General features: G+C 67.2%; 68 protein-coding genes (2 of these 68 running past the window's edge). 10 read left to right on the top strand and 58 right to left on the bottom strand.

The features are described 5' to 3' along the window. The 6 genes in view from ASC55_RS07510 to ASC55_RS07535 are tightly spaced (at most 51 nt apart) and all read right to left on the bottom strand, a layout consistent with a single transcriptional unit that may run on beyond the window. Window positions 1-215: the 5' portion of a MaoC/PaaZ C-terminal domain-containing protein gene (locus ASC55_RS07510; protein WP_055874127.1), read on the bottom strand. The gene continues 184 nt to the left of window position 1, outside the view; only the first 215 of its 399 coding nucleotides appear in the window; its start codon is at window positions 213-215; the stop codon falls past the left edge of the window. Then, window positions 215-685, bottom strand: coding sequence for an FAS1-like dehydratase domain-containing protein (locus ASC55_RS07515; RefSeq protein ID WP_055874130.1), 471 nt, complete (start codon window positions 683-685; stop codon window positions 215-217). Before ASC55_RS07515 ends, ASC55_RS07510 begins: the two co-directional genes overlap by 1 nt. 28 nt (window positions 686-713) lie before the next feature. Continuing rightward, window positions 714-1,511 carry a sulfite exporter TauE/SafE family protein gene (locus ASC55_RS07520; protein WP_055874133.1) on the bottom strand — a complete coding sequence of 266 codons (798 nt, stop codon included), beginning with the start codon at window positions 1,509-1,511 and terminating at the stop codon, window positions 714-716. A gap of 51 nt (window positions 1,512-1,562) precedes the next feature. Next, window positions 1,563-3,110 (bottom strand): tripartite tricarboxylate transporter permease, encoded by a 1,548-nt coding sequence (locus ASC55_RS07525; protein ID WP_055874136.1) that lies wholly within the window; start codon window positions 3,108-3,110, stop codon window positions 1,563-1,565. After that, entirely contained in the window at window positions 3,110-3,679 is a 570-nt protein-coding gene (locus ASC55_RS07530) for a tripartite tricarboxylate transporter TctB family protein (RefSeq protein WP_229778799.1), read from the bottom strand. The genes ASC55_RS07525 and ASC55_RS07530 overlap by 1 nt, the downstream gene beginning before the upstream one ends. Window position 3,680: 1 nt before the next feature. After that, complete coding sequence (locus ASC55_RS07535; protein ID WP_055874139.1) at window positions 3,681-4,718, bottom strand: Bug family tripartite tricarboxylate transporter substrate binding protein; 1,038 nt, start codon at window positions 4,716-4,718, stop codon at window positions 3,681-3,683. A 162-nt stretch (window positions 4,719-4,880) separates the two neighbouring features. Here ASC55_RS07535 and ASC55_RS07540 point away from each other — a divergent pair, with 162 nt between their 5' ends. Together ASC55_RS07540 and ASC55_RS07545 are read left to right on the top strand one after the other, a co-directional pair. Next, window positions 4,881-6,101: a PAS domain-containing protein gene (locus ASC55_RS07540; protein ID WP_055874142.1), complete on the top strand. Its 1,221-nt coding sequence runs from the start codon at window positions 4,881-4,883 to the stop codon at window positions 6,099-6,101. A gap of 92 nt (window positions 6,102-6,193) precedes the next feature. Further along, window positions 6,194-7,768 (top strand): AMP-binding protein, encoded by a 1,575-nt coding sequence (locus ASC55_RS07545; RefSeq protein ID WP_055874145.1) that lies wholly within the window; start codon window positions 6,194-6,196, stop codon window positions 7,766-7,768. Between the two features lie 71 nt (window positions 7,769-7,839). Here the strand turns inward: ASC55_RS07545 and rplQ are convergent, their stop codons facing one another. The 44 genes from rplQ to ASC55_RS07760 all read right to left on the bottom strand — a co-directional run bounded on the left by rplQ (window position 7,840) and on the right by ASC55_RS07760 (window position 37,654). Next, window positions 7,840-8,376 carry a 50S ribosomal protein L17 gene (gene rplQ / locus ASC55_RS07550; protein ID WP_055874148.1) on the bottom strand — a complete coding sequence of 179 codons (537 nt, stop codon included), beginning with the start codon at window positions 8,374-8,376 and terminating at the stop codon, window positions 7,840-7,842. Window positions 8,377-8,409: 33 nt separating this feature from the next. Beyond that, entirely contained in the window at window positions 8,410-9,399 is a 990-nt protein-coding gene (locus ASC55_RS07555; protein WP_017829188.1) for a DNA-directed RNA polymerase subunit alpha, read from the bottom strand. Window positions 9,400-9,533: 134 nt separating this feature from the next. After that, window positions 9,534-9,932, bottom strand: a complete 399-nt coding sequence (rpsK, locus tag ASC55_RS07560) for a 30S ribosomal protein S11 (protein ID WP_017829189.1) — start codon at window positions 9,930-9,932, stop codon at window positions 9,534-9,536. Between the two features lie 31 nt (window positions 9,933-9,963). Then, on the bottom strand, window positions 9,964-10,338 hold the full coding sequence (rpsM, locus tag ASC55_RS07565; protein ID WP_017829190.1) for a 30S ribosomal protein S13: 375 nt from the start codon (window positions 10,336-10,338) through the stop codon (window positions 9,964-9,966). A 179-nt stretch (window positions 10,339-10,517) separates the two neighbouring features. Next, window positions 10,518-10,634 (bottom strand): 50S ribosomal protein L36, encoded by a 117-nt coding sequence (gene rpmJ, locus ASC55_RS07570; RefSeq protein ID WP_005050492.1) that lies wholly within the window; start codon window positions 10,632-10,634, stop codon window positions 10,518-10,520. A 64-nt stretch (window positions 10,635-10,698) separates the two neighbouring features. Further along, window positions 10,699-10,920, bottom strand: coding sequence for a translation initiation factor IF-1 (gene infA / locus ASC55_RS07575; protein WP_017201569.1), 222 nt, complete (start codon window positions 10,918-10,920; stop codon window positions 10,699-10,701). A gap of 164 nt (window positions 10,921-11,084) precedes the next feature. Continuing rightward, window positions 11,085-11,753, bottom strand: a complete 669-nt coding sequence (locus tag ASC55_RS07580) for a DsbA family protein (protein ID WP_055874151.1) — start codon at window positions 11,751-11,753, stop codon at window positions 11,085-11,087. Further along, a complete protein-coding gene (map, locus tag ASC55_RS07585) occupies window positions 11,753-12,604 on the bottom strand; it encodes a type I methionyl aminopeptidase (RefSeq protein ID WP_055865579.1) in 852 nt (283 codons plus the stop codon). The genes ASC55_RS07580 and map overlap by 1 nt, the downstream gene beginning before the upstream one ends. Window position 12,605: 1 nt before the next feature. Then, on the bottom strand, window positions 12,606-13,211 hold the full coding sequence (locus ASC55_RS07590; RefSeq protein WP_055865582.1) for an adenylate kinase: 606 nt from the start codon (window positions 13,209-13,211) through the stop codon (window positions 12,606-12,608). After that, window positions 13,208-14,530 (bottom strand): preprotein translocase subunit SecY, encoded by a 1,323-nt coding sequence (secY, locus tag ASC55_RS07595; RefSeq protein ID WP_017829194.1) that lies wholly within the window; start codon window positions 14,528-14,530, stop codon window positions 13,208-13,210. The genes ASC55_RS07590 and secY overlap by 4 nt, the downstream gene beginning before the upstream one ends. A gap of 183 nt (window positions 14,531-14,713) precedes the next feature. Further along, window positions 14,714-15,349 (bottom strand): 50S ribosomal protein L15, encoded by a 636-nt coding sequence (rplO, locus tag ASC55_RS07600; RefSeq protein ID WP_017829195.1) that lies wholly within the window; start codon window positions 15,347-15,349, stop codon window positions 14,714-14,716. Then, window positions 15,349-15,534 (bottom strand): 50S ribosomal protein L30, encoded by a 186-nt coding sequence (rpmD, locus tag ASC55_RS07605; RefSeq protein ID WP_017201575.1) that lies wholly within the window; start codon window positions 15,532-15,534, stop codon window positions 15,349-15,351. The genes rplO and rpmD overlap by 1 nt, the downstream gene beginning before the upstream one ends. Next, complete coding sequence (gene rpsE, locus ASC55_RS07610; RefSeq protein WP_017829196.1) at window positions 15,534-16,211, bottom strand: 30S ribosomal protein S5; 678 nt, start codon at window positions 16,209-16,211, stop codon at window positions 15,534-15,536. The genes rpmD and rpsE overlap by 1 nt, the downstream gene beginning before the upstream one ends. Before the next feature lie 20 nt (window positions 16,212-16,231). Then, the gene (gene rplR, locus ASC55_RS07615; RefSeq protein ID WP_017201578.1) at window positions 16,232-16,591 is read right to left on the bottom strand and encodes a 50S ribosomal protein L18; all 360 of its coding nucleotides are present in this window, start codon (window positions 16,589-16,591) and stop codon (window positions 16,232-16,234) included. Window positions 16,592-16,593: 2 nt separating this feature from the next. Further along, complete coding sequence (gene rplF, locus ASC55_RS07620; protein ID WP_055865585.1) at window positions 16,594-17,130, bottom strand: 50S ribosomal protein L6; 537 nt, start codon at window positions 17,128-17,130, stop codon at window positions 16,594-16,596. A 6-nt stretch (window positions 17,131-17,136) separates the two neighbouring features. Then, window positions 17,137-17,535 carry a 30S ribosomal protein S8 gene (gene rpsH / locus ASC55_RS07625; RefSeq protein ID WP_017829198.1) on the bottom strand — a complete coding sequence of 133 codons (399 nt, stop codon included), beginning with the start codon at window positions 17,533-17,535 and terminating at the stop codon, window positions 17,137-17,139. Between the two features lie 132 nt (window positions 17,536-17,667). Continuing rightward, a complete protein-coding gene (rplE, locus tag ASC55_RS07630; protein ID WP_017829199.1) occupies window positions 17,668-18,258 on the bottom strand; it encodes a 50S ribosomal protein L5 in 591 nt (196 codons plus the stop codon). After that, complete coding sequence (rplX, locus tag ASC55_RS07635; protein ID WP_017829200.1) at window positions 18,258-18,617, bottom strand: 50S ribosomal protein L24; 360 nt, start codon at window positions 18,615-18,617, stop codon at window positions 18,258-18,260. The genes rplE and rplX overlap by 1 nt, the downstream gene beginning before the upstream one ends. A 2-nt stretch (window positions 18,618-18,619) precedes the next feature. Next, the gene (gene rplN / locus ASC55_RS07640; protein WP_017201583.1) at window positions 18,620-18,988 is read right to left on the bottom strand and encodes a 50S ribosomal protein L14; all 369 of its coding nucleotides are present in this window, start codon (window positions 18,986-18,988) and stop codon (window positions 18,620-18,622) included. Further along, window positions 18,985-19,317 carry a 30S ribosomal protein S17 gene (gene rpsQ / locus ASC55_RS17770; RefSeq protein ID WP_017829201.1) on the bottom strand — a complete coding sequence of 111 codons (333 nt, stop codon included), beginning with the start codon at window positions 19,315-19,317 and terminating at the stop codon, window positions 18,985-18,987. Before rpsQ ends, rplN begins: the two co-directional genes overlap by 4 nt. Then, window positions 19,317-19,634, bottom strand: a complete 318-nt coding sequence (gene rpmC / locus ASC55_RS17710; protein ID WP_017829202.1) for a 50S ribosomal protein L29 — start codon at window positions 19,632-19,634, stop codon at window positions 19,317-19,319. Before rpmC ends, rpsQ begins: the two co-directional genes overlap by 1 nt. Then, a complete protein-coding gene (rplP, locus tag ASC55_RS07655) occupies window positions 19,634-20,053 on the bottom strand; it encodes a 50S ribosomal protein L16 (RefSeq protein WP_017829203.1) in 420 nt (139 codons plus the stop codon). Before rplP ends, rpmC begins: the two co-directional genes overlap by 1 nt. Further along, a complete protein-coding gene (gene rpsC / locus ASC55_RS07660; protein ID WP_017201587.1) occupies window positions 20,053-20,808 on the bottom strand; it encodes a 30S ribosomal protein S3 in 756 nt (251 codons plus the stop codon). Before rpsC ends, rplP begins: the two co-directional genes overlap by 1 nt. Next, window positions 20,808-21,206 (bottom strand): 50S ribosomal protein L22, encoded by a 399-nt coding sequence (rplV, locus tag ASC55_RS07665; RefSeq protein WP_017829204.1) that lies wholly within the window; start codon window positions 21,204-21,206, stop codon window positions 20,808-20,810. Before rplV ends, rpsC begins: the two co-directional genes overlap by 1 nt. Further along, window positions 21,206-21,487, bottom strand: a complete 282-nt coding sequence (gene rpsS / locus ASC55_RS07670) for a 30S ribosomal protein S19 (RefSeq protein WP_017829205.1) — start codon at window positions 21,485-21,487, stop codon at window positions 21,206-21,208. The genes rplV and rpsS overlap by 1 nt, the downstream gene beginning before the upstream one ends. A gap of 12 nt (window positions 21,488-21,499) precedes the next feature. After that, a complete protein-coding gene (gene rplB / locus ASC55_RS07675; protein ID WP_017201590.1) occupies window positions 21,500-22,339 on the bottom strand; it encodes a 50S ribosomal protein L2 in 840 nt (279 codons plus the stop codon). A 20-nt stretch (window positions 22,340-22,359) separates the two neighbouring features. Next, a complete protein-coding gene (rplW, locus tag ASC55_RS07680) occupies window positions 22,360-22,683 on the bottom strand; it encodes a 50S ribosomal protein L23 (RefSeq protein WP_017829206.1) in 324 nt (107 codons plus the stop codon). Next, window positions 22,680-23,342, bottom strand: a complete 663-nt coding sequence (rplD, locus tag ASC55_RS07685) for a 50S ribosomal protein L4 (RefSeq protein WP_021201122.1) — start codon at window positions 23,340-23,342, stop codon at window positions 22,680-22,682. The genes rplW and rplD overlap by 4 nt, the downstream gene beginning before the upstream one ends. 2 nt (window positions 23,343-23,344) lie before the next feature. Beyond that, the gene (rplC, locus tag ASC55_RS07690; protein WP_055865588.1) at window positions 23,345-24,004 is read right to left on the bottom strand and encodes a 50S ribosomal protein L3; all 660 of its coding nucleotides are present in this window, start codon (window positions 24,002-24,004) and stop codon (window positions 23,345-23,347) included. Window positions 24,005-24,012: 8 nt separating this feature from the next. Further along, window positions 24,013-24,321 carry a 30S ribosomal protein S10 gene (gene rpsJ, locus ASC55_RS07695; RefSeq protein ID WP_017201594.1) on the bottom strand — a complete coding sequence of 103 codons (309 nt, stop codon included), beginning with the start codon at window positions 24,319-24,321 and terminating at the stop codon, window positions 24,013-24,015. Between the two features lie 844 nt (window positions 24,322-25,165). After that, on the bottom strand, window positions 25,166-25,378 hold the full coding sequence (locus tag ASC55_RS07700; protein WP_021201124.1) for a hypothetical protein: 213 nt from the start codon (window positions 25,376-25,378) through the stop codon (window positions 25,166-25,168). Between the two features lie 152 nt (window positions 25,379-25,530). Next, window positions 25,531-26,721, bottom strand: coding sequence for an elongation factor Tu (gene tuf / locus ASC55_RS07705; protein WP_017829210.1), 1,191 nt, complete (start codon window positions 26,719-26,721; stop codon window positions 25,531-25,533). A gap of 169 nt (window positions 26,722-26,890) precedes the next feature. Next, window positions 26,891-29,005 carry an elongation factor G gene (gene fusA / locus ASC55_RS07710; RefSeq protein WP_055874155.1) on the bottom strand — a complete coding sequence of 705 codons (2,115 nt, stop codon included), beginning with the start codon at window positions 29,003-29,005 and terminating at the stop codon, window positions 26,891-26,893. An 87-nt stretch (window positions 29,006-29,092) separates the two neighbouring features. Continuing rightward, window positions 29,093-29,563 (bottom strand): 30S ribosomal protein S7, encoded by a 471-nt coding sequence (gene rpsG, locus ASC55_RS07715; protein ID WP_017201608.1) that lies wholly within the window; start codon window positions 29,561-29,563, stop codon window positions 29,093-29,095. Window positions 29,564-29,568: 5 nt separating this feature from the next. Further along, a complete protein-coding gene (gene rpsL, locus ASC55_RS07720; RefSeq protein WP_017201609.1) occupies window positions 29,569-29,937 on the bottom strand; it encodes a 30S ribosomal protein S12 in 369 nt (122 codons plus the stop codon). A 232-nt stretch (window positions 29,938-30,169) separates the two neighbouring features. Next, window positions 30,170-30,817: a hypothetical protein gene (locus tag ASC55_RS07725; RefSeq protein ID WP_055874157.1), complete on the bottom strand. Its 648-nt coding sequence runs from the start codon at window positions 30,815-30,817 to the stop codon at window positions 30,170-30,172. Window positions 30,818-30,899: 82 nt separating this feature from the next. After that, window positions 30,900-31,385, bottom strand: coding sequence for a hypothetical protein (locus ASC55_RS07730; RefSeq protein WP_235563143.1), 486 nt, complete (start codon window positions 31,383-31,385; stop codon window positions 30,900-30,902). 14 nt (window positions 31,386-31,399) lie between these two features. Continuing rightward, window positions 31,400-32,419, bottom strand: coding sequence for a hypothetical protein (locus ASC55_RS07735; RefSeq protein WP_055874160.1), 1,020 nt, complete (start codon window positions 32,417-32,419; stop codon window positions 31,400-31,402). Window positions 32,420-32,535: 116 nt separating this feature from the next. Then, window positions 32,536-32,688, bottom strand: a complete 153-nt coding sequence (locus ASC55_RS17605) for a hypothetical protein (RefSeq protein ID WP_164743708.1) — start codon at window positions 32,686-32,688, stop codon at window positions 32,536-32,538. Window positions 32,689-32,759: 71 nt separating this feature from the next. Then, window positions 32,760-33,416 (bottom strand): hypothetical protein, encoded by a 657-nt coding sequence (locus ASC55_RS07740; protein ID WP_055865594.1) that lies wholly within the window; start codon window positions 33,414-33,416, stop codon window positions 32,760-32,762. Continuing rightward, entirely contained in the window at window positions 33,413-33,745 is a 333-nt protein-coding gene (locus tag ASC55_RS07745; protein ID WP_055865598.1) for a PadR family transcriptional regulator, read from the bottom strand. The genes ASC55_RS07740 and ASC55_RS07745 overlap by 4 nt, the downstream gene beginning before the upstream one ends. An 88-nt stretch (window positions 33,746-33,833) precedes the next feature. Next, window positions 33,834-34,772 carry a sugar ABC transporter permease gene (locus ASC55_RS07750; protein WP_055874163.1) on the bottom strand — a complete coding sequence of 313 codons (939 nt, stop codon included), beginning with the start codon at window positions 34,770-34,772 and terminating at the stop codon, window positions 33,834-33,836. A gap of 1 nt (window position 34,773) precedes the next feature. Beyond that, the gene (locus ASC55_RS07755; RefSeq protein ID WP_055865601.1) at window positions 34,774-36,378 is read right to left on the bottom strand and encodes an ABC transporter permease subunit; all 1,605 of its coding nucleotides are present in this window, start codon (window positions 36,376-36,378) and stop codon (window positions 34,774-34,776) included. A gap of 67 nt (window positions 36,379-36,445) precedes the next feature. Then, window positions 36,446-37,654 carry a sugar ABC transporter substrate-binding protein gene (locus ASC55_RS07760; RefSeq protein WP_055874165.1) on the bottom strand — a complete coding sequence of 403 codons (1,209 nt, stop codon included), beginning with the start codon at window positions 37,652-37,654 and terminating at the stop codon, window positions 36,446-36,448. Between the two features lie 184 nt (window positions 37,655-37,838). On the opposite strand from ASC55_RS07760, the gene ASC55_RS07765 reads away from it, so the two are divergent. The 3 genes from ASC55_RS07765 (at window position 37,839) to ASC55_RS07775 (ending at window position 39,861) form a co-directional block, all read left to right on the top strand. After that, window positions 37,839-38,270 (top strand): hypothetical protein, encoded by a 432-nt coding sequence (locus tag ASC55_RS07765; protein ID WP_055874168.1) that lies wholly within the window; start codon window positions 37,839-37,841, stop codon window positions 38,268-38,270. A gap of 13 nt (window positions 38,271-38,283) precedes the next feature. Next, the gene (locus tag ASC55_RS07770) at window positions 38,284-38,772 is read left to right on the top strand and encodes a YajQ family cyclic di-GMP-binding protein (RefSeq protein WP_017829222.1); all 489 of its coding nucleotides are present in this window, start codon (window positions 38,284-38,286) and stop codon (window positions 38,770-38,772) included. 456 nt (window positions 38,773-39,228) lie between these two features. Next, window positions 39,229-39,861 carry a GntR family transcriptional regulator gene (locus tag ASC55_RS07775; RefSeq protein ID WP_017829223.1) on the top strand — a complete coding sequence of 211 codons (633 nt, stop codon included), beginning with the start codon at window positions 39,229-39,231 and terminating at the stop codon, window positions 39,859-39,861. Window positions 39,862-39,865: 4 nt separating this feature from the next. Here the strand turns inward: ASC55_RS07775 and ASC55_RS07780 are convergent, their stop codons facing one another. The 5 genes from ASC55_RS07780 to ASC55_RS07800 form a co-directional block, all read right to left on the bottom strand. Continuing rightward, window positions 39,866-40,873 (bottom strand): alpha/beta hydrolase, encoded by a 1,008-nt coding sequence (locus tag ASC55_RS07780; protein WP_055865612.1) that lies wholly within the window; start codon window positions 40,871-40,873, stop codon window positions 39,866-39,868. Between the two features lie 71 nt (window positions 40,874-40,944). Then, on the bottom strand, window positions 40,945-42,318 hold the full coding sequence (locus tag ASC55_RS07785; protein ID WP_055865615.1) for an FAD-dependent oxidoreductase: 1,374 nt from the start codon (window positions 42,316-42,318) through the stop codon (window positions 40,945-40,947). Window positions 42,319-42,382: 64 nt separating this feature from the next. Continuing rightward, window positions 42,383-43,444, bottom strand: a complete 1,062-nt coding sequence (locus tag ASC55_RS07790) for a polyprenyl synthetase family protein (RefSeq protein WP_055874171.1) — start codon at window positions 43,442-43,444, stop codon at window positions 42,383-42,385. 46 nt (window positions 43,445-43,490) lie between these two features. Continuing rightward, on the bottom strand, window positions 43,491-44,210 hold the full coding sequence (locus tag ASC55_RS07795) for a class I SAM-dependent methyltransferase (protein ID WP_055865619.1): 720 nt from the start codon (window positions 44,208-44,210) through the stop codon (window positions 43,491-43,493). Further along, entirely contained in the window at window positions 44,207-44,770 is a 564-nt protein-coding gene (locus ASC55_RS07800; RefSeq protein WP_017829228.1) for a hypothetical protein, read from the bottom strand. Before ASC55_RS07800 ends, ASC55_RS07795 begins: the two co-directional genes overlap by 4 nt. Before the next feature lie 56 nt (window positions 44,771-44,826). On the opposite strand from ASC55_RS07800, the gene ASC55_RS07805 reads away from it, so the two are divergent. After that, the gene (locus tag ASC55_RS07805) at window positions 44,827-46,080 is read left to right on the top strand and encodes an isochorismate synthase (protein WP_055874175.1); all 1,254 of its coding nucleotides are present in this window, start codon (window positions 44,827-44,829) and stop codon (window positions 46,078-46,080) included. 16 nt (window positions 46,081-46,096) lie between these two features. On the opposite strand, the gene ASC55_RS07810 is transcribed toward ASC55_RS07805, so the two are convergent. Genes ASC55_RS07810 through ASC55_RS07820 form a run of 3 tightly spaced genes read right to left on the bottom strand, consistent with a single transcriptional unit; the run spans window position 46,097 to window position 48,970 of the window. Then, window positions 46,097-46,939, bottom strand: coding sequence for a PPK2 family polyphosphate kinase (locus ASC55_RS07810; RefSeq protein ID WP_055865630.1), 843 nt, complete (start codon window positions 46,937-46,939; stop codon window positions 46,097-46,099). 16 nt (window positions 46,940-46,955) lie between these two features. Next, a complete protein-coding gene (gene menD / locus ASC55_RS07815; protein WP_055876008.1) occupies window positions 46,956-48,605 on the bottom strand; it encodes a 2-succinyl-5-enolpyruvyl-6-hydroxy-3-cyclohexene-1-carboxylic-acid synthase in 1,650 nt (549 codons plus the stop codon). Between the two features lie 14 nt (window positions 48,606-48,619). Further along, window positions 48,620-48,970 carry a PLD nuclease N-terminal domain-containing protein gene (locus ASC55_RS07820; RefSeq protein WP_017829232.1) on the bottom strand — a complete coding sequence of 117 codons (351 nt, stop codon included), beginning with the start codon at window positions 48,968-48,970 and terminating at the stop codon, window positions 48,620-48,622. A gap of 75 nt (window positions 48,971-49,045) precedes the next feature. On the opposite strand from ASC55_RS07820, the gene ASC55_RS07825 reads away from it, so the two are divergent. From ASC55_RS07825 to ASC55_RS07840, 4 genes are all read left to right on the top strand, one after another. Beyond that, window positions 49,046-49,474, top strand: a complete 429-nt coding sequence (locus ASC55_RS07825) for a hypothetical protein (RefSeq protein ID WP_235563145.1) — start codon at window positions 49,046-49,048, stop codon at window positions 49,472-49,474. Window positions 49,475-49,543: 69 nt separating this feature from the next. After that, on the top strand, window positions 49,544-50,197 hold the full coding sequence (locus tag ASC55_RS07830) for a DsbA family protein (protein ID WP_055865633.1): 654 nt from the start codon (window positions 49,544-49,546) through the stop codon (window positions 50,195-50,197). Between the two features lie 90 nt (window positions 50,198-50,287). Next, window positions 50,288-51,100, top strand: coding sequence for a tyrosine-protein phosphatase (locus ASC55_RS07835; protein WP_055874178.1), 813 nt, complete (start codon window positions 50,288-50,290; stop codon window positions 51,098-51,100). Between the two features lie 45 nt (window positions 51,101-51,145). Then, window positions 51,146-52,873, top strand: the 5' portion of a protein-coding gene (locus tag ASC55_RS07840) for a bifunctional lysylphosphatidylglycerol flippase/synthetase MprF (RefSeq protein ID WP_055865640.1). It continues 348 nt past the right edge of the window; 1,728 of the gene's 2,076 nt are visible here — the first part of the coding sequence; it begins with the start codon at window positions 51,146-51,148; its stop codon lies off the right edge, out of view.

Consider the following 52,873-nt stretch of genomic DNA (forward strand, 5'->3'; position numbering starts at 1 on the left):
GTGGCCGGGTCGAGCGCCGCGACGACGACCGACGAGGCGATGCCCATCGTGAGCATGCCGTGCGCGAGCACGCCGGGCAGTCCCACGGACGCTGCCACGTCATCGCGGTAGTGGATCGGGTTGAAGTCTCCGGATGCCCCCGCGTAACGCACGAGCGATTCGCGGGTGAGGTGCACGGTGCGCTCAGCGAGCACGTCTCCGACGGTGTAGCCCATCAGGCCGCCTCTCCTTCATCCGCACTCGGCTCGGCACCGACCAGCAGCACGCTGGTGGCGGTGACGACATGGGCACCCGCGGGATCGGTGATCTCGGCCTCGCTGGTGATCATCGCGTTGCCGCCCATCATGCGGATGCCGGTGACGCGCAGCTGCGCGGTGAGCTCGTCGCCCGCGACGATGGGGCGCGTGTAGGCGAAGCGCTGCTCGGCGTGGATGGTGCGCGCCAGCACGATGCCGGAGTCCTCCTGCCCCAGCAGCTGCTGGAGCGTGAGGTCCTGGATGACCATCGCGAAGGTCGGGGGCGCCACGACGTCGGAGAAGCCGGCCGCGCGGGCCGCCTTGACGTCGGTGTGCTGAGGAGCGTCGGCGAAGACGGCACGAGCGAACTCGCGCACCTTCTCGCGGCCGACGAGGTACGGGGCCGTCGGCGGGAACTCCCGGCCGACCAGTTCTTGGTTCACTGCCACCCCTCGATCCTACCGAGGCAGGCGGAGCTCAGCCGCGCTTGCGGCCCCTGATCGCCTTGATCGCCATCTGCACCGCGATCACGACCAGGTATGCCGCGAACAGCATGTTGCCCAGCGTCGGGTCGACGATCGTGGCCAGCCACGCGCCGAGCGCGGTCGTCGTACAGGCCGAGACGCCGATGATCAGCGCCGCGAGCAGGTCGACGTTGCGGTTGCGGAGGTTGCCCACCGTGCCGGAGATCGCGGTGGGGATCATCATCAGCAGCGAGGTGCCCTTGGCGACCAGGTCGCTCGTACCGAAGGCCAGCATCAGCACGGGTACGACGATCACTCCACCGCCGACGCCGATCAGCCCCGCGAGGATTCCGGTGCCGATTCCCACGCCGACGAGGGCGATGCCGGTCAGCCAGGAGAGTTCGAACGCGGCGTCGCGCGAGGGGATCACCAGGAAGAGGCTGACGATCACGACGACCAGGAAGCCGACGAAACCCCACCGCAACGCCGTCTGCGAGATGCGCGGCAGAAGCCGTGTGCCGATCTGCGCGCCCACCACGGCACCCGCCGCGAGGATGATCGCGGGCACCCAGGCCACCGAACCGGTCGTGGCGTAGGAGATGACGCCGACGCTCGCCGTGGGCACGATCGCCGCGAGCGAGGTCCCGGCCGCGAGGCGCTGATCGAAGTGCAGCAGGAGCACCAGCAGCGGGACGATGACCGTGCCACCGCCCACGCCGAAGAGTCCGGAGAGGAGGCCGGCGAGAAGGCCGATACCGATGAACGCCGCGTAGGCACGAGGCCCACGTGCGGGGGCCTGTACGTCATTCACCGGATCAGCCTACTCGCGGCCGCCTCCCCTCTCGTACCCGCCGTCTCGAACTCAGACCTCGGAGTCCGCCTTGATCGGCAGCGCGATCGACGCGGTCAGCGCCTGCTCGTACCGACGCTGGCGACGCCGCAGCCACAGTCCGCCGAAGATCAGCAGCGCGAGCACGCCGTAGGCGATCGCGGCGAACGGCTGCGTGACCAGCGTGCTCAGATCCCCCTGGCTCAGCTGCAGCGCCTTGCGCAGTTGCTCCTCCGCCATCGGCCCGAGGATCATCCCGACCACCAGCGGCGCCACCGGGTATCCGTACCTGCGCATGAAGTAGCCGAGGACGCCGACGATCAGCAGGATCACGATGTCAGACGGCGAACTGTGGAGCGCATACGCGCCGAAGACCGCGAACAGCAGGATGCCGGCGTAGAGGTACGGCCGCGGGATCTGCAGCAGCTTCACCCACATCCCCACGAGCGGCAGGTTGAGCACGATCAGGATCACGTTGCCGATGTAGAGGCTCGCGATGAGCGCCCACACCAGGTTCGACTGACTCTCGAACAGCAGCGGCCCCGGCTGGATGCCGTACGACTGGAACGCCGTGAGGATGATCGCCGCGGTCGCCGTCGTCGGCAGGCCGAGCGTGAGCAGAGGCACCAGCACGCCGGCGGCAGCGGCGTTGTTGGCCGACTCCGGACCGGCGACCCCTTCGATCGCGCCACGTCCGAACTCGTCGCGATGCTTCGACAGCTTGCGCTCGGTCGCATAGGACAGGAATGTGGCCACGTCGGCGCCGCCCGCCGGGATCGTGCCGATCGGGAAGCCGATCGCCGTGCCCCGCAGCCAGGGCTTCCATGACCTCCGCCAATCCGCCTTGGTCATCCAGGAGCGCCACCCGCGTGTCACGGGGATCACGTCGACGCCGCCGTGCCGCAACCGGGCGGCGATGTAGAACGTCTCCCCGACCGCGAACAGCCCGACGGCCACCAGGACGATGTCGACGCCGTCGGACAACGCGGGAAGCCCCAGCGTGTAGCGCTGCTGTCCGGAGAGCCAGTCGGTGCCGACGAGACCGAGGAACAACCCGACGCCGAGCGAGAGCATCCCGCGCGAGATCGAGCTGCCGATCAGCGCGCCGACCGTGATGAACGCGATCACGATGAGGGCGACGTAGTCCGCCGGTCCCAGGTTCACCGCGAACTGCGCGAGCAGCGGAGCCAGCAGCGTCAGCCCCAGCGTCGCCAGGGTGCCGGCGATGAAGGATCCGATGGCCGCGGTGGCGAGCGCGGCGGCACCGCGCCCCATCCTGGCCATCTTGTTGCCCTCGATCGCCGTGACTATCGAGGCCGACTCCCCCGGTGTGTTCAGGAGGATGCTCGTCGTCGAGCCGCCGTACATGCCCCCGTAGTAGATGCCCGCGAAGGTGATCAGCGCGGCGGCGGGATCGAGCGTGTAGGTGAGGGGAAGCAGCAGCGCCACCGTCATGGCGGGGCCGATGCCCGGGAGCACTCCCACCGCGGTGCCGACGAAGACGCCGAGGAAGGCGAACGCCAGGTACTGCGGCTGCAGCGCGGTCGCGAAACCCTCCAGAAGCAGGGTCCAACTGTCCATCAGAACATCCTTCCGAGCCAGCCGAGAGCGGGACCCCAGGGCAGCGACAGGCCGAGCAGACCGCCGAACACGACCTGGATCACGAGCGCGACCGCGATCCCGATGAGGAAGGCCATCCACCAGCGCTTGGCGGCGAGCGACCACGCGACCCCGCCGAACAGCAGGGCGGCCGCGGGCGCCCACCCCAGCGGCTCGATCAGGAGCAGGTGGGCGACGACGAGACCCGCCAGCTTGGCGAGGGTGACCCAGTCGGTCGGCAGGCTCTCATCGATGTCCTCCGCCTCCTCCGCACCGCCGCGTTCGCCGCGCAGCACCCCGATCAGGACCGCGACCGCGGAGGCGAGCAGGATGACGGAGACGAAGATCGGGAAGACCGTCGGGCCGGCTTTCATGCCGACGGGGACGTGGATCAGGAAGATGCCGACGACGGCGAAGACGCCGAGCGCAACCATGATTCCGGCGAACACGAGTTCGCCGATGGGGACGGAGGAAGTGCGGCGTGCGGGTCGACCGCCGTGGTCGACCCGCACCCCCTGCTCCCCGGTCCCCGACGATGCGGGGACCGTCATGTCACTGCACCAGGCCGATGTTCTTCAGCGTCGCGGTGACCTCTTCGATGTTCCCGGTGAGGAACTCGTCGAAGTCCGCACCGACCAGGAATGCGTCGGTCCATCCCTTGGTCTCCAGCTGCTCGGTCCATGCCTCCGACTCGTGGAGCTCGGTGATCACACGGACCAGCTCGTCCTTCTCTCCGTCCGAGATCCCACCGGGGGCGATCACCCCGCGCCAGTTCGTCAGGACGACGTCGTAGCCTTCCCCCGTGATGGTCGGGACGTCGGGGAGCTGCGACACCGGCTCCTCGCTCGACACCGCCAGCGCCTTCAGCGCGCCGCTCTCGATGTGCTGGGCGAACTCGCCCACACCCGAGATGCCCGCGGAGACCTTCCCGCCGATGAGCAGCGGAACCGCCTCACCGCCGCCGGAGTTCGGGGTGTAGTTCAGCTTCTCGGCGATCTCCGCACCGTCCAGCCCTGCCTCCTCGAGCATGAGCCCGGCGAGGATGTGGTCGGCGCCTCCCGCGGACCCGCCCGTGACGGTGACCGACTGACCGTTGTCGACGATGTCCTCCACGAGGTCTTCGAGGGTGTCGTACTTCGAGTCCGCCGGTACGACGACGACGAGCGGCTCGTCCGTCAGGCGGGCGATCGGGGTGGTGTCCTCGATCCGCACCGCCGAGGCGTTGGTCTCGACTGCTCCGACCATGACCAGACCCATCACCATGAGGGTGTTCGGATTCTTCTCGTTGGCGAGCTGAGCGAGGCCGACCGTGCCACCGGCGCCGCCCACGTTGGTCACCGGGGCGGAGGCGACGAGGTCGTCCTGGGTGAGCACCTGCGACAGCGCTCGTCCGGTCTGGTCCCATCCCCCGCCGGGGTCGGCCGGGACGACGATCGAGACGTCGGTGATCGTGGCCGCTTCGGATTCCCCTCCGCCGTCGTCGGTCGCGGCGCTGCCGCCGGCGCACGAGGTGAGGGCGAGGGCTGCGACCGCGGCCATTGCGGCCCACGTTCCGATGCGGGCGGGGGGTGCGATGCGTGCGTTCTTCATGTGCGCTCCTCCTTGAGCGTTGTGATGCTGTCGCTCCACCCTGGAGCGTGGGACACCCGCGGTGCGGCTTCGGAAACCATTGGTCGGAGTTTCGGAACTATTGGTCGCGAGCAGCGCTCTCCCGCGCTCGCACCGCACGCGGCGAGGGGCGACAATGAGCAGGTGGCCTCGAAGATGACGCTCCGCGTGCAGCTGCTCGTGCTGCAGGCGCTGATCGTGTTCCTGGTGACCCTTGCGACCGGCATCGTGGCCGGCGCGTTCCAGGAGCACGCCCTCCGTGACGCCTACAAGGACCGGATGCAGGCCGTGGCCCAGTCGATCGCAGCGCTTCCCACCGTGCATGCGGCCTTCGACGACGCCGAGCCCTCCGTCGCGATCCAGCCCATCGCCGAGGTCATCCGCGAGGCGTCCGACCTCGCCTATGTGGTCGTGGCCAACGACGACGGCATCCGGTACTCGCACCCGAATCCGGCGCGCATCGGCGAGAGGGTCTCCACCGACCCGTCGATCCCGCTCTCGGGCGAGGTCTACGTCGGCACGCAGACCGGCACGCTCGGCACCTCCTGGCGGGTCAAGGTGCCCATCCGCGACGACGAGGGCGCCGTGATCGGCACCGCATCCGTCGGCATCCTGGAGTCCGAGCTCAACGAGGAGTTCTCGGCGAACCTGGTGTGGCTGATCTCGGCGATGCTGGCCGCGGCCGTGCTCGGGGTGTTCGGATCCGCATGGGTGACCTCGATCATCCGACGGCGCATCTACCGCCTCGAGCCGCATCAGATCGCCGCCCTGGTGAAGAACCAGGAGACCACGCTGCACGGCCTCAGCGAAGGTGTGATCACGGTGGACGACGCCGGACGGATCACGCTCGTGAACGATGCCGCCGCCCGTTTCCTGGACAGGGACGCCGCCGACCTCGACGGCGAGCTCGCCGCCGAAGTGCTGGGCACGGAGCTCTCGACGGTGCTGCGGGAGGGCGAGTCCGCCGGTCGGCCGGTGATCGTGGGATCGCACGTGCTCGTGGCTCGCAGCACCGGGAGCGAGGCCGACCGCGGAGGAATCGGGGCCACCCTCCTGCTGCGCGATCACACCGAGCTGCATGATGTGGTGCGACGAGTCGAGGCAGCTGACGCGATCATCGCCTTCCGGCAGCGCCTCGGACTCCCCAAGGGGCTCAGCGCCGAGACGCTCGACCGTGTCTCTGCGGCGCTCGTCGCACGCCCCGACGCCTCGGCCACCGAGATCGGTGAGGACCTGGACATCTCCCGGGTCAGTGCCAGGCGCTACCTCGAGCACCTCGCCGCATCGGGAAGGGCGACGCGCGCGCTCGACTACGCGACCAAGGGTCGCCCGAGCACCCGATACCGCGCCAGCGACGCCGTCTGACCTGCACACAGCCCTGGGACGCAGTGCCATTCTGTGCGACACTGGATCGCATTCGACATCGACGTCAGCCTGCCCGGATCGAAGGAGATCGCATGGTTCGCAGTACCTATCCCGATGTGGAGATCCCCGAGGTCTCCATCCACGACTTCCTGTTCGGCGACCTCTCCGAAGCCGAGCTCGACACCGTAGCCCTCGTCGACGGGATGGGCGGGGCGACCACCACCTACCGGCAGCTCGTCGGGCAGATCGATCTGTTCGCCGGTGCCCTCGCGGCGCGCGGTGTCGGAGTGGGCACCACGGTCGGTGTGCTCTGCCCGAACGTCCCCGCGTTCGCCACCGTGTTCCACGGCATCCTTCGCGCGGGCGCCACGGCCACCACCATCAACTCGCTCTACACGGCAGACGAGATCGCGAACCAGCTCACCGATGCGGGCGCGACCTGGCTCGTGACCGTGTCGCCCTTGCTTCCCGGTGCGCAGGCCGCCGCCGAGAAGCTCGGATTCGATGCCGACCACGTCATCGTGCTTGACGGTGCCGAAGGCCACCCCTCCCTCCCGGAGCTTCTCGGTGAGGGGCGCCAGGCACCGGACGTGTCGTTCGACCCGTCGACGCATCTGGCCGTCCTCCCCTATTCCTCGGGAACGACCGGACGCCCCAAGGGCGTAATGCTCACCCACCGGAACCTGGTCGCCAACGTGTCCCAGTGCCAGCCGGTGCTCGGCGTCGATGCGAGCGACCGCGTGCTGGCCGTGCTGCCCTTCTTCCACATCTACGGCATGACGGTGTTGCTGAACTTCGCGCTGCGCCAGCGGGCCGGGCTCGTGACGATGCCGAGGTTCGACCTCCCCGAGTTCCTGCGCATCATCGCCGAGCACCGCACGAGCTGGGTGTTCGTCGCTCCCCCGATCGCCGTCGCCCTCGCGAAGCACCCGATCGTCGACCAGTACGACCTCTCGGCGGTGAAGGTCATCTTCTCCGGCGCCGCCCCTCTCGACGGCACGCTGGCATCCGCCGTCGCGAACCGCCTGGGCTGCATCGTCACCCAGGGCTACGGCATGACCGAGACCAGCCCCGCCGTGAACCTCATCTCCGAGGCGCGCACCGAGATCGACCGCTCGACCATCGGCCCGCTCGTACCGAACACCGAGGCGCGACTCGTCGACCCCGACTCGGGTGAAGACGTGGCGGTGCCGGCAGAGGGTGCGAGTGAGCCCGGCGAGCTGTGGGTGCGCGGACCGCAGGTGATGGTCGGCTACCTCAACCGCCCGGACGCCACGGCCGAGATGCTCGACGCCGACGGCTGGCTGCACACCGGGGATGTCGCCACGGTCACCCACGACGGCATCTACCGGATCGTCGACCGGCTCAAGGAACTCATCAAGTACAAGGGCTATCAGGTCGCGCCGGCCGTGCTGGAGGCGGTGCTGCTCGAGCACCCCGCCATCGCGGACGCCGCGGTGATCGGCGCGTTCGATGACGATGGGCAGGAGGTGCCCAAGGCCTTCGTCGTGCGACAGCCGGATGCCGACCTCGACGCCGACGCGGTCATGGCGCACGTCACCTCGCACGTCGCGCCGCACGAGAAGGTGCGGCAGGTGGAGTTCATCGACGTGATCCCGAAGTCGAGCTCGGGGAAGATCCTGCGCAAAGACCTTCGCGCTCGCTGAGAACACCGCCGGATACACGAAGAAGCCCGCCATCCCTTACGGGGTGGCGGGCTTCTTCGTGAGTGAAGTGCTTACTCGGACTTCTTCTCGACAGCGTCCTCGGCGGCAGCCTCGGCTGCTTCGCCCTCGGCCTGCGACTCGGCGCCGGCGTCGACGGTCTCCTCGGCGGGAGCCTCCTCGACGACCTCAGCCGGCTTCTCAGCCTTGGGAGCGGCAGCAGCCTTCTTGGCCGACTTCGCCTTCGGGGTGACGGGCTCGAGAACGAGCTCGATCACGGCCATCGGAGCGTTGTCGCCCTTGCGGTTGCCGACCTTCGTGATGCGGGTGTAGCCACCCTCACGGTCAGCGACGAGCGGCGCGATCTCGGAGAACAGGACGTGCACGACTTCCTTGTCACCGATGACCGACAGCACGCGACGACGCGCGTGCAGGTCGCCACGCTTGGCGAAGGTGATCAGACGCTCGGCGAGCGGGCGAAGGCGCTTGGCCTTGGTCTCGGTCGTCTTGATCGACTTGTGGGTGTAGAGCGCCGCCGCGAGGTTGGCAAGCATCAGGCGCTCGTGTGCGGGGCCGCCTCCGAGGCGGGGACCCTTAGTGGGCTTGGGCATAATCGTCTAGCTCCTGGTCAGAAAGGTCGGGTATCAGAAGGACTCGTCTTCGCTGCCGCCGTAGAAGTGGGCGCCGTCGAAACCGGGCACCGAATCCTTGAGCGACAGACCGAGCGAGATGAGCTTGTCGCGCACCTCGTCGACCGACTTCTGGCCGAAATTGCGGATGTTCATGAGCTGCGTCTCCGACAGGGCGACGAGCTCAGAAACGGTGTTGATGCCCTCACGCTTCAGGCAGTTGTACGAGCGGACCGACAGGTCGAGGTCCTCGATCGGCATCGACAGCTCGCTGGAGTTCACTGCCTCCACCGGCGCCGGGCCGATCTCGATGCCCTCGGCCTCGACGTTCAGCTCGCGGGCGAGACCGAACAGCTCGGTGAGCGTCTTGGCAGCCGAAGCGACGGCGTCGCGGGGGCTGATCGCCGACTTGGTCTCGACGTCGAGGACGAGCTTGTCGAAGTCGGTGCGCTCCCCGGCACGGGTCGCGTCGACGCGGTAGCTGACCTTGAGGACCGGCGAGTAGATCGAGTCGATCGGAATCTGACCGGCCTCGGCGTACTCGTTGCGGTTCTGCGTCGCCGAGACGTAGCCACGGCCACGCTCGATCGTGAGCTCGAGCTCGAACTTCGCGGTCTCGTTGAGGGTCGCGATGACGAGCTCGGGGTTCTGGATCTCGACACCGGCCGGAGCCGAGATGTCAGCGGCGGTGACTTCGCCCGAACCGGTCTTGCGCAGGTACGCGGTGATGGGCTCATCGCGCTCCGACGAGACGACGAGCTGCTTGATGTTGAGGATGATCTCGGTGACATCCTCCTTCACGCCGGGGATGGTGCTGAACTCGTGCAGCACGCCGTCGATGCGAACGCTGGTGACAGCAGCACCGGGGATCGACGACAGCAGGCTGCGGCGCAGCGCGTTGCCGATCGTGTAACCGAAGCCAGGCTCCAGAGGCTCGATGATGAACCGGCTACGGTTCTCGACGATCTTTTCCTCGGTCAGTGTGGGACGCTGTGCAATAAGCACTCTGTGTTCCTTTCGATCACATGCCCGCTATATGACATGTGGTGGGGTGAGGTCTTGAGTTGTGGAAGTCGATGCCCGCACGCGGGCGTCGAGCCGCTCGGACCACGGAGGGACCGAGCGGCTCGACACGCGAATCAGACGCGGCGACGCTTCGGCGGACGGCAGCCGTTGTGCGCCTGCGGGGTGACGTCCTGGATCGAACCCACCTCGAGGCCGGCGGCCTGCAGCGAGCGGATCGCGGTCTCGCGGCCGGAGCCCGGACCCTTCACGAGGACGTCGACCTTCTTGACGCCGTGCTCCGCAGCCTGGCGGGCTGCCGACTCGGCAGCCATGCCGGCGGCGTACGGGGTCGACTTGCGGGAGCCCTTGAAGCCCACGCCACCCGACGAAGCCCAGGCGATGACGGCGCCGGACGGGTCGGTGATCGAGACGATGGTGTTGTTGAACGTCGACTTGATGTGGGCCTGGCCCAGCGCGATGTTCTTCTTTTCCTTGCGGCGCGGCTTGCGCGCGGCGGCCTTGGGTGCAGCCATGAAAGTGTTCTCCTAGTCCCTGAGGCCGCGCTTAGCGGGCCTTCTTCTTGCCTGCGACGGTGCGCTTCGGGCCCTTGCGGGTACGGGCGTTGGTCTTGGTGCGCTGACCACGGACCGGGAGACCACGACGGTGGCGGATGCCCTCGTAGGAGCCGATCTCGACCTTGCGGCGGATGTCTGCTGCAACCTCGCGGCGCAGGTCACCCTCCACCTTGTAGTTGCCTTCGATGTGGTCGCGGAGGGCGATCAGCTGGTCGTCGCTGAGGTCCTTCACGCGGATGCTCTCGTCGATCTCCGTCGCCTTGAGGATCTCGACCGAGCGGGTACGGCCGACGCCGTAGATGTAGGTAAGGGCGATCACCACGCGCTTGTCGCGCGGGATGTCAACGCCGGCAAGACGTGCCATGCGGTTCTCCTGGGTGTTGTGGAGGTATGGAACAGGATCGGTGCCCGGGCCTCCGCCCGAGGTGTCCCCCGCTTGCGCGGGTTCTGATCCTGCCGTTGTGTGTTTTCAGTTGTGAGATGTGCGTGAGCGATGCCGCGCAGCTCGGGCCCGTCGAACGGATCGGCGGGCCCGCCGGGGACTCAGCCCTGGCGCTGCTTGTGACGCGGGTTGCTCTTGCAGATCACCATGACGCGGCCGTGACGGCGGATCACCTTGCAGTGATCGCAGATGGGCTTGACGCTGGGGTTGACCTTCATGATGTTTCCTGTTCGCTGTCTTCGTACCGCCCCGGACAGGGGCAGGCCGTTACTTCTCGACCGATCAGCGGTAGCGGTAGACGATACGGCCGCGGGTCAGGTCGTAGGGGCTGAGCTCCACGACCACACGGTCCTCGGGGATGATACGGATGTAGTTCTGCCGCATCTTGCCGGAGATCGTTGCAAGGACCTTGTGCCCGTTGCTGAGCTCAACGCGGAACATCGCGTTGGGCAGAGCCTCGGAGATCACGCCCTCGATCTCGATGACACCGTCTTTCTTAGCCATAGCCTCGCTGACGCTTCTGCAGATCGGTCGATCTGCGGTGGGTGGTTGGTTTGTGGTGCTGCACCGCCGGACACGCCGAAACAAGGCACAAAGCACCAAAGATCTATGTTAGACGCTCCGGAGCCATCCGGCAACTTGACCGCCAGAGGCGGGAAGCCGCCGGCTCAGCTGATCAGGTCGGTGAACTTCTTCAGGTCGGCCTGGTCCTGCAGGTTGAGGCGCGTGCCGTTGATGTCCACCGTCGGCGTACCGGCGATCTCGTGGGACTTCGCCTGCGCGGCACCGAACTTGCGGTACGTCTCGTCGGTGATGCAGGAGACCGCGTCATCCGCACCCACCTGGGTCGCGAAGCCGGCGAGCTGGTCGTTGGTCAGACCGGAGGAGTTCTCCGCGGGCTGGTTCTCGAACAGCGTCTTGGCGAAGTCGAGGTACAGCTCGGGGTTCGACTCGGCGACGCAGAACGCGGCACCGGCCGAGCGCGAGGAGAATTCCGTTCCCTGCGAGAAGCGGTCGAGGATCGCGATGGGGTGGTACTCGAGGGTGATGCGGCCATCGGCGGCCGCGGCCTCGAGCTGGGGGCCGAACTGGTCCTCGAAGGTCTTGCACACGGGGCACTGGAAGTCGACGAACACGGCGATGGTGTCTTCCCCGTCGCCGAACGAGATCGCGCCGGTCTCCGGGTCGAAGGTGTCGTTCGCGGTGGGCGTCACGCCAGGCGACGTGGCCTGGTTGTTGAGGAACACCACGAGTCCACCGATCGCCACCAGCACCACGACGACGGCGATCGAGACGCCGATCGCGAACCAGTTGGTGTTGCTCTTCGCCGCTGCCATTACTTTCCGATCTCTCGAGGCTCGACCCCGAACGGGGCGAGTCCGGCTCTTCCACCATCGGGCGCAGTCAGCACCCAGATACCCCCATCATGCAGGGCGACGCTATGTTCCCAATGGGAGCCGTCCGTGCCGTCCACCGTCGTGACGGTCCAGTCGTCCTCTTCGATGAAGGTCGCATCCCCGCCGGCGGTGACCATCGGCTCGATGGCGAGCACGAGTCCGGGCTTCACGTCTTCGCCGCGGTCGGGGGTGCGGTAGTTGAAGACGCTGGGGGCCTCATGCATCTTGCGACCGATGCCGTGACCGACGTACTCGCGCAGGATCCCGTAGGGCTCGCCGGAGACCGCGGACGGCCCCTGTGCCTCGATGTAGTCCTGGATGGCCGCACCGATCTCGTCGATCGACGATACGGACGCCATGGCCGCGATTCCCGCCCACAGGGAGCCTTCCGTGACGCGGGAGAGCTCTTCACGGCGTGCGACCAGCTCAGGCCGCTCCGGGTCGGGCACGACCACGGTGATCGCGCTGTCGCCGTTCCAGCCGCGGAACTGCGCACCGCAGTCGACCGACACGATGTCGCCGGGCTGCAGCACCCGCTCCCCCGGGATGCCGTGGACGACCTGCTCGTTCACCGAGATGCAGGTGGTGTGGTGGTAGCCGCGCACCAGCTGGAAGTTCGACTCAGCGCCACGGGCGAGGATCGTGCGATTCGCCACCGTGTCGAGCTCGAGCGTGGTGACGCCGGCCTTGATCAGCGGGCGGACGGCATCCAGTGCCGCGGCCGTGATGAGCCCGGGCTCGACCATGGCTCGCAGCTGAGCCGGGGTCTTGTAGATCGACCGGCGGAACATCTCAGGAGGCGGAGGCCGCGAGACGCAGGCCGCGCGCCGTCAGCGCCTCGCCGATGCGCTCGGTGATCTCGTCGAGCGAACCCACACCGTCGATGCGGTCGACGATGCCCTTGGCGCCGTAGACCTCGAGGATCGGGGCGGTCTCGCGCTCGTAGATGTCGAGACGGTGACCGATGGCCTCCGGGGTGTCGTCGGAGCGGCCCTGCTCGGTCGCACGGAGCGTCAGACGCTGCAGGCTCTCCTCACGCGGCACGTCGAGGAGGATGACGGCGTCGAGCGCCTGCCCCCGCTCGGCGAGGAACGACTCGAGGTGGGCGACCTGCGCGGTGTTGCGCGGGTAGCCGTCGAGGAGGAACCCGTGAGCGGCATCTTCCTGCGACAGGCGGTCGCGCACGATCTCGCTGGTCAGCTCATCCGGGACGAGGTCACCCTTGTCGAGGATCGCCGTGACCTGCTGGCCGAGGGGCGTTCCCTCCTTGATGTTCGCGCGGAAGATGTCGCCGGTCGAGACGACCGGGATGCCGTAGGACTCGGCGATGCGCACGCCCTGCGTGCCCTTGCCGGAGCCCTGCGGGCCGACGATGAGAAGACGTGCGGATGCTGTCATCGGAGGAGCCCTTCGTAGTGTCGCTGCTGCAGCTGCGCGTCGATCTGCTTGACCGTCTCGAGACCCACACCGACGATGATGAGGATCGACGCACCACCGAACGGGAAGTTCTGGTTGGCGCCGACGGTGGCCAGAGCGATGAGCGGGATGAGCGCGATCAGACCGAGGTACAGCGAGCCCGGAAGCGTGATGCGGGTGAGCACGTAGTCGAGGTACTCGGCCGTCGGGCGGCCCGCACGGATGCCGGGGATGAACCCGCCGTACTTCTTCATGTTGTCCGCGACCTCTACCGGGTTGAACGTGATCGCCACGTAGAAGTACGTGAACCCGATGATCAGCAGGAAGTACGCGGCCATGTAGACCGGGCTGTTGCCCGTGGTGAAGTTCGTCGTGATCCAGGTCACCCAGGCAGCCGGAGTCGATCCGTCCTGCGGGGTGTTGAACTGCGCGATGAGTGCCGGGATGTACAGCAACGACGAGGCGAAGATCACGGGGATCACACCCGCCATGTTCACCTTGATCGGGATGTAGGTGTTCGTGCCCCCGTAGGTGCGCCGACCGACCATGCGCTTGGCGTACTGCACCGGGATGCGTCGCTGGGACTGCTCGACGAACACGACGAGCCCCATCACGATGATTCCGACCAGCAGAACGAGCAGGAAGACCTCGAAGCCCTTGCTCTCCCAGATCGTCCACATCGCGCCGGGGAACGTCGCGGCGATCGAGGTGAAGATGAGCAGCGACATGCCGTTGCCGATGCCGCGCTCGGTGACGAGCTCGGCGAACCACATGATCAGACCGGTACCGGCCGTCATCGCCATGATGATGAGCAGCTGTGCCCACCACACGTCGTTCGTCAGGAGCTGCTGGCAGGCCGCGAGATCGGTCGTGCCGAAGAGCTGACCGCTGCGCGCGACCGTGACGAGAGTCGTCGACTGGAGCAGCGCGAGGGCGATGGTGAGGTAACGCGTGTACTGGGTCAGACGGGCCTGGCCGGCCTGTCCTTCCTTGTGCAGCGCCTCGAAGTGCGGGATGACCACGCGCAGGAGCTGCGTGATGATCGTCGCGGTGATGTACGGCATGACGCCGAGCGCGAAGATCGACAGCTGCAGCAGCGCGCCGCCGGAGAAGAGGTTGACCAGTCCGAGCAGGCCATCTGTGCCCGCGTTGGCGGCGAGACACTCTTCGACGTTCGGGAAGTTCACGAACGGCGCCGGCACGTTGGAACCGAGCCGGTAGATCGCAACGATGGCGAGAGTGAAACCGATCTTCCGACGCAGGTCGGGGGTGCGGAAGATCCGCGCGATGGCGCTAAACAAGGACGTTCCTCCTGAAAAGGTTGCCGATTCCCGAAGGACGGCTGAAAGACCAGGGTAACGCAAACCGGGCTTCCCGGAATTCGCCACCGATACCAGGCCCGCCGGATGCGGCCCCAGAGCGAGGTCTCGGAGTGTGAAACCACAAGAGGGGCCGGAGATTCTCCGGCCCCTCTTGCTGTGCGGTTACTTGACGGATCCGCCAGCCGCGACGATCTTCTGCTCGGCAGAACCCGAGACCTTGTCGACCGAAACGGTGAGCTTCACGGCGATGTCGCCGTTTCCGAGAACCTTGACCTTCTCGTTCTTGCGAACGGCACCCTTGGCGACCAGGTCGCCGATGGTGACATCGCCACCCTTCGGGTACAGCTCCGCGAGCTTCTCCAGGTTCACGACCTGGTACTCCACGCGGAACGGGTTCTTGAACCCGCGCAGCTTCGGGGTGCGCATGTGCAGAGGCATCTGCCCACCCTCGAAGCCGACGCGAACGGTGTTGCGCGCCTTGGTGCCCTTGGTTCCACGACCAGCGGTCTTACCCTTGGAGCCCTCACCACGGCCGACGCGAGTCTTGGCGGTGTTGGATCCGGGGACGGGACGCAGGTGGTGCACCTTCAGCACGCCGGGGCGGGATGCCGGAGCATCCTTCGCAGGCGTTGCCTTCTTGGCAGCCGGCTTCTTGGCAGCGCCATCAGCCTTGGCGGCAGCGGCAGCGGTCTTGGCCGGAGCCTTCTTCGCAGCCGGCTTCTTCTCGGCAGCAGCCTTGGGAGCTGCAGCCTTCTTCGTGGCCTTCTCAGCCTCGACGGCCTCGTTCTTCTCAGCCATTAGTCGATCTCCTCAACCTTGACGAGGTGTGCGACGGTCTTGACGTAACCGCGCGTCTGCGCGTCGTCGGGGCGAACGGTGGTGTCACCGATCCGCTTCAGACCGAGGCTGCGCAGCGTGTCACGCTGGTTCTGCTTCTCGCTCACCTTGGACTTGATCTGCGTGACCTTCAGTCGCGCGGCCATCAGGCACCTACCTTCTGTGCGGCGATGGCCTCGGCCTCGGCGCGCACGAGACGCGCAGGGGCGACCTGGTCGAACTCGAGGCCACGACGTGCGGCGACCGCACGAGGCTCCTCGAGCTGCTTCAGGGCGGTGACCGTCGCGTGCACGATGTTGATCGTGTTCGACGAGCCGAGCGACTTCGACAGCACGTCGTGGATTCCGGCGCACTCGAGCACGGCGCGGACGGGACCACCGGCGATAACACCGGTACCGGCAGCGGCCGGACGGAGCAGGACCACACCAGCGGCGGCCTCACCCTGCACGGGGTGCGGGATGGTGCTGCCGACGCGCGGCACGCGGAAGAAGTTGCGCTTGGCCTCTTCGACACCCTTCGAGATCGCCAGAGGGACCTCGCGAGCCTTGCCGTAACCGACACCGACCAGACCGTTGCCGTCACCGACGACCACGAGGGCGGTGAAGCTGAAGCGACGACCACCCTTCACGACCTTCGAGACGCGGTTGATGGTGACGACGCGCTCCAGGAACTGGTTGTCGCCACGGTCACGCGAGTTGCGGTCACGACCGCCACCCTGGTTGCGGTCACGACCGCCGCGGCGGCCATCACGCGAATCGCGAGCCGGCTCAGCCTGCGTTGTGCCGGCAGCCGTCTCGGAAGTGGCAGCAGCCGCTTCGGTCACTTCGTTCTCCTTGTTGTCACTCACAGTGCCAGACCCCCCTCGCGGGCGCCGTCGGCGATGGCGGCGACACGACCGGCGTAGCGGTTGCCGCCACGGTCGAACACTGCCTCGGAAACGCCGGCAGCCTTCGCACGCTCGGCGAGGAGCTCGCCGACCTTGCGGGCCTTGGCGGTCTTGTCACCCTCGAGCGAACGCAGGTCGGTCTCGAGCGTCGATGCCGACGCCACGGTGTGACCCTTGCTGTCGTCGACCAGCTGCACGAAGACGTGGCGGGCCGAGCGGTTGACGACGAGACGCGGACGCGCCTCGGTGCCGACGACCTTCTTGCGAAGGCGGGCGTGACGACGCGCGCGGGCGTCAGACTTTGACTTGAGAGCCATGGTTACTTACCACTCTTTCCGGCCTTGCGACGCACGTTCTCGCCGGCGTAGCGCACACCCTTGCCCTTGTACGGCTCGGGCTTGCGGATCTTGCGGATGTTCGCAGCTGCCTCACCGACAGCCTGCTTGTCGATCCCGCTGACGGTGAGCTTGGTGGTGCCCTCGACCGTGAGCGTGATGCCGGCGGGCGGGTCGATCAGGACCGGGTGCGAGAAGCCGAGAGCGAACTCGACCGAGTTGCCCTTCTGCTGCACGCGGTAACCGGTGCCGACGACCTCGAGACCCTTGGTGTAGCCCTGGGTCACGCCGATGATGTTGTTGTTGATGAGCGTGCGGGTCAGGCCGTGAAGCGACCGCGACTCGCGCTCGTCGTCGGGACGGGAGACCAGAACCTGGTTCTCCTCGACCGCGACCTCGATGGGGCTGGCCACCGTGAGGGTGAGTTCACCCTTGGGGCCCTTCACCGCGACCTCACGGCCGTCGACCGAAACGGTCACGCCCGCAGGAACGTCGATGGGAAGTCGTCCGATACGCGACATTTCGAATTACCACACGTAGGCGAGAACTTCTCCGCCCACGCCCTTCTGCTCAGCCTGACGGTCGGTGAGAAGACCGGAGGAAGTGGACAGGATTGCCACGCCAAGTCCGCCGAGGACCGTGGGAAGCTCGGTGGACTTCGCGTAGACGCGGAGGCCGGGCTTCGAGACGCGCTTGATACCAGCGATCGAGCGCTCGCGGTTCGGGCCGTACTTCAGCGTCAGCGTGAGGTTCTTCCCGACGCGAGCGTCAGAGGTCTCCCAACCGGCGATGTAGCCCTCCTGCTGGAGGATCTGAGCGATGTGCGTCTTGAGCTTGCTCGACGGCAGGGTCACAGAATCGTGGTGCGCCGAGTTCGCGTTGCGCAGACGGGTCAGCAGATCTGCGACCGGGTCTGTCATTGTCATTGTTGATTTCCTTTGTTCATGAGGTTCCGGCTGCCGTTACACGACAGACGGCCTGCGATGACACGCAATTTTCAATTGTACGTGCACATCGACGGGCTCAGTGACACGAGACCACTGAGCCCGTCAAGGTTGTTACGCCTGTGCGTCTTCCGAGCGGAACGGGAAGCCGAGGTGGCGGAGCAGTGCCCGACCCTCGTCATCCGTCTTCGCGGTGGTGACGACGGTGATGTCGAAACCGCGAACCCGGTCGATCTTGTCCTGATCGATCTCGTGGAACACGCTCTGCTCCTGGAGACCGAAGGTGTAGTTGCCGTTGCCGTCGAACTGCTTGGCCGAGAGACCGCGGAAGTCGCGGATACGGGGCAGTGCGAGCGAGACGAGGCGATCCACGAACTCCCACGCGCGGTCACCACGGAGGGTGACGTGCGCGCCGATGGCCTGACCCTCACGCAGCTTGAACTGCGCGATGGACTTGCGAGCCTTCGTGACGATCGGCTTCTGGCCGGTGATCTTGGTGAGATCCTCGACCGCGCCATCGATCACCTTGCTGTCGCGAGCTGCCTCGCCGACACCGGTGTTCACGACGACCTTGACCAGTCCGGGGATCTGCATGACGTTCGCGTAACCGAACTCTTCCTGCATCGCCTTCTTGATCTCGGCGTTGTACTTCGCCTTCAGGCGGGGCTGGATCTTGCCAGCCACCGCGGCGTCGGTGCTTGCCATCAGAGGTCCTTACCGCTCTTCTTCGCGTAGCGCACGCGGACGGTGCGCTTCACGCCGTCCTTCGTCTGCTCCTCGACCCGGTGGCCGACCTTGGTCGGCTTCTTGGTCGAGGGGTCGACGAGTGCGACGTTCGAGATGTGGATGGAGGCTTCGACGGTCTCGATGCCTCCGGTCTTGGTGCCACGCTGCGTCTGTCCGACGCGGGTGTGCTTGGTGACGTAGTTCACGCCTTCGACGATGACGCGGTTCTTCTCGGCAAGGACGTCGAGGACCTTGCCCTGCTTGCCGCGGTCGCCGCCACGCTCCTGCGTGGCACCGGTGATGACCTGAACCAGGTCACCCTTCTTGATCTTCGCCATGATTAGATGACCTCCGGCGCCAGCGAGACGATCTTCATGAACTTCTTGTCACGAAGCTCACGACCGACCGGCCCGAAGATACGGGTGCCGCGGGGCTCCCCGTCGTTCTTCAGGATCACTGCGGCGTTCTCGTCGAACTTGATGTAGGAGCCGTCCGGACGACGGACCTCCTTCTTGGTGCGGACGATGACCGCCTTGACGACGTCGCCCTTCTTCACGTTGCCACCGGGGATCGCGTCCTTGACGGTCGCGACGATGGTGTCGCCGAGGCCCGCGTAACGACGCTTCGAGCCACCGAGAACGCGGATGGTGAGCAGCTCCTTGGCGCCGGTGTTGTCGGCGACCTTGAGTCGGGATTCCTGCTGAATCACTTGGCCTTCTCCAGAATCTCCACCAGGCGCCAGCGCTTCGTGGCGCTCAGCGGGCGGGTCTCGTTGATCAGGACCAGGTCGCCGATGCCGGCGGAGTTCGCCTCATCGTGCGCCTTGACCTTCGAGGTGCGGCGGATGACCTTGCCGTAAAGCGGGTGCTTCACGCGGTCCTCGACCTCGACCACGATGGTCTTGTCCATCTTGTCGCTGACGACGTAGCCGCGACGTGCCTTGCGGTAACCGCGGGCAGCGGCGTCGCGGACGTCGTGCTCGGACGACTCGTGTCCTGCGGCCTGCGTCTCCACAGTCGCTTCCTTCTTGGTGGCCATCACTCAGCCTCTTCCTTCACGGCGTCGTCGGCGGAGTCCGCCTTCTTCGCCTTCGACTTGGTCGCCTTCTTGGCCGGAGCCTCGACCGGAGCAGGCGTCGCACGGATGCCCAGCTCGCGTTCGCGGATCACGGTGTAGAGGCGCGCGATGTCGCGCTTGACGGCGCGGATGCGGCCGTGGCTCTCCAGCTGGCCGGTGGCCGACTGGAAACGGAGGTTGAACAGCTCCTCCTTGGCCTTGCGCAGCTCCTCAACGAGGCGCTGGTCTTCGAATGTATCGAGCTCTGCCGGGGCGAGCTCCTTGGTGCCGATCGCCATTACGCGTCGCCCTCCTCGCGCTTGATGATGCGTGCCTTGAGCGGCAGCTTGTGAATTGCACGGGTCAGAGCTTCGCGTGCGAGCTCCTCGTCGACACCCGCGACCTCGAAGAGGACACGGCCCGGCTTGACGTTGGCGACCCACCACTCGGGGGAACCCTTACCGGAACCCATGCGGGTTTCGGCAGGCTTCTTCGTGAGCGGACGGTCGGGGTAGATGTTGATCCACACCTTTCCACCACGCTTGATGTGACGGGTCATCGCGATACGAGCGGACTCGATCTGACGGTTCGTCACGTAAGCGGGCGTGAGGGCCTGGATACCGTACTCGCCGAAGGAGACCTTCGTGCCGCCGGTGGCCTGACCCGAGCGACCCGGGTGGTGCTGCTTGCGGAACTTGACCTTACGGGGGATGAGCATTATGCCGACGCTCCTTCTGCGACAGGTGCCTCGTTGCGCGGGGCACGGCGGCGGTCGCCACCACGGTCGTCACGACGAGCCTTGGGTGCGTTGGCCTGCTCGCGAGCGAGCTCCTTCGCGGTCAGGTCGCCCTTGTAGATCCAGACCTTCACGCCGATGCGGCCGAAGGTGGTCTTCGCCTCGTAGAAGCCGTAGTCGATGTTCGCACGAAGCGTGTGCAGCGGCACACGGCCTTCGCGGTAGAACTCCGAACGGCTCATCTCGGCGCCGCCGAGACGGCCGGAGACCTGGATGCGGATGCCCTTGGCGCCGGCGCGCTGAGCGCCCTGCAGACCCTTGCGCATCGCACGACGGAACGCCACACGAGCAGAGAGCTGCTCGGCGATGCCCTGTGCGACCAGCTGAGCGTCGGCCTCGGGGTTCTTGACCTCGAGGATGTTCAGCTGGATCTGCTTGCCCGAGAGCTTCTCGAGGTCGCCGCGAATGCGCTCGGCCTCGGCTCCACGACGACCGATCACGATGCCCGGACGGGCGGTGTGGATGTCGACGCGGACGCGGTCACGGGTGCGCTCGATCTCGATGTTCGAGACACCGGCGCGGTCGAGCTGCGTCTTGAGCAGGTTACGGATCTTGATGTCTTCGGCGACGTAGTCGGCGTAGCGCTGACCCGGCTTCGTCGAGTCAGAGAACCAACGCGAGACGTGGTCCGTCGTGATGCCGAGACGGAAGCCGTACGGGTTTACCTTCTGTCCCATTACTTGCTCGCCTTCTTGTTGCTGTCGCCCGCGGCGGCCGGAGCTGCCTCAGGCGTCGAGAGCACGACCGTGATGTGGCTCGTGCGCTTCTTGATCTGGAAAGCGCGACCCTGTGCACGGGGCTGGAAACGCTTGAGCGTGGTGCCCTCGTCGACGTACGCGTTGGCCACGTACAGGTCCTTCTCGTCGAGGAACTCGCCGTCGCGATCCGCCTTCACCTGCGCGTTGGCCATGGCCGACGCGACAAGCTTGTAGATCGGCTCGCTGGCGCTCTGCTGCGCGAACTTCAGGATCGCGAGAGCTTCCTGTGCCTGCTTGCCCTTGATGAGCGCGACGACACGACGAGCCTTCTGAGGGGTCACGCGGATGTGTCGCACGCGTGCGATCGATTCGACCATTAGCGGCGCCGCCCCTTCTTGTCGTCCTTCTCGTGGCCGCGGAAGGTGCGGGTGGGCGCGAACTCGCCCAGCTTGTGACCGACCATGGTCTCGGACACGAACACAGGGATGTGCTTGCGTCCGTCGTGGACCGCGATCGTGTGACCCAGCATGGCCGGGATGATCATGGACCGACGGGACCAGGTCTTGATGACGTTCTTGGTGCCGGCTTCGTTCTGCACGACCACCTTGCGAAGCAGGTGATCGTCGACGAAGGGGCCCTTCTTAAGACTGCGAGGCATCTTCTCTTACTCCTACTTACGCTTCTTGCCGGCGTTACGACGACGCACGATGTACTTGTCGCTTTCCTTGTTGGCGTGACGGGTACGACCCTCAGCCTGGCCCCACGGGGAAACGGGGTGACGACCACCGGAGGTCTTACCCTCACCACCACCGTGCGGGTGGTCGACCGGGTTCATCGCGACACCACGCACGGTCGGGCGGACGCCCTTCCAGCGCATGCGGCCGGCCTTACCCCAGTTGATGTTCGACTGCTCGGCGTTGCCGACCTCGCCGATGGTCGCGCGGCAGCGCGCATCGACGTTGCGGATCTCGCCCGAGGGCAGACGCAGCTGGGCGTAGGGGCCGTCCTTGGCGACGAGACGGACGGATGCACCGGCCGAACGTGCCATCTTCGCGCCGCCGCCGGGGCGGAGCTCGATCGCGTGGATGACCGTACCCGTGGGGATGTTCTTCAGCGGGAGGTTGTTGCCCGGCTTGATGTCAGCCCCGGCACCCGACTCGACGATGTCGCCCTGCTTCAGCTTCGCCGGAGCGAGGATGTAGCGCTTCTCACCGTCGAAGTAGTGCAGCAGCGCGATGCGCGCGGTGCGGTTGGGGTCGTACTCGATGTGAGCGACCTTGGCGTTGACGCCGTCCTTGTCGTTACGACGGAAGTCGATGACGCGGTACTGGCGCTTGTGGCCACCACCGATGTGACGGGTCGTGATGCGGCCCTGGTTGTTGCGACCACCGGTCTTCGAGAGCGGGCGCAGCAGCGACTTCTCCGGCGTCGATCGAGTGATCTCGGCGAAGTCAGCCACCGACGAGCCGCGACGGCCCGGGGTCGTGGGCTTGTACTTGCGAATAGCCATTATTGTCCTTATCCCCCGGATCAGCCGATTGCCGTGAAGATGTCGATGGTGCCCGACTTCAGGGTCACGATGGCGCGCTTGGTGTCCTTGCGCTTGCCGGTGCCGAAGCGGGTGCGGCGAGCCTTGCCGACGCGGTTGAGGGTGTTGACCCCTGCGACCTTGACGCCGAAGATCTTCTCGATGGCGAGCTTGATCTCGGTCTTCGAAGCGCGCGGGTCGACGAGGAAGGTGTACTTTCCTTCATCGATGAGCCCGTAGCTCTTCTCGGACACGACCGGCTTCAGGATGATGTCGCGCGGGTCCTTGTTCAGGGCCGTCTGGAGAACAGATGCCTGCTCGCTCATGCGGAGACCTCCTGGTTGGCGCCGGACTTGGAGGCGATGAAGCCCTCGAGCGCGGCCTGGGTGAAGACGATGTCGTCGGAGACGAGCACGTCGTATGCGTTGAGCTGGTCGAACGTCAGCACGTGCAGGTTCGACAGGTTGCGGATGCTCTTCAGCGTCACGTCATCGTTGCGCTCGATCACGACGAGCACGTTCTTCGACGAGACGACGTTGGTGAGGAAGTTCACCGCGGTCTTGGTCGAAGGCGTGCCGTCGATCCCGAAGGACTCGATGGCGTGGATGCGGTCACCGCGGAAGCGGTCGCTGAGCGCGCCCAGCAGGGCTGCAGCGATCATCTTCTTGGGGGTGCGCTGCGAGTAGTCGCGCGGCTTGGGGCCGTGCACGATGCCACCACCGGTCATGTGCGGCGCGCGGATGGAACCCTGACGGGCGTTACCCGTGCCCTTCTGCTTGAAGGGCTTGCGGCCGGCACCGGAGACCTCGCCACGACGCTTGGTCGAGTGCGTGCCCTGGCGAGCCGCCGCGAGCTGCGCGACGACGACCTGGTGGATGAGCGGGATGTTCGTCTTGGCGTCGAACAGCGCGGCGGGAAGCTCGATCGAGCCTGCCTTCTTGCCGTCTGCCTTGAGGACGTCGAGCGCGAGAGTGGAGTCAGCCATGATCAGGCACCCTTCACTGCGTTGCGGACATAGACGATGCGACCACGAGCACCGGGGACGGCGCCCTTGACGAGCATGAGTCCCTTCTCGATGTCGATGGCGTGCACCGTGAGGTTGAGGACGGTCACGCGCTCGCCACCCATACGGCCGGCCATGCGCATGCCCTTGAAGACGCGGCTCGGGGTCGACGATGCGCCGATGGAACCGGGCTTGCGGTGGTTGCGGTGCGAACCGTGCGAAGCCGAGACGCCCTTGAAGTTGTGACGCTTCATGACACCGGCGAAGCCCTTGCCCTTGCTCGTGCCGACGACGTCGACGAGCTGGCCTGCTTCGAAGGTGCCGTCGACCGTGAGCTCCTGGCCCAGGGTGTAGTCGCCGGCGTCCGCGGTGCGGATCTCGGTGACGTGACGACGCGGCGTGACGCCGGCTGCCTCGAAGTGGGCGGTGAGCGGCTTGTTCACCTTGCGGGGGTCGATCTGGCCGTACGCGATCTGCACGGCGTTGTAGCCGTCCTTCTCGGGCGTGCGGACCTGGGTGACCACGTTGGGTGCGAGCTCGATGACGGTGACGGGAACGAGCTTGCCGCTCTCGTTCCACACCTGGGTCATACCGAGCTTCGTGCCCAGCATGCCCTTGGAAACCTTGGAGTTGATGTCAGCCATGTCGAACCTCAGAGCTTGATCTCGATGTTGACATCGGCAGGCAGGTCGAGGCGCATCAGCGAGTCGACAGCCTTGGGCGTCGGGTCGACGATGTCGATCAGACGCTTGTGGGTGCGCATCTCGAAGTGCTCGCGGCTGTCCTTGTACTTGTGCGGCGACCGGATGACGCACACGACGTTCTTCTCGGTCGGAAGGGGCACGGGTCCGACGACGGTCGCGCCCGCACGGGTCACGGTGTCGACGATCTTGCGTGCGGACGTGTCGATGACCTCGTGGTCATACGACTTCAGGCGAATGCGGATCTTCTGTCCCGCCATTGTCTGCTCTCTCTCTTTAGGCGTCTTACCATCCGGGACCGGGTGGCCCTGGGGCATTGGACGCACGTCGGCGCTGTTCGCGCCTCGGCACGAGAACGGCTCTCACGAGTCGATCTGCTGCACCACTGTTCTTCTGTCAGCCGGACGCTGCGAAGCGACCGGATGCCGACCTTCCGCCGCGCACGGCAGAACCCTTCATGAAGAGGGGTGTCGGGGTGTGTTCTGCTACCCGCGGCCTAGAACCCTGCACCATCCCGGAGGAGGCGCCGTCTATGCACAGCCCTGGCAGTGATCCATCGCACGCACAGCGGCGACGGAATATCGAACCTGTCTATTCTGCCACGGCTGATTTCACTTCCGCAAACCCGGGCGTGTCGCGCCCGGTCGGCCGACCTCGGAACGGGTCGGGAACCGCGTCAGTTCGCCAGGGAGAGCGGGGCGAGGCATCCCCATGCCTCGCCCCGCTTGGGGAGGGCGTTCAGTGCGAGGGGGCACACCGAACGCGAGTAGTCCGGCGTGAAGGGACGCCGAACTCCTCGACCGAGGGCGCGGCGGAAGACCCGCCGCGCAGGCAGGGAGACGCTCAGGCGCAGTGACTGCGCGCGTCGCACGATGATCCCCAAGATCGCTATCCCCAGTTTGTACGCGGAAGACCGCGTGCTTCGGGAAACCGAACCCCTTCGGCTTCCCCGACCGCAAGATCCCCAGGCGGTCGAGTCGATCCTACTGGATGCAACCGTGAATACGCCACATCCGACGGCATTCCGAGCCTGATGCCCGGTGCCCGCACGCGCAAGAGCGGCGATCCACCCGTGGTGGATCGCCGCTCAGGAGACGCGGAGTTCTACTCGTTGCCGACGGCCTTGTCGGCGCCGTCGCGGATCTCGTCGATCTTGTCGGCCGCACCGGGAGCGATCTTCTTCGCGAAGTCTGCGACGCCGTCGAGCACCTTGTCGCTGATGTCCTCGGCCTGCTCGCTCTTCACGGCCTCGGCGATCTTGTCCTTGTTCTGCTCGTACAGGTCCTTGCCCTTGTTCACGGCATCTTCGATACCCATGTGTTTCCCCTTCTGAAGGTGTGCCGCCGACCGATCGGGCCGACCACACTCATTGTGCATGTCCGCAATCGTAAACGGAACCCTCGAGACGCCGTGTTAACGACAAAGGGGCCGGACCCGAAGGTCCGACCCCTCTGCGAGGAAGCAGATGCTTACTTGATGATCTTCGTGACCGTACCGGCGCCGACGGTGCGTCCACCCTCACGGATGGCGAAGCCGAGGCCCTCCTCCATAGCGATCGGCTGGATCAGCTCGACCGTCATGTCGGTGGTGTCGCCGGGCATGACCATCTCGGTGCCCTCAGGCAGCGAGATGACGCCGGTGACGTCGGTGGTGCGGAAGTAGAACTGCGGGCGGTAGTTCGTGTAGAACGGGTTGTGACGGCCACCCTCGTCCTTGGACAGGATGTACGCGGTGCCCTCGAAGTCGGTGTGCGGCGTGACCGAACCCGGCTTGACGATGACCTGACCGCGCTCGACGTCCTCACGCTTGGTGCCGCGGAGCAGCAGACCACAGTTCTCGCCGGCCCAGGCCTCGTCGAGCTGCTTGTGGAACATCTCGATACCCGTGACCGTGGTCTTGACGGTCGGACGGAGTCCGACGATCTCGACCTCGGAGTTGATGGCCAGCGTGCCACGCTCGGCGCGACCCGTGACGACGGTTCCACGACCGGTGATCGTGAAGACGTCCTCGACGGGCATCAGGAACGGCTTGTCACGGTCACGCTCCGGGTCCGGAACGCTGTCGTCGACAGCCTGCATCAGGTCCAGGATCGCCTGGGTCCACTTCTCGTCGCCCTCGAGGGCCTTGAGAGCGGAGACGCGGACGACAGGAGCGTCCTCGTCGAAGCCCTGGCCGGCGAGCAGCTCGCGGACCTCGAGCTCGACGAGCTCCAGGATCTCCTCGTCGTCGACCATGTCGGACTTGTTCAGCGCGACCAGCAGGTACGGCACGCCGACCTGCTTGGCGAGCAGCACGTGCTCGCGCGTCTGAGCCATCGGGCCGTCGGTGGCGGCGACCACGAGGATCGCGCCGTCCATCTGAGCCGCACCGGTGATCATGTTCTTGACGTAGTCGGCGTGGCCGGGAGCGTCAACGTGCGCGTAGTGGCGCTTCGGGGTCTCGTACTCGATGTGCGAGATGTTGATGGTGATACCACGCTGGCGCTCTTCCGGCGCCGAGTCGATGGAAGCGAAGTCGCGCTGCACGTTGGTGTCGGACGGGTACTTGTCAGCAAGCACCTTCGAGATCGCTGCGGAGAGCGTGGTCTTGCCGTGGTCGACGTGACCGATCGTTCCGATGTTGACGTGCGGCTTGGTCCGCTCGAACTTGGCCTTAGCCACTGGGTCCTCCTCAGGACGTCGTTGTAGAGGTGACCGGGCACTGGTTTGCGACCGGTTCTCTACGGGTTAGGTTCTCAGTTTAGTAGAGAGGGAATGTGAAGTTGTAGGTGACCTGGGAACCCCGCGGCGCTTCGCGGTGCTCGGCGCCGCGGGGAACCCAGAAGGGTGATTACTCGCCCTTGGTCTTCTGGACGATCTCGTCGGCCACAGCGCGGGGAACCTCAGCGTAGCTGTGGAACTCCATGGAGTAGACGGCACGACCCGAGGTCTTCGAGCGCAGGTCGCCGATGTAGCCGAACATCTCGGACAGCGGAACCTGTGCACGGACGACCTTGACGCCTGCGGCGTCTTCCATCGACTGGATCTGGCCACGACGCGAGTTCAGGTCACCGATGACGTCGCCCATGTACTCCTCAGGAGTACGGACCTCGACGGCCATCAGCGGCTCGAGCAGCACGGGGTTGGCACGGCGCGCGGCCTCCTTGAAGCCCATGGAGCCCGCGATCTTGAACGCCATCTCCGAGGAGTCGACGTCGTGAGCCGCACCATCGACGATGGTCGCCTTGACGCCGACCATCGGGTAGCCCGCGAGCACACCGACGTTCATCGCGTCCTGGAAACCGGCATCGATCGAACCGATGTACTCACGAGGGATGCGACCACCGGTGACGGCGTTCACGAACTCGTAGGTCTTCTCGGAGTCGAGGTCGAGCGGCTCGATGGTGAACTGGATCTTTGCGAACTGTCCAGAACCACCGGTCTGCTTCTTGTGCGTGTAGTCGTGCTTCTCGACGGTCTTGCGGATCGTCTCGCGGTACGCCACCTGCGGCTTGCCGACGTTGGCCTCGACGTTGAACTCGCGCTTCATGCGGTCCACGAGGATGTCGAGGTGCAGCTCGCCCATGCCCTTGATGGTCGTCTGACCGGTCTCGGGGTTCAGCTCCGTGCGGAAGGTCGGGTCCTCTTCAGCGAGCTTCTGGATGGCGACACCCAGCTTCTCCTGGTCGGCCTTGGTCTTCGGCTCGATCGCGACCTCGATGACGGGCTCGGGGAACGTCATCGACTCGAGGACGACCGGAGCTGCCGGGTCGGTCAGGGTGTCACCGGTGGTGGTGTCCTTCAGACCGATGACCGCGTAGATGTTTCCCGCGGTGACCGAGGGGACCGGGATCTCCTTGTTGGCGTGCATCTGGAAGATCTTCCCGATGCGCTCCTTCTTGTTCTTGGTCGAGTTGATGACCGCAGAACCGGAGTCCAGGTGACCCGAGTAGACGCGCACGTAGGTGAGGCGACCGAAGAACGGGTGCACCGCGACCTTGAACGCGAGGGCGGCGAACGGGTCATTGGCGTCGGGGTGACGCTCGATGATCGTGTCGTAGTCCTTCGGGTCGTGCGCCTCGATCGAGCCCACGTCGAGCGGGTTCGGGAGGTAGTCGACGACCGCGTCGAGCATCGGCTGGACGCCGCGGTTCTTGAACGCGGAACCGCAGAGCACCGGGTAGATCTCCGAGGCGACGGTCAGCTTGCGGATCGCACCCTTGATCTCGGCGACCGTGAGCTCCTCGCCACCGAAGAACTTCTCGAGCAGCGCGTCATCGGTCTCGGCGACGGTCTCGAGGAGCTGCTGACGGTACTCCGCAGCCTTCTCCTTGAGGTCTTCCGGGATCTCCTGGATCTCGTAGGAGGCACCCATGGTGACGTCACCCTTGGAGTCTCCGGCCCACACCAGTGCGCGCATCTCGACCAGGTCGACGACGCCGATGAAGTCGCTCTCCGCGCCGATCGGCAGCTGGATCACGAGGGGCTTGGCGCCCAGGCGGTTGATGATCGTGTCGACGGTGAAGTAGAAGTCGGCGCCGAGCTTGTCCATCTTGTTGACGAAGCAGATGCGCGGGACGTTGTACTTGTCGGCCTGACGCCAGACGGTCTCGGACTGGGGCTCGACGCCCTCCTTGCCGTCGAACACCGCGACAGCACCATCGAGGACGCGGAGCGAGCGCTCCACCTCGACCGTGAAGTCCACGTGGCCGGGGGTGTCGATGATGTTGATCTGGTTCTTGTTCCAGTAGCAGGTCACGGCGGCAGACGTGATCGTGATGCCGCGCTCCTTCTCCTGCTCCATCCAGTCGGTGGTCGAGGCGCCGTCGTGCGTCTCGCCGAGCTTGTGGTTGACGCCCGTGTAGAACAGGATGCGCTCGGTCGTCGTGGTCTTGCCGGCATCGATGTGCGCCATGATGCCGATGTTGCGGACCTTGCTCAGGTCCGTGAGCACGTCTTGTGCCACAGGAGTGTCCTTATCTTTTGGAGCAGTCGTACTGCGAAGAGGGGGTGCCCGCCCCTCGGCGAGTGGCCGAGGGGCGGGCGAAGCTGTTTACCAGCGGTAGTGAGCGAACGCGCGGTTCGACTCGGCCATCTTGTGCGTGTCCTCGCGGCGCTTGACCGCGGCACCCAGGCCGTTGGAGGCGTCGAGGATCTCGTTCTGCAGACGCTCGGTCATCGTCTTCTCACGACGGCCCTTCGCGTAGCTCACGAGCCAGCGCAGAGCGAGCGTGTTGGCGCGGTGAGGCTTGACCTCGACCGGCACCTGGTAGGTCGAGCCACCGACGCGGCGGCTGCGGACCTCGAGCGTCGGGCGCACGTTGTCGAGCGCCTTCTTCAGCGTGGCGACGGCGTCCTGACCGTTCTTCGCCTCGACGCCGCGGAGGGCGCCGTAGACGATCGACTCGGCCAGCGACTTCTTGCCGTCGACGAGGATCTTGTTCACCAGCGAGGTGACGATCGGTGCGCCGTATACCGGGTCGTTGACGACGGGGCGCTTCGGGGCGGGTCCCTTACGAGGCATCTAACTCAACCCTTCTTCGCGCCGTAGCGGGAACGAGCCTGCTTACGGTTCTTGACTGCCTGGGTGTCCAGGGCGCCACGGACGATCTTGTAACGCACACCGGGGAGGTCCTTGACACGACCGCCACGCACGAGCACGAGCGAGTGCTCCTGCAGGTTGTGACCCTCACCGGGGATGTACGCGGTGACCTCGGTGCCGTTGCGGAGCTTCACACGAGCGACCTTGCGCATCGCCGAGTTCGGCTTCTTCGGGGTGGTGGTGTAGACGCGGGTGCAGACCCCGGCCTGCTGCGGGTTCGACTTGAGCGCCGGTGCCTTGGTCTTGGTGACCTTGGGCGAGCGACCCTTGCGAACCAACTGCTGAATGGTTGGCACGTTCTCTCCTCATAGTGCTGCACGGTGACAGCGTGATGGGTTTCACATCATGACCCACCGGCACGTCGGAACCGACGAGCTTTTGGTGTGATGGGTATGCCGTGGGGGCGGACCGGCAGGTGCCGGCGCCCAGCGCACACGCAGAGGCGTGCACACACCTGATCAAGTGTAATGCCGCGTAACCTGACGGTCAAATGAATGCCCCTCCGACCGTGTGCGTCGGCCGCACACGTCAGGGCAGGTCGGGGTCGAACGGCGAGTCCAGCGACTCTGTGAGCTCGGCCAGCAGTGCCTCGATCTGCGGTTCCACATGCTGCGAGATCGCGGCCTGGATCGAGATGCGGTGCCGCAGCAGGATGCCGCAGATCTCGCGTCCGACCATGTTGGCGTACTCGTCGGCGAGGGTGACCTCCTGCCGGAGGGCGACCTTGGCTTCCTCCGTCAGCGGAGGAAGAGCGGGCAACTCGGCGGCGGAGTCGTCGGCCAGCCCGGCGATGGTGAACAGGAACGGAGCCCCTGGTACAGGGTCGGGGTCGAGGGGCAGACCGTCGAACTCGGGATCGAGATCCTCGGCCGGACGGTAGCTGCGAGCGCGGTTGCGCGCGGCCTGCTGATCGAGCTCGCGCTGCAGCATCGGCAGATTCCGTGCGGTGTACTCCGCAACGGCGTGATCGACGATGGTCTTGATCCGCGTGGACAACCCGTGCTGCACGCCGTGCGGCACGTTCGCCCCGATGCCGGCTGCCGAGAGGATGGGCGATCCGAGACATCGGCGACACGGCGCGACGCGACCACGGTGGGTGGCCGGCTCCCAGCGCGGCACCCAGCGCAACCATGCCTCGACGGCCTGGTCCACCTGCGTCTCCAACGAACGCTCCACCCCACCAGCGTACGGCGCGTCGCCCGTCGCCGTCGCGATTTCCCGCTCCCGGCGGGGCGGGAGGGGAACGATCACTCGCGGGTCACTCGTCGTCGTCGCGCTCCCACGGCCACCGCGGATGCTCGGCACGGGTGCGACGCAGCGCGATCCCGCCCCACGCGGCGATCAGCGCCGCCAGCACGAGCACCGCACTCGCTCCCCCGCGCACGAGATGACCTGCGACCGCGGTTGCGAGCACGAAGCTCCCCGCGGCGATGAGCACACCGACCCATACGGCTGTCAGATGGACGAGACCTGCGACCAGGGCGATCGCGATCGTCGCGACATACGACGGCTGTGGTCGACGCAGCGTCGACCACAGCATGAGCGCGAACGAGACCACGGCGGCCAGCATCCCGATCACCCCAGGCGTCTGTCCGAGGTCCGGTACCGCGATGATGTCCGTGTCGGTGGCGATGCTCAGCGCTCCGAGCCCGAAGACCGCCAGCGCGAAGAAGCTGATGGTGGCGAGCACGACCGCCAGGACAGCCGAAACCCCCGCGGACTCGGGTCCGCGGGGGTTCGGCATGGTGGAGTTCGTGATTACCTCGACAGCGTCGGGCCGGCTTCGAGGGTGCGCTCGTACTCGCGCTGCGCCTCGGCGTTCAGCTCGGTCTTGCGGGCACCGCTGCGGGCGACCCAGGCCCCGAACCAGATGGTCAGCTCACGGGCGAACACGAAGGCCGCGATCGCGAGCGGGGCGAGCAGCTGCTCTCCGACGAGGTCGAGCCCCTGACTCGCGCTGAGCTTCCAGAACGGCGCCTCGAACAGCTGGCCGAGGATGTGTCCTCCATAGGCGATGACGCCGACGATGATGCCGAAGACGACCCAGAGTCCCCAGCGACCGCGGTTGATGATCGCACCGAGCAGCCAGAAGCCGAGGAAGAAGACCACGACGGGCGTCCAGAATCCCCAAGTCGTCAGCGGAGCGATCGCGGTCTGCCCGATGTTCTCCCCGGTCACATCACCGGAGATCGCGCCGAGCCCCAGCGCCGCACCGAGGTACAGCACCGCGAAGACGAGCGTCGCGAGGAGTCCGATGGCTCCCGCGGTGCCACGGTTTCCGCGGTCGCGGGGCGGCTCGGGAGCCTGCACGAAGATGGGCTGCGGCTGTGCCGCGGCTGCAGCGACCAGCGGTTCGGACGGCACGACGCGCGTGTCGGCCTCATCGCCGTACTGGGCGTAGGCGGCACCCGCCATGCCCGACTGCTCATGACCGAACGCGACGGGCTCGCCGATCACCGGCTCAGGGAAGAAGGAGGAGGACTCGGCGTCGGCGCGCGTCCTGACCTCGTCGGCGTTGTCGTTCGACGCGACGGACGCAGCGGGGGTCACTGCCGGGGGCGGCGACGCGAAAGTCCCGGGGTGATCGCGCTCGGCCTCTTCGAACGCAGCGAGGTCGGGATCGACCGGCGCAGCGGCGGGCTTCTCCTCCACGCCGTCGTTCGAACCGGGAACATCCGCACCTGCGGCAGCGGCGGCATCCAGACCCGCGTTCGCACTGCCGACGACGTCGTCAACGTCAGCCGGCTTCTCGGGCTGGGGAACGTCGGGGTCACTCATGGGGTGCGCCTCTCATCGGATACGTGCATTGTGAGGGTACCTCCGCGCGAACGGCCGCTCGCGGAGGCGTGCCGACGTGTCGTCATACGCGAGGACACCGCACTGTCTCTTGGGTTTCAGGGGAGCGCGTTGCGCAGTGCATCACCGGCGAACTGCGCGAGCACGGGAACAATCGGCAGCGACAGCCACACCAGGGCTCCGATGATGGCGACGCACACGATGCCGGCGAACCAGCTCATCCCGAGGTTGCGACCACCCACGCGTGCCATGCCTCCACGCTACGACCGAACGGTGCGAGAGCCCGGGCGCAACGCCGACAGCGGCGGTTGCTCCGCGGCAGTCAGCGCGCGACGCGACCGCGCAGGCGCCAGAGCAGCCAGAGACCCGAGAGCGGGATGAGGAGGATGCCGATTCCCGCGAGACCGCCCCAGATCATGTCGTACCACGCAGGAAGCAACGGATTGTTGGCGGGCGGCGGGGTTCCTGTTCCCGAGGAGCTGCCGCTCGATTCCCACGCGGAGATGGTGACCATCGTCGAGATGACGAGGATCGACAGACCGCCCGCAACGAACGGCACGACGATCGCCACGACCTTCTCCCCCGTCTTCCAGAGCGAGCTCAGACTCACGAGCACGGCACCGACGAACCACCCGACGATCGGCACGACGATCCCGCCGAAGCTCAGCGTCAGAGCCGCGGCGATCGCGAACCCGCGCGTGGACGTCGTCGACGGACCCGGTGCCGACGGTGCGGACGCGGTCGTCGGCACCGCGAGAGGCGAACCCGCCGGCAGCTCGGCCTGTGCCTCGCGGACGATCGCGCCGGGATCGCCGAGCTGAGCGATGCGCACGGCCGTGGCTTCGGCGTCGAGCCCCTGGAGCTCTTCGACGATTCCCCCGCGGATGTCCGTCGCGATGCCGTGCGGCAATCCGCGCATCGCCTCATCGAGTCGTGTGAGGAAGTCCTCTCGCAGGGCGACAGCGGTGGTTTCGGTCATGATCGTCCCTCTCCGACGATGCCCGTGACGACACGGGCGAACGGTGCCCACTGGGCGCGGAATCGCTCGAGCTGATCGACGCCGACCTCGGTGAGCCGGTAGTACCTGCGCACCGGGCCCGACTCGGACGGCTGATCGAACGTACTCACCCAGCCGTTGTCACGCAGCCGCCCCAGCAGCGGATAGAGCGTGCCGATGCTGGCGATCAGGCCGGCGCCGGTGAGAGCCTCAGCCAGCTGCCATCCGTACATAGGCTCCCGCGCGAGCAGGCCGAGCACGCAGTACTCGACCACTCCCTTGCGCATCTGGGCGCCGACATCGGCTGTCATGCATGACAAGGTAGCATGCGAGACAAGAGAGCGGGAGAACCGCCCGCGCGGCTGCGGGCGTCGCCGAGGCGACACCCGCAGGAAGCGCTCAGCCCTTGGTCGCTCCGGCGGTCAGCCCACCGACGATGTACTTCTGCAGGAAGAGGAAGAGGATCATCACCGGGATCGCCGCCATCACCGCACCGGCGGAGAAGGCCGACCAGTCCGCGTAGCGCGGGTTCGCCACGAGCTTGGTGAGTCCGACGACGAGGGTCTGCTGGTCCACGTCGACGAGCATGACGCTCGCGATCACGTACTCGTTTACCGTGCCGATGAACGACAGGAGCCCGACCACCGCGAGGATCGGAGCGACCAGACGCAGGATGATCGTGAAGAAGATGCGCGCGTGACCGGCGCCGTCGATGCGCGCCGCCTCGTCGATCTCCTTCGGGATTGTGTTGAAGAAGCCGTACATCAGGTACGTGTTCACCCCGAGCGCTCCCCCGAGGTACACCAGGATCAGACCGGTGTGGGTGTTCAGACCGATCGCGGGGAACCAGTCCCCCAGTGTCGACATGAGCAGGAAGATGGCGACGACGGCGAGCAGCTGCGGGAACATCTGCACGACCACGATCGTCACGAGCCCCACACGGCGCCCAGCGAACCGCATGCGCGAGAAGGCATATGCCGCGCAGGCACCGATGAAGACGGTGACCGCTCCGGTGACCACCGCGATCAGCAGCGTGTTGAGGAACCACGTGCCGTAGGGGTTCTGCGGGTCGCTCAGGATGCGCACGTAGCTGTCGATCCCGATCGCGGAGAACAACTGGTTCGATCCCGTCAGCGTCCCCTTCGGGTTCAGCGAGGCGGAGATCACGTACAGCAGGGGGAACAGGGCGAAAGCACTCACGGCGATCGCCACGAGGTGGCGCCATCCGGTGTCGGCGAACCAGGCGCCGAAGCTGCGACGGCGGGGGGCGAGGCTCTGCACGCCGTCGGTGGAGCGAGTGGCGGCGGATCGCTCGGTGGTGGGGCTGGTGGTGCTCATGTCAGTTCAGCTCCTCGAGGGCCTTGGTCTTGCGGAAGCTGATGATCGAGATCGTGGCGACCACGATGAAGATCAGGATCGTGAAGGCAGAGGCCAGACCGTAGTCACGCGTCTGCCCCGTGAAGGCCACCTTGTAGACCATCGAGATGAGGATGTCGGTGTGCCCGACGGGGATGGACACGTCGCTGAAGCGCGGGCCCCCCTTGGTGAGCATGTAGATCAGGTTGAAGTTGTTGAAGTTGAACGCGAAGGACGAGATCAGCAGCGGTGCGACGGTGACCAGCAGCAGCGGCAGCTTGATCCGGCGGAAGACCTGCCACGGGTTCGCGCCGTCCATCACCGCGGCTTCGTTCACATCCTCGGGGATGCCCTGCAGGGCGCCCATGCAGACGAGGAACATGTACGGGAAGCCGAGCCACAGGTTCACCAGCAGCACCGACACCTTCGCGAGGGCGGGGTCGGTGAGCCACGGGATCTCGGCCCCGCCGAAGATCACCTGGTTGATGAAGCCGAAGCTCTCGTTCATCATTCCGGCCCAGACGAGCGCCGACAGGAACGCGGGGAACGCATACGGGAGGATCAGGATGATGCGGTAGCCGTTGCGGAACCGCATGCGGGTGTTGTTGAACACCAGGGCCAGGAGAAGGCCGAGGAAGAACGTCGTCGCGACCGAGATCAGAGCGAACGCGAACGTCCAGAGGGTGACCGAGATGAGCGGTCCGCGGATGGAGGAGTCGGTGACGGCGCGGATGAAGTTGTCGAAGCCCACGGTCGTCTGCCAACCGGGGAGCAGCTGCTCGCCACCCTCGGCGGTGAAGGCCCCGTCGCCCGTATCGGAGTAGACGGTCCCTGTCGTGGTGTCGGTGATGGTGTCTGCGGCCTCGTCGTACTCCAGCGTCGAAACGTACAGGTAGCCCTTCTGCCCGTCCGGGGCGCGCAGGCTGCCGTCGTTCGGGTCGTCGCTGAACGGCACCGACAGCTTCTCGAGCTCTTCGGAGAGCGTGAAGACGGTCGCGAGCGGAAGCGTGGTCCACCCGTCGACGGCGACGGCCGTGCCGTCTTCGAACCGGGCGTCGACCTCTTCCAGCGGCTGTTGCGCTGTACCGAGGAGCGCGTCGCCGGATTCCGGGTCCGTCACGAGCAGACCGTAGGTGCCGAACTGCTCGACGACCGTCACGGGGTAGGTCGGCGAGTCCTCGACCCGCTCCTGCGCCGAGGCGAGGAGGGAGGAGATCGCCTGGTCCTTGGTGCCGTTGTGGCCGGTGCCGTAGTTCGTGAACCCGATGTACCCGGTGTAGAGCAGCGTGAACACCTGGAAGATGACCAGGAAGATGATGCCGGGAGTGAGGTACTTCGCGGCGATGCGCTTGCGGGAGAAGTAGATGTAGTTGACGAGGACGGCGACCGCCACGACGATGCCGAGGATCAACCACTCCCGCTGAGCGAAGAGCACGAAAGCGGCGTAGAGCGCGATCGCGTCGACGACGGCCAGCAGGAGGATCTTCAGCAGCATCCAGCCGATCGGTCCGGATGCGGCCTCCGCGATCTTCGCGGCCTGGCGCTGACGTCTGGTCGGAGGAGCTGTGCGCTCGTCGGTGTCTGTCATGTCATCCTCGTCATGATCCTGCCGGGGCGGGCGAAGGCCCACCCCGGCAGAGTCCGTGTTCTGGCTGTTACTTGATCGCGGCGGTCACGTCGTCGACGAGCTTCTGCCACGTCGTCGCCGGGTCTTCGCCGTTGATGATCGCGGCCTCGGCCACGCCCCAGAACTCCCAGACCGCGCCCATGGCCGGGATCGCGGGCATCGGCACCGCGTCGGCGCCGACGGCCTGGAAGCCGGCGATGATCGGGTCGGCGGCCGCGGTGTCGGCGGCTGCGGTCAGGGCGGGGAGGATGTTGCCGGCCTTGAACAGGTCGAGCTGCACGTCTTCGGTGCCGATGTAGTTGACGAGGAAGTCGTTCGCGGCGACCTTGTTCTTCGACTCCGAGCTCACGAAGAAGCCCTTCACGCCGGCGAACGGCGAAGCGGTCTCACCGGTCGGGCTCGGGATCGGGTCGATCGCGACGTTGATGCCCGCGTCGGTTGCCGCGCCCACGTTCCACGGACCGGTGAGCCAGAAGGCCGCGGTGCCGTCGAGGAACTGCTGCTTGGCGATCTCGCCGTCGACGTCGGTGTTCAGAACACCCGCAGCGCCCTGTGCGCCCAGCCAGTCCGCGAACGCGAAGCCGCCCTCGCTGCCGAGCTGGAGGTCGGTGGAGTCGTAGCTGCCCGTGTCGTCAGTGCCGAACACCGGGGCGCCGAACGCCGTCTGGAACGGGTAGAGGTGGTACGGGTTGCCCTCGGTACCCTGCTCGACGACGAAGGTGCCCTTCGAGAGCATGTCGTCGAAGCTGGTCGCGGCGGCCGGAACCAGGTCGGCGTTGCGCAGCACCGCGATGTTCTCGACGGCATACGGGAGCATGTAGACGGTGCCGTCGTACGTGGCGGCCTGCAGCGCGACCGGGAGGTAGTCCTCGGAGCTGTCGCCGAGCTCGATGGGTGCGACGACGCCGTTCGTGGAGAGCTCGCCCAGCCAGTCGTGCGCGCCCATGACGATGTCGGGGCCCTTGCCGGTCGGAACCTGCTGGATGAAGTCGTCCTTCATGTCGTCGACCGACTTGCCCGTGAGCTCGACCTTGACGCCGGTCTTCTCCTGGTAGGCGTCTGCAGCGCCCTGCAGTGCGTCGACGCGCTCAGCGTCGACCCACACGACCAGCTTCCCGCTGTCGTCGGAGCCGGAGGTGTCGTCGCTGCTGGTCCCCGTGGAGCAGCCGGCAAGCGTCAGAGTCGAAACGATGGCGATCGCGCCCGCGGCGACGATGCCCCTCTTGTTCACCTTCATTGGTGTGTGCCTCTCTCAGTGCTGATCACCTGCAAGGACTGCAAGCGCTTACAGTATGCATCGAAATCAGCGGCGTTTGCAATGAGAGAAGGCGTTGATATCAACCCGTGATAGAGAACAGAGCGCTGCTGGGATGTGAAAACGCTTCCATGAGGCGGGAAAACGAGACCCGTAGACTGCCGGAATGACTCACGGTTCGCACCGCATCGCCCGGATGACGACAGGTCTCGTGCTGGCGCTGTCGGCGGCCGCACTGAGCGGGTGCACCGCGTTCACCACGGACTACGCGGTGCTGGAGCGCGATGTCGAACCCGCGGACGCGTTGCCGGACGCGTTCATCGAGCAGGACTCCGGCGACGTCGCCGAGCTCTCGTCTGCGCGGTTCGTCGGCGAGCATTCCGGCAGCTCGCTGTGGGTGCTGCGCGGGGTCGACCAGGGAACGGTCTGCGTGCTCGCCTACCGGGACGAGACAGCGGGAATCATGGCGTGTGGCGGCGAACGCGGCCCCGTGGAGATGAGCGGCCCGGCCGGTCATTTCGTGCTGGTCCCCGACGACTACCCCACGCCGGAGGGAGCCACCCGGATCTCCGACAACGTGTACGCCCTGAGCCCCTGAGTAGGATGAAACCATGGCTGACAGCTCATTTGACATCGTCTCGAAGGTCGACCACCAGGAGGCGGAGAACGCCCTGAACCAGGCCCGCAAGGAGATCGAGCAGCGCTACGACTTCAAGGGCACGGGTGCGTCGATCGCCTGGAGCGGCGAGAGCATCCTGATCATCGCGAACACCGAGGAGCGGGCCAAGGCCGTGCTCGACGTGTTCCAGTCCAAGCTCATCAAGCGTGGCATCTCGCTGAAGAGCCTCGAGTCGGGTGACCCGTTCGCCAGCGGCAAGGAGTTCCGCATCGTCTCGACGCTCAAGGACGGCATCTCCTCGGAGAACGCGAAGAAGATCAACAAGATCATCCGCGACGAGGGCCCCAAGGGCGTGAAGAGCCAGATCCAGGGCGACGAGCTGCGCGTGCAGTCCAAGAGCCGCGACGACCTGCAGTCGGTCATCGCGCTGCTCAAGGGCGCCGACCTCGACCTGGACCTGCAGTTCATCAACTACCGGTAACCCACCGGGACATATCGAGAGAGGGGGTCGAGTGCAGCGCACTCGCCCCCCTCTCTCGTCATTGTTGGATTGCATACTGATATATGGGTTTAGGTACCCAAGACTGGAAGCGGTCGACTCGATGCGACCGATGACGCGAACGCCGCGTGACGCACTGCCGTCGTAGGGCTACGCGATTTCGGGATTGCGAGCTTGCCCTCGTGGGGACGAGGCCGCGGCAGTTCCATGCGCTCGCGTCTTCGGTGGCCGGCGGATGCCCAGCATCCGCCGGCCACGGAACCCACGAGCACGAAGAACACGGGCACGACGAGCCCACCTGAGCCACGATGCGCGCCCCCACGCGGACTGCCGACTCAGGTGGGGGATATTGGCATCCGACGCGACTTCATGATGTAGTTGCCCTCCCGGGCGAATCATGGGGCGCTCGGGATCAGAAGGGCAACTGGGGGCGGATCCATGGGGAATATCGGATCGACGAACGTCGGCGAGAGCAAGCAGCTCTTGGCCGAAGAGGTCTTCCACCACATCGGCAGGCAGATCATCGACGGCACGCTGGCCGCGGGTGAGCGCATCCGCGATGTCGATGTCGCGGAAGAACTGCACGTGTCACGGACACCGGTGCGCGAGGCGCTCCAGCGGTTGGAACGGCTGGGAATGGTCACGATGTACCCGAGCCGGTACACGGAGGTCACGGCGGTGACGCCGGAGACCATCGCCCAATCGCTCGTGTTCGCCGGCTACCAGGCGGGAATCGCCGCGCGACTGGCGGTGCCGCAGATCACGGCCGCGCAGCGCGAGCATGTGCTCGCGCTGGTCAACGCCATGCGCGCAGCTCTGGAAGACGGTGCCGGCACCTCGAACGCCCGATGGGCGGTGTTCTCCTACCTCGGCGAGCACAGCGGCAACGCGCAGCATCGCACGCTGATCGACGACGCGAGCATGGTCCTGTTCCGCAACCTCCGCGACTGGGTGGTCCCGCCCTCCGATCGCGCACGGATGGCGCAGATCTACGTCGACTTCGGCGACGCCGTGCGCAGCGGCGACGGCGACGGCGCCGAGCGCCTCGTCAGGGAGATGTACTACCTGTGAGAGCTCACTGCGCTGCTCGCCATCCGGTCACCCATCGGTCCAACCGCCGGTAGGCGTCTTCGCGCGCCTCGTGCCGGGAGAGGAAGACGTCGTGCAGCGCGCCGTCGATGCGCTCCACGGTGACGCTGGGACCGAGCCGGAGCGCTGCACGGGCGATGTCGTCGACCACGAGCACCGAGTCGGCAGACGTGAGGTCGTCCGACCACCGGGTCGGCGGCACGAATCGTGCTGACAGCAGCACGCATACGGGCGCCGTGATCGACAGCCCCGACGCCACCGCCTTGTGGCCGGAGAGGATGGCGTGCAGCCAGCCCGCGTACACCGCCATGGTCTGCGCGGGCCGCCATACCGGGTTCACATCCATCGGATCGTCCGGGTCGGCGACCTCCTGCTGCGCGCGGGTGTAGAAGCCGAGGTCGACCTGCGGCGCGGCCTCCATCGGTCGCAGCCTCGCCTGCAACTCGACCATCGGCGCGATCGCCGCGCGGGCCGGCGCGAACTGGAACTCCAGCCACGGGCTGTTGAGGATCACCGCGTCGGCGGAGCCCGGATGGCGGGAGGCCCACAGACTCAGCGTCAGGCCCCCGGTGGAGTGCCCGAGCAGGAGGAGTCGACGGGCGGACTCGGCGCCCCCCTCCCCGCGGCCCATCGCCTCCAGCGCAGCTCCGATGTCCTCGTCGTAGATGGCGAGGTCGGCGACGTAGCCGGGAGTCTGGCCGTCGCGCAGGCTGCGACCGTACTTGCGCAGGTCGAGAGCGAAGAAGCGGGCGCCACGCGAAGTCCAGAACCGGGCCAGCCGCTTCTGGAAGAAGTAGTCGGACCAGCCGTGCACGTACAGCACATCGACCCCGTCGAGAAGCGGTCGGCGGCCGCTCGCCCGCGCCCACAGGCTCGGCCTCCTCGGCAGCGCGCGCACGAGGGTCGCAACGACAGGCCCCTGGTCATCCGTGCCGAGATCGAGCGTCAGCTGCTCGAACTCGTCACCGAGAACATCCGGGATCCACTCGGTCATGCGTTCCTCCCCCGTCGTCGCCAGGCTAGCCGAGCGCGCGACCGGGTGCGGGAGGCCCGACCGTGACGGCTCTACTCGCCGCGTGAGACCCGGACCATCTCGTCACGCGGGACGACCTTGACCCTGGCGCGCTCCGCCGGAGCACCGAGGGCGATCTCGTGCTCGTCGAGCCGGTGCCACCCGTCCAGGTCGGTCCAGCGCACGCCGCGCTCCTGAAGGAGCTCGACGATGGACTCCTCCGAGGGGTCCTCCGGGTGCCACCACGCGCTCTGGTCGTTGATGATGTGACGCACGGTCTCCATCGCGTCGGACTTGGTGTGCCCGATCAGCCCCACGGGGCCGCGCTTGATCCATCCGGTCGCGTAGATGCCGGGCACGCGTTCGTTCGAGTCCTTGGCGAGCACCTGACCCTCACGGTTCGGGATGACACCGTGCTTCTTGTCGAAGGGAACCCCGGGAAGCGGCGAGCCGAAGTAGCCGATGGCACGGTACAGCGCCTGGAGGGGCACCTCGCGCAGCTCTCCCGTGCCGACCGCGCCACCCTGGCCGTCGGGCCGGGTGCGCTCGTACACGAGGGCCGCGACGCGACCGTTGTCGTCCTTGCGGACCTCGACCGGCTTCGCCCAGAAGTGCAGGTGCAGGCGTCGCGACGCCGTGCCTCCGGCGTTGTTGACCGAATCGCGCTTGCGCCAGGACTGCAGGATGCGGTCGATGACCATCACCTGCTTGTTGCTGGCGACGGCGTCCTTCGCGGCGTCGTCGTAGTCGAAGTCCTCGTCGTAGACGACCATGTCGACATCGCGCAGTTCGCCGAGCTCGCGCAGCTCGAGCGGCGTGAACTTGACCTGCGCCGGTCCGCGACGCCCGAAGACGTGCACGTCGGTGACCTGGCTGGCCTTGAGGCCTTCGTAGACGTTGGCCGGCACCTCGGTGACGAGCAGGTCCTCCGCGTGCTTGGCCAGCATGCGGGCGACATCGAGGGCGACGTTGCCGTTGCCGAGCACGCCGACCGAGGCGGCATCCAGCGGCCATTCACGCGGAACATCGGGGTGGCCGTCGAACCAGCTGACGTAGTCCGCAGCGCCGTACGAGGCGACCGCATCGATGCCGGGGATGTCCAGCGACGTGTCGCGGATGGCCCCGGTCGCGAAGATCACCGCGTTGTAGTGCTTCTTGAGGTCGTCGAGAGTGATGTCCTCGCCGAAGCGGACGTTGCCGAACAGGCGGATGTCACCACGGTCGAGCACGTCGCGGAGGGCGTTGACGATGCCCTTGATGCGCGGGTGGTCGGGCGCGACGCCGTAGCGCACCAGCCCGTACGGTGCGGGGAGCTGCTCGAAGAGGTCGATCGAGACGTCGAACTTGCGCTCCGCCTTCAGCAGGATGTCCGCCGCATAGATGCCGGCGGGGCCCGCACCGACGATGGCCAGTCTGAGCTTGGTCATGGGAGGTCCTTTCGTATGCCGTCGCAGAGCCGGCGCGCAACCCTGACGGGCCGCCCGCACAGAGTCAGCTGGAGCGTTCGGCGAGGGTCTCAGCGAATCGGGTCAGCGCCTCGCGCACAGTGCCGCGAGGGAGCAGCTGGAGAGCGTCGACGGCATCCCGGGTCCACGCATGCGCGAGCTCGAGGGTCTTCTGCGTCACCGGGTGGTCGCGCAGCGCGTCCAGCGGCCCGTCGAGGATGGCGGGGTCGGCACCGTCGGCGATGAGGGCCACGCCCTCGTCGATGCGGGCTGCGAGGTCGATGGCGTCCGCGTCTCTCTCGGCCTTGAGCAGCAGGTAAGGCATGGTCGGAACGCCCGCACGCAGGTCGGTCCCCGGCACCTTGCCCGTCTCCTCCGGCTTCGCCGAGAGGTCGATCACGTCGTCGAGAAGCTGGAACGCGACGCCGATCTTCTCGCCGTACACGCGTACCGGCTCTTCGTACTCCGAGGGGGCGTTGGAGAAGATCACGCCGCCCTGCGTGGCCGCGGCGATCAGGGAACCCGTCTTGTCGGCGAGCACCTGGATGTAGAACTCGATGGGGTCGTCGCCCTCTTGCGGGCCCAGGGTCTCGTGCATCTGACCGAGCACGAGTCGCTCGAAGGTGTCGGCCTGGAGCCGGATGGCGCGTTCGCCCAGCCGGGACATCAGCTGGCTGGCGCGGGAGAACAGGATGTCGCCCGTGAGGATCGCGATGTTGTTGCCCCACACGGCGTGGGCGGCGGGTACTCCGCGGCGGCGGTCGGCTCCGTCCATGACGTCGTCGTGGTACAGCGAGCCGAGGTGCGTGATCTCGAGCGCCTTGGCCACGTCGATGACCTCGGGGGTGTTGCCGTCGCCGAGCTGTGCGGCGAGGAGCGTGAGCACCGGACGGATGCGCTTGCCGCCGGCCTCGTACAGGTAGCGGCTGGCGGCGTCGGCCAGTGGATCGGCGACGCGGACGTCGTCTGCCAGTCCGGTCTCGACGAGCTCCAGCCCGTCTTCGATGGCGCGCGCGACACGTCGGGCGGCAGGACCGATGAAGACGCGATCGCTGAAGCCGAGACGGCTCGCCAGTCGCGAACCCGGGGCGATGGGGCTCGAAGTCACGTTCCCAGCCTACCTTCGTCGGATGTCACGGTTTCGCCCGGAAGGTTCACTCCGGCTTGCGCGCTCTGTGCAGGGCCACGATGCCGAAGGTGAGGTTGCGATAGGCGACCTCGGCCCAGCCCGCCTCGCGGATCCAGGCGGAGAGTCGCTTCTGGTCAGGCCATTGAATGATCGACTCGTTCAGATAGTCGTAGGCGTCGCCGTTGGTGCCGGCGACGCGAGCCACCCGCGGCAGCACCTGGGCGTTGTAGAAGCGGTACGCCCCGCGGAAGAGCTTGCCCGGCGGGGTCGAGAACTCGTTGATGACGAGCCTGCCCCCCGGCTTGGTCACGCGGTAGAGCTCGCTCAGGGCCTTCTTCGGGTCGTTGACGTTGCGCAGCGCGTACGACATGGTGACCGCGTCGAACGTCGCGTCGGGGAACGGCAGATCGGTGGCATCGGCCTGCACGAACGACAGGTTGCGCATCGCGCCATGTCGACGCTCGCCCTCCGCGAGCATGCCCGGGGAGAAGTCGGCCGCGACCACCTCGGCCCCGCTGCGTGCGAGGGAGGCCGACGATGACGCCGTGCCCGCGCCGAGGTCGAGGATCCGCTCCCCCGGCTTCGGAGCGACCGCCCGGGTGGTCGCCGCGCGCCACAGGACGTCGTTGCCGAACGTCATCGCCGTGTTGGTGCGGTCATACCCTGCGGCGACCTGGTCGAACATGCCGCTGACGCGGGCGGGGTCCTTGCCGAGATCGGCGCGGTTCTTCTCGTTCGAGGTCACGAGTTCAGTCTAGGCGCGAGGCCCAGGGCTTCGAGGCGGTCGAGCCAGGGATCGGCGGTGGCGTCGTCGAACGGAGCGATCTGCGCGCGCACCCGCTCCTCGAGGTCGAGCGCGAGTCCCTCGAGGTGCGCCATGACGTCGGCCGGGTAGCCGTAGCGCGCACTGTGCTCGGCCCACTCGTCGCGATCGTCGACCCAGGTCCCTCGTGCACCCTCGACGCGCACCACATCGAGGTCCATGTCGATCCCGGTCGCCAGCAGCGGATCATCGGACCAATGGATGTCCCACCCCAGGTCGATGTAGATGCGCATCCCCCGGCGATGGCGGCGGTTGACGGTCAGCGCGTGGTCACCGCTCGGGGGAACCAGGGTGACGTTCGGACCCCCGGCATGGAACTCGGCGCCGGGGCGCACGCTGTGCCATCCGACGGGCTGCCCTATCCAGTCGCCCCACTCGTCGGCGCCGAGGTAGACGCACTCGTGCCGCCAGTGCGGTGATCCATCCCACTTGCGCCATTGGAAGACCATCTCCGTGCCGGGTGCGGGGCGTGCATCGCTCATCCGCTCACCCTACGACCACGAGAATCCACGCTCCCTGAGCGGCATAGGCTGGACGCGTGCACACCACCCACCTGGTCGTGGAGACCACAGAGATCGAGCCGGTCGAAGACCTCCTGGCCTATGCGGACCCTTCCCGCCCGCTCGCGTGGCTACGCCGCGGAGACGGGATCGTCGCCGTCGGCGAGACCCTGGCGGAGCTGCGGCCTCCCGCGGGCGGCGATCAGTCGCGCACCGAGAAGCTCGCGACCCTGTGGCGGGACATGGCAGCGCAGGCCGAGATCTCCGACCCGGTGGGACTCCCCGGCACCGGGCTCGTGGCCTTCGGCGCCTTCACGTTCGACGAGGACTCGGCAGCGGACAGCGTGCTCATGCTGCCGACGCAGGTTCTGGGACGACACGGGGACCGGTTCTGGCGCACGACGATCCGCGTCGCCGATGCCCCGGGGAACGCTGATGAACTCGCGACGCAGCCCTACGGCCCGCACTGGGCCGGCACCGTCGGCCCCGGAGCGCAGAGCCCGCAGGGCTACCAGGACTCGGTGCGCCGCGCCCTGGCCCGCATCGCCGACGGAGAGCTCAGCAAGGTCGTGCTCGCCCGCGACCTGACAGGCAGCATCCCGGCGGGGTCCGACCTGCGCCGACTGGTGCGTGCCCTCTCCAGCGGCTACCCCGACACCTGGGCGTTCGCGGTGGACGGGCTGATCGGCGCGAGTCCGGAGACCCTCGTCACCGTGCACGAGGGAACCGTGACCGCGCGGGTGCTGGCCGGCACGATCGGCCGCGGCGCCGACGCGGATGCCGACACCGCCGCTTCCGCACACCTCGCCTCCAGCACCAAGGACCTCGACGAGCATCAGTACGCCGTGCAGAGCGTGCTCGCCTCGCTGCGGGCCCACACGCGGGCGCTGGCCGCGAGCGAACAGCCCTTCCTGTTGAAGCTGCCGAATCTGTTCCACCTGGCGACCGACGTCGAAGGTGAACTGGGCGACGGTGAGTCGGCGCTCGACCTGGTGCGGGTGCTCCACCCCACCGCCGCCGTCGCCGGCACACCGACCCCCGCGGCCATCGCCGCGATCCGCGAGCTCGAGCCGTTCGACCGGGGTCGCTACGCGGGACCTGTGGGCTGGGTGGATGCCGCGGGCAACGGTGAGTGGGCGATCGCCCTGCGCTGCGCCCAGTTCACCGTGCGCCAGGACGAGATCGGGGTCACGGCCTACGCGGGCGCCGGGATCGTCGCCGGATCCGATCCAGAGAGCGAACTGCTCGAGACGCGCGTGAAGTTCCGCCCCCTGGTCGACGCCCTGGCCTGACCGCAGAGACCGACGCTCAGCTGGCGGCCAAGCGTTTCTTCTCGGACTCGACGTCGAAGTCGGCGCGCGGCCACTCGGGGTCGATGTCCTCCAGCGCCGCGAGCAGCAGCTCCTGCACGGCCAGTCGCGCGTACCACTTGGCGTTCGCCGGAATCACGTGCCACGGAGCCACCGCGGTCGAGGTGCGATCGAACACGGTCTGGTAGGCCTGCATGTACTGCGGCCACACCAACCGCTCATCCACATCGCCCGGGTTGTACTTCCAGTGCTTGTCCGGACGGTCGAGGCGTTCCATCAGCCGCGTCTTCTGCTCTTCGGGCGAGATGTGCAGCATGACCTTGACGATGCGCGTACCGGATGCCGCGACGCGGGCCTCGAACTCGTTGATCGCGTCGTAGCGGCGCTCGATCTCCGCGGGCGGGGCGAGCTCGCGAACCCGTCCGATCAGCACGTCCTCGTAGTGGGAGCGGTCGAAGACGCCGATGAACCCGGGATCGGGCAGACGCTTCTCGATGCGCCAGAGGAAGTCGTGCTCGCGCTCCTCGGCCGTCGGCGCCTTGAACGCGGCGAGCGCGACACCCTGCGGGTCGACACCCCCGACCACGTGCCGCACGATCCCGCCCTTGCCGGCGGAGTCCATGGCCTGAAGCACCAGGAGCACCGCATCCTTGGCCACTCCGGCACGGCTCTCGGCGAACAGCCGCTCCTGCAGCACGTTCAGGTCTGCCAGGCGGGCGGCGAGGTCGGCGACCCCGCGAGCCTTGCCCTGGTCGTATCCGGGCTTGGCGTCCGGGTCGAGATCGGCGAGGCGGAATCCCTCGTCGACTCGCAGCGTCTGCGTCCAGGTGTGCGCGTCCATACGCACATCCTGCCAGTCAACGCTCCAGCGGCACCTCAATGATCTGACGTCCGCCGCGGGGCGAGGTCAGCGCCTGATCGAGTGCGGTGCGGGTGGTGACCCGCTGATACTCCCAGCCGTATGCGAGGGCGAGGTGCTCGAAGCGGACGGTGTGCGGCGTGTAGAAGGCGCGGTCGAGGTCGCCGGGGCGGGCGGAAGACGCCACCTCGAGGGAGTCGAAGATCGTCCCCCCGCCGTCGTTGCCGACGATGAGCTGCAGTCGGGGCTCTGTCTCGTCGGGCGGCAGCAACAGGGCGCCGACGTCGTGCAGGAACGCGAGGTCGCCCAGCAGCACCCTGGTGACCCCGGGCGCACCGGCGGCCTGACTGGCGATGGCGATGCCGGTCGCGGTGGCGATCGTGCCGTCGATGCCGGCGAGGCCGCGGTTCGCGTGGACGGGGACCTTCTTGCCGCCCAGCACCTGATCGGCGACCCGGACGAGCCGGGAGGAGCCGAACACCAGACGGTCGTGCGGCCAGGTGGCGCGCCACACCGCGTCGGCGAGCAGTTCACGGTCGAGCGGACGGCGGACCGCGTCGAGCTCGGCCTTCACCGCCTCCCTGCGCGCCGCGAAGTCGGTGGAGGCCAGCGCCTCGGGATCGGGGGCGTGCTCGCTCAGATCGACGATCTCCGCGGCGGACGCCCGCATCCACTCGCCGAGCCAGGTGCGGTCGACGGCGCCGGGGGCGACGATGACGGCGTCGACCCCGCGCGTGCGGTGGTTGAGGTTGAGCTCCTCGCCGCCGCGGTGCACCGCCACCACATCCACGTCGTGACGGGAGAGGAGCGACGCGACCTCGCGGCTGAGCGTCGGGTGCCCGAGCACGACGACCCGTTCGATGCGTCCGCCGAGATCCTCCCGGGCCAGCAGGCGACGGTAGCCGTGCACGACCTGCCGCCCGAACCGCGCACCGCTCACGATCTCGGCGATCAGCGGCCAGCCCCCGGAGTGCGCGATCTCTTCGGCATCAGGACCGGCGTCGGCGCCCGCGATCACGACGGTGCGCGGCCCGCGGTCGAGCACGAAGGGTTCGTCGCGCAGCGCCTCGGGCGCCTCGCCCCTGAGGACGACGATGGAGGGCAGATCGCCCGAGAGGGGCTCTCTCGACGGAAGATTCAGATGCACGGGTCCGGCGATGCCACGGAGGCCGCTCTCGACCTCGCGAGCACCCATCGCGGCGGCCACGGCCTGTTCGGCGAGCCCGGTCCACTCGCCGTCACCCGGCACCGGAGCATCGAGCTCGTCGCGCACCCACGGGTGGAACAGAGCGTTCTGGATCGTCGCCTGGTTGGCGCCGACCCCGCGCAGCTCGGGCGGACGGTCGGCGGTGAGCAGCAGCATCGGCACCCCGGAGTGGAACGCCTCCATCACCGCGGGAAGGAGGTTGGCGACGGCCGTCCCCGAGGTGCACACCACCGCGGCCGGCACGCGGGTCTCGCGAGCGATGCCGAGTGCGGTGAAACCGGCGACACGCTCATCGATGCGCACGTGCACGCGCACGTGTCCGTCGTCGGCGGCGCGCACCGCGGCGAGCGCGAGGGCCTGCGAACGCGAGCCCGGAGACACCACGATGTCGCGCACGCCCTGGGCGACGAGGTCGGCGATCAGGGACGCCGCAGCATCCATCGCCGGCGATGAGGTCACGGGCGCTGGTCCGTGGCGGGAGGCTCGTCGGTCTCCTCGTCCAGACGGGCGAGCTCCTCTTCGAGACGGCGGATGCGCGCATCCTGCTCGGTCTTGCTGATGCTGCGGAGGAACGCGGGGTCGTCATCCGGTGCGATCACCGGACGGACACCGGGATCGTTCGCGCGCCGGCGGCCGATCACGAACCAGAGGATGCCGCCGATCACGGGGAGGATCACCACGATCGCGAGCCAGACGGGCTTGGACACACCACGGTGCCGCGTCGCCGGCTGCACTGCGCAGTCGACGATGCTGAACACCCAGAACACGGCGGCGAGGAAGCCGCCGACGATCAGTAGTCTCGCCACCCTTCCAGTGTAGGCGTGTCGAGGGTGCCACGGCCCCGGAGACGGCAGAGGCTCCGTTGCTAGACTGCGCGGGAAATGCTGCCCCCCTCGCCGGATCTGATGCCGCGAGCGCGGGCCGAGCGGATGCTGGTCGCCCGGGTGATCATCGCCGTCGGCCTCGCGCTCCTGCTCGTCGTGGGCGCGTGGTCGACCTCTCGTGGCTCCGCCGATGTGCACGCGACGCTGTGCCTCGCCTCCGGTGTCTCGGAATCGCAGGGGGCCGCGCCCGTCGCAGACGGCCAGGAGGCGACGACGACGATCGATGTGCTCTCGTCGAGCGTGGGGATCTGCGTGCTCGCTGTCCTCGGCGGGGTCGCGCTGGTCCTGGTGTTCCGGCGGCTCATCGCCCACAGAACCCGACCGCTCGGCACCCGGGGCCTCGGCACGTCGTCGCCCCGCCGCGCCGGTCCGCTCGTCATCGTCCCGGCTCTCACCCTCACCCAGCTCTCGATCTCCCGTACCTGACACCGACGCGCACATCGAGCCGCCCACGGCGGCATCCTTCCCTCGTCGTACCCCTGTGTCTGGAGACCCATGAAGAACTCTGTCAAAGCGACCCTGATCGCCATCGCCGTCGCCATCGTCCTGCTGATCGCCGGTGTCGTGTTCGCGATCAGCCAGCAACAACCCACCGCACCGGCCGAAGGCGGGGAGCCGAAGCCGACCGTCCGCACCGATTCCCATGTGCTCGACGACGGGGGCGAGGGCGCCGTCACCGTCGTCGAGTTCCTCGACTTCGAGTGCGAGGCGTGCGCGGCGTTCTACCCCGTCGTCGAAGATCTCCGAGAGAAGTACGACGGCGAGATCACCTACGTCGTGCGCTACTTCCCCCTGCCCGGTCACATCAACTCCACCCAGGCGGCCCTGGCCGCGGAGGCCGCCGGTCAGCAGGATCGCTTCGAGGACATGTACCACCGCCTGTTCGAGACCCAGGCGCAGTGGGGCGAGCAGTCCGAGGAGACGCCCGAGGTGTTCCGCGGGTTCGCCGAGGAGCTCGGCCTCGACATGGCCGCGTACGACGCGGCGATCGCGGATGCGGCCACCGCGGAGCGCGTGCAGTCCGACAAGGCCGATGGCGAGAAGCTCGGGGTGGACAGCACGCCGAGCTTCTTCGTGGATGGTGTGAAGGTCGAGCTGCAGGAGTGGGACGACGTCGAGGAGGCCATCGAGAAGGCCGTGAACGGCTGACCCGGCGGGCGGGATCGCGCCGCTTCCGTGTCGAAGCCGCGCGGTCCCGCCGCACCGATATTCTGGCCGCATACCCAGGAGAGGGCCAGAATGACCATCGATATCTCGACCGCTTTGCAGACGACCCACAACGCTCGTGAACTCGCCGGGTTCCCGACCTCCGGAGGCGGTCGGCTCGCATCGGGCCTCCTCTTCCGGTCGGATGCCCTCGCTTCGCTCACCGACGAGGGGCTGCAGGCGCTCGCCGACCTCCGCATCGGCACCGTGATCGATCTGCGCACCGATGGCGAGCGGGCCCGTGCCGCAGATCGTCTGCCCGATGACGGCAGCGTGACGCTGCTGGCTCTGCCCATGCAGGGCGGCGCGATGGACGAGATGGTCAAGAAGCTGCTTCCCGCGGCCGGCAGCGCCGGACTCTCGGTGACCCAGGTCGCCGAGGTGCTGAAGCGGGTGCCCACCCTGGAGGAGCTGTACATCTCGATCCTGGAGGCGAGTGCAGCGCAGTTCGCGACCATCGCCCGCACGGTGCTGGAGTCGTCCCGCACCACTCGGCCCGGCGTGCTGTTCCACTGCACCGCGGGCAAGGACCGCACCGGTCTCGCCGCCGCGATCCTGCTGCTCGTCGCCGAGGTGCCTCGAGAGGCGATCGTCGCGGATTACACGCTGACCGAGAAGAACCTCGCGCGCGGGTTCGCCGAAGCGCTCACGGGGCTGATCACCTCGCTCGGAGTTCCGCTCACCCCGGCGCTGACGACCCTGGCGACCAAGTCTCCGGCGTCGGCCATCGAGGCGGCGATGGACTGGATCATCGCGAACCACGGCGATGTCGCGGGGTATCTGCGAAGCGGCGGCATGGCCGCTGAGGAGATCGCCGATCTCCGCCGGGTTCTCCGCGGCGAGTAGGAGCGGCCTCCGCGGAGACGGGGCCTCCCTCGCTACGCTGAGCGCATGACTGAGGAGCACTCCCCCTCTCCGCGTCCGTGGATCGCCGTCGTCCGGCGGATCCCGGCGACCCTCACGATGGTGCTGCTCATCCTCGTGGTGGGGATCATCTGGGGTGGACTCTGGTCGCCCTTCGAAGACACGGCGCTGTTCAAGACCGTCGCCTACGGACTGCCGAACCTCGTCGACGGCAAGTGGTGGACGCCCGTCACCGGCACGTTCTTCGTGAATCAGCCCTGGGTGTACGTGTTCACGATCGCCGGCTTCTGGGGAATGGCCTACCTGGAGTACCGTCGCGGATCGCGCGTGGCGGTGGCCTACTACGCGATCGGTCAGCTGTTCGCGATCTTCGCCACGGCACTGCTGCTGTACCTGCTCTCGCAGTTCCCTTGGGCCTGGGCGACCGAGCAGGCGCAGGCGCTCGACGTGGGAGCGTCCGGCGGCACCATGGCGTGCATCGCCGCGGCGGTCGGCCTCTTCCGCCCGCCGTGGAGGGTGCGCGGCTGGCTCATCCTGCTCGGCTTCGTGTTCATCGCGATGCTCTTCTGGGGCAAGGTCGCCGACCTCGAGCACCTGCTCGCCGTGCTGCTGATCCTCGTCGTGGACCGCACGCTGCGGGTTCGGCACACCACCGTGCGCGAGCAGCGGCTGATCGCGGTCGTGGCGATGCTGGTGCTCGGCGCGGTCGAGATCATCACCACGCTCCTGCCGACGGACGGCCCGTTCGGCCCGACGGAACCCGTCTCCGGCGGATTCATCAGCCTCGCGATCGACCTGGTCGTGATCCTCGTGCTCGTGAACGGCCTGCGCCGGGGCCGACGCTTCGCGTGGGTGCTCGCCCTCCTGCTCGGGATCTTCAACGTCGTGATCGCCGCCCTCGTGCTCACCCTGATCACCGTGTTCAGCCAAGCTCAGCTCGACGTGCGCTGGGATGGAGAGACCGAGCTCGAGCTGGCCAACGGCTTCCTCTGGCTGATCATGCTCGTGTACCTCGTCTGGGTGCGCCGTGCCTTCCGGGCCAAGCGCCGTGCGAAGCTCGGCATCCAGCCCGCGCCCACCGTGGACGACGTGAAGCACGAGCTGCGCACGCACGGCGGCGGAACGCTCTCGTGGATGACGACGTGGGACGGCAACAACTACGCCAGGGTGAACGGCGGCATCGTGGCCTACCAGCGCCGCAACGGTGTGGCACTGGCACTGGCGGATCCGATCGGCCCCTCGGAGGCGCGCGCCGAGGCCGTCACCGACTTCATCCACGCGGCCGAGCTGGCCGGTCTCGTCCCCTGCTTCTTCAGCGCGGACGAAGCCACCCGCGCCGCCGTGCCCCCGAGCTGGCGGAGCATCGTCGTGGCCGACGACACGATCGTCGACCTGCCGGGATTGGAGTTCACGGGCAAGCGCTGGAACTCGGTGCGCACATCGCTCAACAAGGCCGGCCGGGAGGACATGACCTTCCGGATGACGCAGCTCAAGGCGGAGCCCTGGGGTGTGCAGCAGCAGCTGCGTGCGATCTCGGAGGCCTGGGTCGGCGACAAGGATCTGCCGGAGATGCGCTTCACCCTCGGCACGCTCGATGAGGCCGAGGACCCGGAGGTGCGGCTCGCCCTGGCCCTCGCACCCAACGGCGACGTCGACGGGTTCCTCTCCTGGCTGCCCGTGTACGGCGACGAGGGTGCCGTGCGCGGCTGGACCCTCGACCTCATGCGTCGCAGGGAGGGCGGCTTCGGACCCGTG

The organism is Microbacterium sp. Root322 (genome assembly GCF_001425645.1).
Lineage (GTDB): Bacteria > Actinomycetota > Actinomycetes > Actinomycetales > Microbacteriaceae > Microbacterium > Microbacterium maritypicum.

Excerpts from the sequence above, each read along its gene's own strand:
- ASC55_RS07525 (WP_055874136.1), bottom strand. The coding sequence starts at position 3,110 with ATGGACAGTTGGACCCTGCTTCTGGAGGGTTTCGCGACCGCGCTGCAG.
- ASC55_RS07530 (WP_229778799.1), bottom strand. The coding sequence starts at position 3,679 with ATGACGGTCCCCGCATCGTCGGGGACCGGGGAGCAGGGGGTGCGGGTC.
- ASC55_RS07535 (WP_055874139.1), bottom strand. The coding sequence starts at position 4,718 with ATGAAGAACGCACGCATCGCACCCCCCGCCCGCATCGGAACGTGGGCC.
- ASC55_RS07545 (WP_055874145.1), top strand. The coding sequence starts at position 6,194 with ATGGTTCGCAGTACCTATCCCGATGTGGAGATCCCCGAGGTCTCCATC.
- rplQ (WP_055874148.1), bottom strand. The coding sequence starts at position 8,376 with ATGCCCAAGCCCACTAAGGGTCCCCGCCTCGGAGGCGGCCCCGCACAC.
- rpsK (WP_017829189.1), bottom strand. The coding sequence starts at position 9,932 with ATGGCTGCACCCAAGGCCGCCGCGCGCAAGCCGCGCCGCAAGGAAAAG.
- rpsM (WP_017829190.1), bottom strand. The coding sequence starts at position 10,338 with ATGGCACGTCTTGCCGGCGTTGACATCCCGCGCGACAAGCGCGTGGTG.
- rpmJ (WP_005050492.1), bottom strand. The coding sequence starts at position 10,634 with ATGAAGGTCAACCCCAGCGTCAAGCCCATCTGCGATCACTGCAAGGTG.
- infA (WP_017201569.1), bottom strand. The coding sequence starts at position 10,920 with ATGGCTAAGAAAGACGGTGTCATCGAGATCGAGGGCGTGATCTCCGAG.
- ASC55_RS07580 (WP_055874151.1), bottom strand. The coding sequence starts at position 11,753 with ATGGCAGCGGCGAAGAGCAACACCAACTGGTTCGCGATCGGCGTCTCG.
- map (WP_055865579.1), bottom strand. The coding sequence starts at position 12,604 with ATGTTCCGCCGGTCGATCTACAAGACCCCGGCTCAGCTGCGAGCCATG.
- ASC55_RS07590 (WP_055865582.1), bottom strand. The coding sequence starts at position 13,211 with ATGACAGCATCCGCACGTCTTCTCATCGTCGGCCCGCAGGGCTCCGGC.
- rplO (WP_017829195.1), bottom strand. The coding sequence starts at position 15,349 with ATGGCTGAGAAGAACGAGGCCGTCGAGGCTGAGAAGGCCACGAAGAAG.
- rpmD (WP_017201575.1), bottom strand. The coding sequence starts at position 15,534 with ATGGCCGCGCGACTGAAGGTCACGCAGATCAAGTCCAAGGTGAGCGAG.
- rplR (WP_017201578.1), bottom strand. The coding sequence starts at position 16,591 with ATGGCTCTCAAGTCAAAGTCTGACGCCCGCGCGCGTCGTCACGCCCGC.
- rplF (WP_055865585.1), bottom strand. The coding sequence starts at position 17,130 with ATGTCGCGTATCGGACGACTTCCCATCGACGTTCCTGCGGGCGTGACC.
- rpsH (WP_017829198.1), bottom strand. The coding sequence starts at position 17,535 with ATGACAATGACAGACCCGGTCGCAGATCTGCTGACCCGTCTGCGCAAC.
- rplE (WP_017829199.1), bottom strand. The coding sequence starts at position 18,258 with ATGGCAAGCACCGACGCCGCGGTGGCTGGCAAGATCCAGCCCCGCCTG.
- rplX (WP_017829200.1), bottom strand. The coding sequence starts at position 18,617 with ATGGCGAAGATCAAGAAGGGTGACCTGGTTCAGGTCATCACCGGTGCC.
- rpsQ (WP_017829201.1), bottom strand. The coding sequence starts at position 19,317 with ATGGCCACCAAGAAGGAAGCGACTGTGGAGACGCAGGCCGCAGGACAC.
- rpmC (WP_017829202.1), bottom strand. The coding sequence starts at position 19,634 with ATGGCGATCGGCACCAAGGAGCTCGCCCCGGCAGAGCTCGATACATTC.
- rplP (WP_017829203.1), bottom strand. The coding sequence starts at position 20,053 with ATGCTCATCCCCCGTAAGGTCAAGTTCCGCAAGCAGCACCACCCGGGT.
- rpsC (WP_017201587.1), bottom strand. The coding sequence starts at position 20,808 with ATGGGACAGAAGGTAAACCCGTACGGCTTCCGTCTCGGCATCACGACG.
- rplV (WP_017829204.1), bottom strand. The coding sequence starts at position 21,206 with ATGGTCGAATCGATCGCACGCGTGCGACACATCCGCGTGACCCCTCAG.
- rpsS (WP_017829205.1), bottom strand. The coding sequence starts at position 21,487 with ATGCCTCGCAGTCTTAAGAAGGGCCCCTTCGTCGACGATCACCTGCTT.
- rplB (WP_017201590.1), bottom strand. The coding sequence starts at position 22,339 with ATGGCTATTCGCAAGTACAAGCCCACGACCCCGGGCCGTCGCGGCTCG.
- rplW (WP_017829206.1), bottom strand. The coding sequence starts at position 22,683 with ATGAGCGAGCAGGCATCTGTTCTCCAGACGGCCCTGAACAAGGACCCG.
- rplD (WP_021201122.1), bottom strand. The coding sequence starts at position 23,342 with ATGGCTGACTCCACTCTCGCGCTCGACGTCCTCAAGGCAGACGGCAAG.
- rplC (WP_055865588.1), bottom strand. The coding sequence starts at position 24,004 with ATGGCTGACATCAACTCCAAGGTTTCCAAGGGCATGCTGGGCACGAAG.
- rpsJ (WP_017201594.1), bottom strand. The coding sequence starts at position 24,321 with ATGGCGGGACAGAAGATCCGCATTCGCCTGAAGTCGTATGACCACGAG.
- ASC55_RS07700 (WP_021201124.1), bottom strand. The coding sequence starts at position 25,378 with ATGGGTATCGAAGATGCCGTGAACAAGGGCAAGGACCTGTACGAGCAG.
- rpsG (WP_017201608.1), bottom strand. The coding sequence starts at position 29,563 with ATGCCTCGTAAGGGACCCGCCCCGAAGCGCCCCGTCGTCAACGACCCG.
- ASC55_RS07730 (WP_235563143.1), bottom strand. The coding sequence starts at position 31,385 with ATGCCGAACCCCCGCGGACCCGAGTCCGCGGGGGTTTCGGCTGTCCTG.
- ASC55_RS07735 (WP_055874160.1), bottom strand. The coding sequence starts at position 32,419 with ATGAGTGACCCCGACGTTCCCCAGCCCGAGAAGCCGGCTGACGTTGAC.
- ASC55_RS17605 (WP_164743708.1), bottom strand. The coding sequence starts at position 32,688 with ATGGCACGCGTGGGTGGTCGCAACCTCGGGATGAGCTGGTTCGCCGGC.
- ASC55_RS07740 (WP_055865594.1), bottom strand. The coding sequence starts at position 33,416 with ATGACCGAAACCACCGCTGTCGCCCTGCGAGAGGACTTCCTCACACGA.
- ASC55_RS07745 (WP_055865598.1), bottom strand. The coding sequence starts at position 33,745 with ATGACAGCCGATGTCGGCGCCCAGATGCGCAAGGGAGTGGTCGAGTAC.
- ASC55_RS07750 (WP_055874163.1), bottom strand. The coding sequence starts at position 34,772 with ATGAGCACCACCAGCCCCACCACCGAGCGATCCGCCGCCACTCGCTCC.
- ASC55_RS07755 (WP_055865601.1), bottom strand. The coding sequence starts at position 36,378 with ATGACAGACACCGACGAGCGCACAGCTCCTCCGACCAGACGTCAGCGC.
- ASC55_RS07760 (WP_055874165.1), bottom strand. The coding sequence starts at position 37,654 with ATGAAGGTGAACAAGAGGGGCATCGTCGCCGCGGGCGCGATCGCCATC.
- ASC55_RS07765 (WP_055874168.1), top strand. The coding sequence starts at position 37,839 with ATGACTCACGGTTCGCACCGCATCGCCCGGATGACGACAGGTCTCGTG.
- ASC55_RS07770 (WP_017829222.1), top strand. The coding sequence starts at position 38,284 with ATGGCTGACAGCTCATTTGACATCGTCTCGAAGGTCGACCACCAGGAG.
- ASC55_RS07775 (WP_017829223.1), top strand. The coding sequence starts at position 39,229 with ATGGGGAATATCGGATCGACGAACGTCGGCGAGAGCAAGCAGCTCTTG.
- ASC55_RS07780 (WP_055865612.1), bottom strand. The coding sequence starts at position 40,873 with ATGACCGAGTGGATCCCGGATGTTCTCGGTGACGAGTTCGAGCAGCTG.
- ASC55_RS07785 (WP_055865615.1), bottom strand. The coding sequence starts at position 42,318 with ATGACCAAGCTCAGACTGGCCATCGTCGGTGCGGGCCCCGCCGGCATC.
- ASC55_RS07800 (WP_017829228.1), bottom strand. The coding sequence starts at position 44,770 with ATGAGCGATGCACGCCCCGCACCCGGCACGGAGATGGTCTTCCAATGG.
- ASC55_RS07810 (WP_055865630.1), bottom strand. The coding sequence starts at position 46,939 with ATGGACGCGCACACCTGGACGCAGACGCTGCGAGTCGACGAGGGATTC.
- menD (WP_055876008.1), bottom strand. The coding sequence starts at position 48,605 with ATGGATGCTGCGGCGTCCCTGATCGCCGACCTCGTCGCCCAGGGCGTG.
- ASC55_RS07825 (WP_235563145.1), top strand. The coding sequence starts at position 49,046 with ATGCTGCCCCCCTCGCCGGATCTGATGCCGCGAGCGCGGGCCGAGCGG.
- ASC55_RS07830 (WP_055865633.1), top strand. The coding sequence starts at position 49,544 with ATGAAGAACTCTGTCAAAGCGACCCTGATCGCCATCGCCGTCGCCATC.
- ASC55_RS07835 (WP_055874178.1), top strand. The coding sequence starts at position 50,288 with ATGACCATCGATATCTCGACCGCTTTGCAGACGACCCACAACGCTCGT.